This is a genomic window from Curtobacterium sp. MCPF17_031 (genome assembly GCF_003234035.1).
Taxonomy (GTDB): Bacteria; Actinomycetota; Actinomycetes; order Actinomycetales; family Microbacteriaceae; genus Curtobacterium.
This window is the reverse complement of record NZ_QKSG01000001.1, coordinates 54,823-111,276: the sequence shown is the minus strand read 5'-3', so window position 1 is coordinate 111,276 and position 56,454 is coordinate 54,823. Positions and strand designations below refer to the sequence as shown.

The window sequence follows — 56,454 nt, the reverse complement described above, 5'->3', positions numbered from 1 at the left end:
GACGCCTCGAGCAGGCCCAGCGCGGTCTCCTTCCCGCCGCGACGGCTCGTGCGGCCGGTGCGGGTGAGCCGGTGGAACTCGCCCAGGGTGCGGTCGACGACCTCGTCGTCGACGCGGCGCATCCGGACGATCTCCTGTGAGATCTCCTCGGCCTCCAGCTCGGTGAACTGCTTCATGACCTCGGCGGCCCGCTCGGTGTCCATCTGCATGAGGATGAGCGCGACCTTCTGCGCCCCGGTCAGCGGCCGGTCGGTGCCGGGTGCGGGGACGACGGCGCTCACACCGACGCCCGGTCGTCGAGCAGGCCGCGGAGGAGCTCTGCCGTGCGCTTCGGGTCGCGCTCGGCGAGGGCCGCGATGTCCTGGCGGCGGCGTTCGGCGGTGATCTCGTCCGTGGTGAGGACCTCGGTCGGGGCGTCGTCGTGCGGCAGGGCCTGCAGCGCCACGGTCGGGGCGTCCCCGGCCTCGAGACCGGTGCGGACGTCGGCCGGTTCGACGGCGAGCGGCAGCGGGAACGCCTCACCGAACGCGTCGAGCTCACCGATGTCGACCTGTTCGCGCTGCTGGCGGCGGCTGCGACGGGCCAGGACCACCATCAGGGCGACGAGGGCCAGGACGATCCCGACGACGATCCCGGCGGTGCGGATCGCCGACCAGAGCGACTCCTGCTGGTCCGCCTGCTGCTGCGCCTCGAGCGCCTTCGCGGCGTCGTCGGCGGCACTGGTGTCGAAGTCCATCATCGCGACCTTGACCTGGTCGCCGCGGGTCGCGTCGACGCCGGCGGCGTTCGCCACCAGGTCGTTGATGCTCTGCAGGTTGACGCCCTGCACGGACTTCGCCTTGGAGTTGAGCGCGACGGAGATCGTCTGGCGGTCCATCGCACCGGCCGGGATCTGCGTCGTCTCGGTGGTCTTGTCGACGGCGTTGTTCTTCGTCGCGGACTGGTTCTCGTACCCGCCGTCGCCGTTCCCGGTGCCCGAGTTGGCGGTGCCGTTCGGGACGGCGATGTTGTCCGGTCCGAGGACGCCCGTCGCGCCGGCGCCGGCACCGGTGGCCCCGGCGCCGTACTGCTCCTTCGTGGACGACTCGTTGAGCGCCACCGGGCCGGTCGTCGGCGTCGTGTAGGACTCGGTCGTGCGGGTGCCGGAGTTGTCGCTCATCGTCGCCGCGACGACGACGCTGGCGTTGCCGGCACCCAGCGTGGTGTCGAGCAGGTCCTGCACCTTCTTGCTCGTGGCGGCGTCGTAGTCGGCGGCCTGGTCGGTACCGGAGCCGGTCGCGCCGGTGCCGACCGCCGACAGGGTCTGGCCCTTCTGGTCGACCACGGACACGTCGGTCGGCTGCATGCCCTCGACGGCGGCGCTGGTCAGGTGCACGATGGCCTGGACCTGGTCGGTGCCGAGTTGGGCGCCGTTCTTGGTGGCGATGAAGACCGACGCGGTGGGGTCCTTCTCCTCGGACACGAACACGGACTTCTTCGGGATCGCCAGCTGCACGCTCGCGGTCTGCACGCCGTCCATCGCGGAGATCGTCTTGGCGAGTTCGCCCTCGATCGCGCGCTTGTAGGTGACGTCCTGCTGGAACTCGGAGCTCGTCACGCCCATGGTGTCGAGCAGCGAGTAGCCGCCCTCGTTCGACGACGGCAGCCCGTTCGAGGCGGCCTTGAGTCGCTCCGTGTAGACCTTCGCCTGCGGGACCAGGATCGTCGCGCCGCCGTCGGTGAGCTGGAAGGGCACGCCGTCGGTGGTGAGCTGGTCGGTGACCGAGCTCGCGTCGGCAGCGGCCAGGCCGGTGAACAGCGGCGCGTACGACGGCTTGCCGAGCCAGGACGCGAGCGCGATGCCGCCGAGCACGAGTGCCGCGATGCCGATGACCGCGATGGTCCGCTGTGCGGCGGTGAACCCCTTGACGTACGCGCCGAGGCGGCCGAGCACGTTCTGCATGCCGGCGGGCATCAGGCCTGCATCCGCATGATCTCGTTGAACGCGTCGACGCCCTTGTTGCGGACGGCGGCGACGAGTTCGAGGGTGACCTGCGCACGGGTGGAGGCGATGGTGGCGTCGTGGATGTCGTCGAGGTTGCCCGTGACGGCCTTCAGGGCGAGCGTCTTCGAGTCGCTCTGCAGCTGCTGCAGCCCGTCGACGGCGTTGCCGAGGCTGGCGGCGAACCCGTCGCCCCCGGTCCCGGTGACCGCGGACGAACCGAGGTCGCTGCTGGTGCCGGTGACGTTCGTCACGGCGTTCGTCATCGCGTTGGTGGTCACACCGTTCACGGCGTCGATGGGCATCAGTTCTTCCCGATCTGCAGTGCCGCCTCGTAGGCGGTCTTGGCACGGTCGACCACGGCGGCGTTCGCCTGGTAGCCGCGCTGGGCCATGATGAGGTCCGCCATCTGCGTGCCGAGGTCGATGTCCGGCATGCGGACGTAGCCTTCGGCGTTCGCGAGCGGGTTGTCCGGGTCGTAGGTGACCCGGCCGGCGGCACTGCCGAACGCGGCGCCCTTGACGTAGGCGCCGGAGACGCCGTTGCCCTCCTGGACCTCGACGTAGCGGGCCTGGAACGCGGAGTCGTCCATGGACCGGACGGTGTTGACGTTGGCGATGTTGTCGGAGATCGCGTCGAGCCACTTGCGGTGCACGGTCATGCCGGTGCTCGCGATCCCGATCGCGTCGAAGGTCGTCACGAGTTGGTCCGCATCGCCGCACGGACGCTGGTGAGCTCGGAGTTCATCGCCTGCGTCGCGAACTGGTACCGCAGCACCGTGTCGACGTTCGACAGCGTCTCCTCGTCGAGGTTGACGTTGTTGCCGTTCGTGTTCGTCGGCTCCAGGCTCCGCGCGACGGTCGGCGTGGCGCGGCCGTTGCCGTCGACGATCGACTTCGCGAGCGCGTCCTCGAACTGGACCTTGCCGGCCCGGAAGTCCGTGGTGTTGATGTTCGCGATGTTGTCGGCGATCACGCGCTGACGCATCGACAGGCCGTCGAGTGCACTCTGCAGCGCGGCAGACGTCACGGAGTCGAACACGGATGGGTCCCCTCGTCGGGCGTCGTCGGGGTGACGTCGCCGTGGCGGTGGTGGCCGATCCGTGGCCGGTGGTCGAGCGATCCGTGCTCAGAGAGGCCTATCGGCGGCTCCGCTGAGCCGTGTAAGCCGTCGCCCCGAACGGGGGCCGGTATGGCGTCAGGCGCTCGCGTCGAGGTAGACGGAGGCCTGCGGCGTGCGCGTGGCGTCGACCGCGCGGAGCGCGCCGAGGTGCTCGAGCGTCACGCGTCGGGCGTCCTCGACCGCCGTCATCCGGTCCCGCTGCGCGGCGAGCAGACGGGAGGCACGACCCACCAGGTCGCGTGGGATCGGTCCCAGCCCGGTCGGCTCGGGCCACGGGGTGCTGTCACCGGCCGCGGCGGTCACGTCGGCGGTGTCGCGCTCGAGGGTTGCCTCGAGGTCAGCGAGGGCCGCTTCCCAGCGGTCGTGGGTGTCCTGGTCAGGCGACACCGAGCGCCCCGCCCGCGGTGTGCTGCGGTGCGACCGGGGCCGCCGGCAACGAGGCAGCGGCGTCGTGCCACGCCTGACGGAGCGGGTCGAGGATCCGGATGCAGTCCCGGGTGGCCTGGACGTCACGGTGGACGTTCGCGGTGATGAGCGACGTCGACGCGTAGTTGTACACGGCGAGCAGTCCCTCGCCGCCGTCCCACACGTCGATCTTCAGCGTCGAGGACAGCTCCCCGACGATGGCCTGCGCGTGCAGGAGCTGCTCGCGGGCGGCGTCCCAGTCCGCGGCGACCTGGGCGGTCTCGGCGCGGTGCAGGTCGAGCAGCAGGCGGTCGTACAGCATCGTGACGAGCTGCGCGGGCGTCGCCGACAGCACGGCCTCGTTCGTGTACTGGGCGCGGCGCTGGTCGGTGACGGACCGGGGCTGCGCGGCCTGCCGGAAGGCGGCGGCGGCGCTGAGGTCGAAGGCGTTCATGACGGTTCTCCTGCGGCTCAGCTGGACAGTGCCGACAGCTGACCGGCCAGCCAGCTCGACTGCGACTGCAGTTTGCTGAGGCTGGTCTCGAGCGCGGCGTACTGCGTCTGCAGGGTCGCACGGCGCAGGGTCAGTCGGTCGGTCCAGGAGTCGATCTGCGTGTTGAGGTCCTTGACCACGGACTGCTTGCCCGTGATCGCGGTCGTGATGGAACCGGTGTACTTGTCACTGGCGGCCGTGGCTGCGTCCGAGACGGCTTTCGCCACGCCGGACAGCATCGCCTGCGTGCCGGCCGGGTCGGCGGCCAGGGCCTTCTGGAACGCGGCGGCGTCGAAGTCGAAGTCGCCGTCCTTCGAGATCACGATGCCGATCGACGACGGCGACTTCCCGTTGACCGGGGTCGACATCGCGCTCGTCAGCCGCTGGACGGCGGAGCGCGTCGTGCCGTCGCCGAGCAGGACCCCCGCCGTGGTGCTCGTCGTCCCGCTCGTCGGACTCGTGGTGCTCGTGACGCCGGTGTTGGACGCGTAGTACGACGTGACGGCGTTGATCGCGTCGACGAGCCCGGAGGCCACGGCCTGCGCCTTCGTGCTGTCCCGTCCGACCGTGATCGTGACCGAGTCCGTCGACGCCTTCGAGACGGTGACGTCGACGCCGGGCAACAGGTCGTTGAATGCGTTCGTCGCACTGGTGACGGTCTGCGCGGCCGCGGTCCCGGCCCACAGGGTCACCGACGCGTCGGCGGCCCGGGTCACCACGGCCGCACCGGTCTCCGACAGCACGTCGGTCGCGGTCCCCGCGGTGACGTCCGCCGCGGTCCCCCGGTGCAGGGTGAACCCGTTCGCGGCACCCGTCGCGGTGCTCGTCAACTGCAGCCGGTAGAGCTTCGTGCCGCTGGCGTCGGTCCCCGCCGCGACCTTCGTCGCGGTGAGCCCCGCGGCGGAGCCGTTGATCGCCGTCACGGTGTCGTCGAGCGAGCCCGACGCCGGGGTGATCGTCGTGCTGGTGCCGTCCGGCTTCGTGAAGGTCAGCGGCGACGCGGTGTCCCCCCAGGACGACATCGCGGCGGTGACGCCGACCTGCGCGGCGGCGGTCTGACCGACCGTGAAGGACACCGAGCCCGCGGTGGCGCTCGCGCTCGTCGACACGCTGGCGTTCGTGGCGCTCGACGTGGCCGTGAAGGTGTCGAGCGAACCGGCCTTCGCGGCCGCCGAGGCCTTCGTCGCCAGGGACTGCACGAGTCCGTTGATCGTCTGCAGCGACGAGATGAACGAGTTGGTCGTGGTGACCTTGGACTTGAGCAGGGTCTGCGGGACCTGCTCGACGCTCATCAGCGAGTTGATGAGGTCGGTGGTCTTGAGCCCGGAGACCAGGCCGTCGATCGCGAGCGAGGTGCTCGTCGCGGACGTGGTGGACATCGCTGGCTCCCCGGTGGGCGGCGGCTCGGAGTGTGGGCGGACCGGCCGAGGTCAGTCCGCAGGGGTGGAGGCCACCACCGAGGAGCACCCGAACGGCTCCTCGGCGGTGGCGACCGATGCGACTAGCGGAGCAGCGACAGGACGCCCTGCGTGCTCTGGTTCGCCTGCGCGAGCATCGACGTGCCGGCCTGGCTGAGGATGTTGTCGCGCGTGTACTTGACCATCTCCTCCGCCATGTCGACGTCGGTGATGCGGGACTTCGCCGCGGTGAGGTTCTCCTTGGCCACGTTCGTCACGTTGATGGCGTGGTCGAAGCGGTTCTGGATCGCACCGAGGTTGGAGCGGGCCGACGAGACCTGGGCGATCTGCTGGTCGATCAGCTTGATCGAGGCCTGGGCGTTCGCCGCGGTGTCGAACTTGACCCCGCCGGTCACGGCCGTGCCAGCAGCGCCGGCGCCGAGGCCGTCGCCAGCGGTGGCGTTGTCAGCGGTGGCGAGGGTGCCACCGTCGAGTGCCGTGACCACGATGCCGACACCGGCACCGTTGTCGTCCTTCTTGACCGCCACGGAGAAGTGCGACGAGAAGTCGGCGTCCGAACGGAGTGCCGACGCGTACTCGTCAACGCTCTGGAACTTGGCGGCTGAGCCGTCAGCGGTGTCCTTGAGCGTGCCGGTCTTGACGGTGGTGCTGACGCCGTCCTTCGTCGAGGTGAACGACACGGAACCGGTGGTCAGGTCCGCGACGTCCTCGATGGCGAAGGTGGTGCCGGTCAGGTCGAGGTCGCCTCCGGAGAGTGCGTTCGAGATCGACTTGACGTTGGCGCCCGACAGGTCGACCGTGATCTGGCTGTTCGCGTCACCGTTCGCGCCGACCTGGAACTTCATGTTGGTCTGGGACCCGTCGAGCAGGTTGATCCCGTTGAAGTTCGTGGACGTCGCGATGCGACCGAGTTCCTTCTGCAGCTGGTCCGACTCGGTCTTGATCGCCGCGCGCGACGTGTCGTTGTTCGAGTCGTTGCCGGCCTGGACGGCCAGGTCGCGCATGCGCTGGAGGATCGAGTGGGTCTCGGTGAGGCCACCTTCAGCGGTCTGCACGACGGAGATGCCGTCCTGCGCGTTGCGGGCGGCGACCGTGAGGCCACCGACCTGGGACTTCAGTCCCTCGGAGATCGACAGCCCGGCAGCGTCGTCGGCAGCACGGTTGATGCGGAGGCCGCTCGAGAGCTTCTCGAGCGACTTCGACAGGTCGTTCTGCGTCGCGTTGAGGTTCCGGTACGTGTTGAGTGCCGAGAGGTTGGTGTTGATGGACATACCCATGATGTGTTCCTCCGTGAAACTGGGCCGATCGTCAGCCCGTCCGTGGGCTGACATGTGTTCCTCTCGGCCGTTCCGCCGGAGGCGTTAGACGATCCGTCGGACGAGTTCGCGTCCGCTGGACCGCCGGACGGTCAACTGGCCGCGACGACGCCGACCGAGGTCGCGTCCTGCACCGCACGGGTGACCCCGGCGGCGGCGTTCGTGGCGACGCGGGCCAGGTAGGCGCTCCGGCGGGCGGCGGTGGTGCGGGACGCCGGCTCGGGGGCGGCACCACCGTCGCCGTAGTGCTCGGCGAGGCCGTCGCGGAGCAGGCGCATCGCCTCCGACCGCTGCTGCGAGACGGCGGAGTGGGTGATGCCCAGCTCGGCCGCGACCTCGGTGACCGTGCGGTCGGCGAAGTACACGGCCTCGACGATCAGGCGCATCCGGTCGGGCAGCGCCTGCACGGCGGCGACCAGGTAGCGGCGCTTCTCGGCTTCGAGCAGGTCCTCGCCGGGCAGTGGCAGGTCGGCGGCGACGGTGTCGTGCACGGTCTCGTCGATCGGGCTGACGGTGCGCGCGGCGTCGGTGAGGGCGTCCACGGCCGTCTGCCGGTCGACGCCCATCGCGTCGGCGATCTCCTGCGGGGTGACACGGCGTCCGAGCCCGGCGGAGAGGGCCTCCTGCGTGGCGAGGGTCTCCCGGATGCGCTTCCGGGTCCCGCGGCTGGCCCAGTCGCCGGCGCGCAGGTCGTCGGCGATCGCACCGGTGATGCGCGTGCGGGCGTACGCACCGAACGGCACACCGAGGGTCGGGTCGAAGGCGTCGGCGGCCTGCACCAGTGCGACGGAGCCCACCTGTCCGAGGTCGTCGCGGCTGAGGTGTGTGGCGCGAGCGCAGGTCTCGGCGACGATGTACCCGACGAGCGGCAGGTGCTCGACGATCATCGCGTTGCGTTCGTTCCGGTCCATGGTGTTCCCCTGGTCGTCCTGTGTCGACTGACCCGTCCCTGGGCATGACGAGCACCGGCGTCGGGACCGCCGGATACGTCGAAGAACCGCCGGGATCCGTCCCTGCGGTGCGCTCGCGCCCGTGGACGCGAGTGTGGGGTTGTCCCCCGGTGCTGATCTCGAACCTATCGGCTGCCTGAGCGCCGGACGAGACCACTTCCGTACCCAATGCGGGGGGAGGTGCCCCCACGCCGGTCCGCCTTTCGGGGGACTGCGTGGTGTTTGTCCCCCGGTCGGAGGACGCGGTACCCGGTGCTTACGCCGGAGCGGTCAGCGTCGATAACTCCTGGTGACCGCAGCTGGCGGTCGCCTGATCCCGGAGGGAGCTGATGAGCGTGAACGACCTGTCCGCCGTCCTGTGGCGCGAACGCGAATTGCTCGAACTGCTCACGTTCAAGCTCGAGGAGGAGCAGCTCCTGCTCGCCGCCGGGCGCTCCCGCTGGATCTCGCACGCCAGCCGTGAGGTCGAGCAGGTCCTCGACCGGCTCCGCACCACCGGCCTCGAGCGCAGCGCCCAGAGCGCCGCCGTCGCCGAGGAGTGGGGCATGCCCTCCGACGCTCCCCTGCGTGAGGTCGTCGCCGCCGCACCGTCCGGCCCCTGGGGCGAGATCCTCGCGTCGCACCTCGCCGCGATGCTCGAGCTCACCACGCACATCGGGTCCCTGCGCGACGAGAACGACCGCTTCCTCCGCGTCGCCGCGCAGGCGACGCAGGAGACCCTCGCCGGCACCGTGACCGATGCCGACACCTACGACGCCAGTGGGTCGTCCGGCAACGCCACCGACGGCGCACGACTCTTCGACGGGAACCTGTAGCGATGGTGAGCACCTTCGGCTCCCTCCAGACCGCCTACTCGGGTCTCGCCGCCGCCCGCGCGGGCCTCGACGTCACCGGCCAGAACATGGCGAACGTCGGCACCACCGGCTACACCCGGCAGCGGATCGTGCAGACCGAGGTCGGCGCTCCCGCCCAGACCGGGTTCGTCCGCGGCACCGCGGCGCTCGCGGGTCAGGGTGTGTCCGTCGACGCGATCGCCCGGCTGGCGTCCTCGACCCTGGACACCCGTGTCCGGTTCTCGGCCGGCGCCGCCGCGTACGCCGACACCCGGAGCGCCGCGCTCGACCAGCTCGAGACCGGTCTGCACGAGCCCGGCGCCGACGGCCTCTCCGCGAAGCTCGACGGGCTCTGGTCCGCCTGGAGCGACCTCGCGACGCACATCGACGACCCGGGTTCGGCCAGCGCGCTGATCGGCGCGGCGAAGACCGTCGCCACCGCCCTGTCCGCCGGCTCGTCCGCGATCGACGCGCAGTGGTCCGCCACCCGCTCGGCCCTCGCGACGCAGGTCGGCCAGCTCAACGACGCCGCGAAGCAGGTCGCTGACCTCAACGGAGCGATCCGCACCGCGGTGGCATCCGGCGGTACGGCGAACGAGCTCCTCGACCAGCGCGACCAGCTGACCGAGAAGATCGCGACCCTGACCGGCGCGGCCGTCCGCGACAACGGCGACGGCACGGTCGACGTCGTGATCGGCGGGAACCCGCTCGTGCAGGGCACCACCGCGCGCGGTGTCACGCTCGAGGGCCCGCCCACCCTCGACGCCATGAACACGACGACGAGCACCGGGCAGCCGTCGGCCCCGTCCCTCCGCTGGGTCGGCGGCTCGGTCGGCCCGGTCACCCTCGACGGTGGCTCGATCGCCGGCGGCCTGTCGCTGCTCGCACCGGCGGACGACGCCCACACCGGCGGCACCCTCGCCGAAGCCTCTGCCGCGTACGACCGCGTCGCCACCGACCTCGCCACGAAGGTCAACGCCCTGCACGCCACCGGCACGACCCCCTCGGGTGCGACCGGCACCGCGTTCTTCGCCCTCGCGACCGGCGTCCCCGCCGCCCAGGGTCTGTCCGTCGTCCCCACCGACCCCGGCGGCCTGCCGACCCGGAGCGCGACCGGACAGTTCGATGCGTCGGTACTCACCGCGATCGCGGTGATCGGCTCCGGCGCCGGAGCGCCGGACACGACCTGGGCGACGTTCGTGACGGGGGTGGGCAGCGCCTCCCGGACGGCCTCGTCGGAATCGACGCTCACCGGACTCGCCCTGACCAACGCGCGGACGCAACAGCAGTCCAGCGCCGGCGTCGACATGGACGAGGAGAACGTCTCCCTGCTCGCCTACCAGCACGCCTACCAGGGTGCGGCGCGGGTCCTCACCGCCGTCGACGAGATGCTCGACACCATCATCAACCGCCTCGGCCTCGTCGGGAGGAGCTGACCGTGATCACCCGTGTGACCACCCAGATGACCATGGCGGCGGCGCAGGCGCGGCTGCAGGCCGGTGCCGCGAAGGTCGCCGACCTGACCGACCAGGCGACCACGCTCAAGGCGATCCGGAAGCCCTCCGACGACCCGGCCGGCACGGCCACCGCGATGCAGGTGCGCAAGGAGCAGGCGCAGGCCGCCCAGCACGCCCGGAACGCGGACGACGCCGCCGGTTGGCTGGCCACGACCGACTCCGCCCTCGCCGACGTCGGCGACGTCCTCGGCAAGGTCCGCGACCTCACCGTGCAGGCGGCGAGCGACGGCACCATGAACCCCACCGCCCGCGACGCCTTCGTGAAGGAGTTGCAGGGGCTGAAGGCCGACCTGCTCAGCACTGCGAACACGAAGTACGGCACACGCTCGGTCTTCGCCGGGTCCTCGCCCGCCGGCACCGCCTACGCCGACGACACCACGTGGGCCGGCAGCGCGAGCTCGAGCGTCACCCGCACCATCGGCACCGGCGAGCAGGTCCGCGTCGACACCGACGGCAGCGCCGTCTTCGGGACCGGCAGCTCGTCGGTCTTCGCACTCCTCGACGGCATCGTCGCCGACCTGCAGGCAGGCACGAACGTGAACCCACGACTCAACCAGATCGATGCCGCCCAGCTCGCCGTCCGCGGGGCTCAGGCCGACGTCGGCGTCCGGCACTCGGCCGCGCTGTCCGCGCAGGACTCGCTGAAGACCCTGTCCACCACGCTGGAGGGACGACGGTCCGGTGTCGAGGACAAGGCCCTCGCCCAGGCCGTCCTGGACCTGCAGGTCCAGAGCACCAACTACCAGGCAGCCCTCGCCGTCACCGCGAAGGTCCTGCAGCCGACCCTGATGGACTACCTCCGATGAGCATCGACCTGACCTTCCTCGTCGCACCGTTCGGCCTCGAGCCGCTGCGCGCGTTCACGCTCGACCTGGTGGAGGGTGCCGAGGGCCTGTTCGCCCTGGTCGGTTCCGGCACCACGGCCTCCGGGGTGGACGCCCCGCGGCTGTACCTGCTCGACGCCGCGGTGCACCTGCCCGACTACGCGCCGCGTCTGTCCGACGAGCAGGCCGACGTCATCGGGCTGACCCGCGCCGAGGAGGCGATGCTGCTGGTCGTCGCGAACCCCGACGCGTCCGGCACGACGGTGAACCTGCTGGCACCCGTCGTCGTGAACGCCCGCACCGGTGTCGGCGCGCAGTTCATCCTCGAGGACCAGGACCTGCCGCTCCGCGCGGAGCTCGCGCGCCACTGACGCCCAGCGTCCCCGGGCACCCCCGGCGTAGCGTCGTCGGCATGTCCAGCACCCCTCGTGACCACGACGCGCTCGTGCCGACGCCCGCAGCACCCGTCCAGTCCGCTCCCTCCCCCGATGGCGGGCACCTGCAGCCCGACGCCCCCGCCTGGAACGGCTGGCTCGACCGGGCCATCTCGGTCCAGCGTCCGGCCGTCGTCGCGCACGTCGCCCGTGTCCGTCGCCGTCACCCGGACGCGTCCCCCGCGCAGGTCATCGAGATCCTGGAGCGCCAGTACCTGACCGCGGTCACGTCCGGCGGGGCCGCGGTCGGTGCCAGCGCGGTCATCCCGGGCGTCGGCATGATCGCGAGCCTCGGGTTGAGCGGTGCCGAGACCGTCGGGTTCCTCGAGGCCAGCGCGCTCTTCGCCCAGTCCGTCACCGAGGTGCACGGCATCACCGTCGAGGACCCCGAGCGGGCCCGCGCCCTGGTCATGGCGATGATGCTCGGCGCGCCCGGCTCGCAGCTCGTCAAGCAGCTCGCCGGGCAGGCCGGCGGCGGGCAGGGTCGGACCGCCTTCTGGGGTGAGCTCGTCACGTCGTCCCTGCCGAAGCAGGCCGTCAGCGGCATCGGCGGTCGGCTCCGCGCGTCGTTCGTGAAGCGGTTCCTGACCCGTCAGGGCACGTCGATCCTCGGCCGCGCGATCCCGTTCGGCATCGGTGCGGTCGTCGGCGGGCTCGGCAACCACGCGCTCGGCCGCAAGGTCGTGCAGTCCTCCCGCAGCGCCTTCGGTCCGCCGCCCGCACACTTCACCGTCGTGCTGCCCCCGCAGGCCGGCGGCGTACCGAAGGACACGAAGCCGCTGAGCAAGCGGCAGCAGCGCGCCCTGGACCGCGGACGCGGCCACTGACGCAGACCCTGCCGATGACGGACGGGAGGCCCGCCACCAGCTGGTGGCGGGCCTCCCGTCCGTCGTGCGGTCGCGACCGGCGAAGCGTCAGCGCCGGACCGGCGTCATGACGACCTGACCGGCGTGCGCGAACCCGCCGCCGAAGCCGAACAGCAGTGCCGGGACGCCCTCGGGGAGCTCCCCGCGGTGCCAGGCCTTCGACAGCCCGAGCGGGACGCTCGCGGCCGAGGTGTTGCCGGACTCGACGACGTCGCGGACGACGTACTTGCCCTCGCCGCCGAGTGCGGTGACCAGAGGCTCGATGATCCGCAGGTTCGCCTGGTGGAACGCGAACACCCCGATGTCGTCGAGCGTCAGGCCGGCGCGCTCGACGACGGCGCGGGCGTGCCCCTCGGCCTCGGTGATCGCCCACCGGTAGATCGAGCGGCCCTCCTGCTGGAAGATCTCGGGGTCGTGCGTGACGCGGACGGCGTCCTGCAGGTGCGGCACGCTGCCCCACGACACGGAGCTGATCTGCGGCTCGTCGGACACGCCCAGGACCGCTGCGCCCGCGCCGTCACCGACCAGGACACAGGTCGAACGGTCGGTCCAGTCGGCGATCCGGGAGAGCGTCTCGGAGCCGATCACGAGTGCGGTGTCGGCGGCACCTGTGCGGATCGCCTGGTCGGCCGTCGCCATGGCGTACTCGAAGCCGCTGCACGCGGTGTTGATGTCGATCGGCGCGGGACCGTTCGACATGCCGAGTGCCGCCGCGACCCGGCCGGCCGTGTACGGCGAGCGGTCCCGGTGGGTGGTCGATGCCACCACCACCAGGTCCACGTCGGTCGGCGCGACGCCGGCGTCCGCCAGGGCGTTGCGCGCGGCCTCGGTCGCCATCGACGTGACGCTGTCGTCGGGCCCGGCGATGTGCCGCGTCTTGATGCCGGTGCGGGTGGTGATCCACTCGTCGTTCGTGTCGACCATGGTCGACAGTTCATCGTTGGTGAGGATCCGGTCGGGCTGGTGGTGGCCGAACCCGATGATCCGGCTGCCTCGGAGTGCTGGGATGTTCACACCCGGCACGCTACGCCTGTCGTCCAGCGCGGCATGCCCGGCACGGCATGCTCACTCACGGGCCTTCGCCGTCGCGCGACGGTTCGCCTTCTTGATCGCGTCCACGAGCTCGTCCTTCGTCATGCCGGAACGGCCGCTGACGTCCAGACGCTTCGCGACGTCGAGCAGGTGCGCCTTCGAGGCGTTCGCGTCGACGCCCTCCTCGGTCGTGCCGGAGCCGCGGGACCCTGCGGCGCCGGAGTCCGACGGGCCGGAGGAGTCCTTCTCCTCCCAGTGGTCGCCGACCTTCTCGTACTCGTGCTTCACCGCGGCCCAGGCCGTGCGGCCGGCGCGCTGCCCGTCGCCGTACTCGGCCTCGGCGGACTCCCGGGCGGCGCGGTAGATGTCCTGCGCGTGCTCCGGGGACCGCTGCAGGGTGCTGGGGAGGTCGTCGTCGGCGGGCATGATCGCTCCTTGGTCGCGTGCTGGTCCGGCTCCTCACGGGTACTCCCAGTGCCTGGCAGGGCATCGAGGCAGGGGCGTACACCTGGACCATGGACTACACACACCTCGGACGGACAGGGCTGTCGGTGTCACGGGCAGTGCTCGGCACGATGAACTTCGGACCGGAGACCAGCGAGGACGACTCGCACGCGATCATGGACCGGGCCCACGAACTCGGCGTCAACTTCTTCGACACCGCCAACGCGTACGGCGGCTCGGTGGGCAAGGGCGCCACCGAGGAGATCATCGGACGGTGGTTCGCCCGGGGCGGCGGACGCCGCGAGAAGACGATCCTCGCCACGAAGGTCTACGGCGACATGACCGGCTGGCCGAACGGCGAGAAGCTCAGCGCGTACAACATCCGCCAGTCGATCGACGCCTCGCTCCGACGCCTGCAGACCGACCACATCGACCTGTACCAGATGCACCACGTCGACCGGGACACGCCCTGGGACGAGATCTGGCAGGCGATGGAGATCGCGGTCGGCCAGGGGAAGATCCTCTACGTCGGTTCGTCGAACTTCGCCGGGTGGCACATCGCCCAGGCGCAGGAGGCAGCGAAGCACCGGAACTTCCTCGGGCTCGTCAGCGAGCAGTCGATCTACAACCTGGTCGTCCGGGACATCGAGCGCGAGGTCCTGCCTGCCGCGCAGCACTACGGCCTCGGGGTCATCCCGTGGTCGCCGTTGCAGGGCGGTCTGCTCGGTGGTGTCATCGAGAAGACCGAGAACGGGTCCCGCCGCCTGTCCGGCCGCAGCGCCGAGTACGTCGACGCGCACCGTGACCAGCTGACCGCGTACGAGTCGTTCGCGAAGGAGCTCGGACACACGCCGGGCGAGGTCGCGCTCGCGTGGCTGCTGCACCAGCCGGGCGTCACCGCGCCGATCACCGGCCCTCGCACGGCGGAGCAGTGGGAGTCCGCGGTCCGTGCCGTCGACGTGCGCCTGGACCAGTCGGCGCTCGACCGCCTCGACGAGCTCTTCCCGGGACACAAGACGTCCCCCGAGGACTACGCCTGGTGACCTGACCTCCCGCAAGACGCAACGTGGGCGGTGTCATGCAACGGTGTTCCGTCGCGCGGCGCCGCCCACGTTGCGTTTCCCGGACGGCTCGGGTGCGGGTCCAGCCGGCCGGGGCTACGGATGGCTCGACGGAACCTCCGACGAAGGGACACGCACGATGACCACCTCGATGCCCAACGACCACGGCGGCGACGGCGGCAACACCGAGCTCGGTGAGGCGATGCAGCACGAGGCTGCGACCTCCGGGGACACCGCAGGCGGCAGCACCCACGTCGAGGAGCGCGCAGACGACGACCGCTCCGGCCTCGATCTGGAGGACCGTGGGGACCAGGAGCAGTCCGCTCTGGCTGCCCTGGGGAACGACGCCCGTGGTGGCGATGCCCTCGTCGGCGGCGGCGACGACCTCGGCGACACCTCCGCCGGCACCCAGACCGACGACCAGGCAGCACCGGGCGGCTCGCGCGAGCGTGGCGCCGACACGGACTGACCTTCGTCCCGTCCCAGCCCCGCGAAACGCAACCGCGGCGGCACCGCGCAGCGGTACTCCGTTGCGGGGCGTCGCCCACGTTGCGTTTTGCGGACGCCCACACGACGACGACGGCCCCCGCTCGGGTGAGCGGGGGCCGTCGTCGTGCGTGAACGCGTGTCAGCGGACGCCGACCGGGCTCTTGTCCTCCTCGTCGTAGAGGACGTAGCCCTCTTCGCCGTGGACCGCGGTGTCGATGCCGGCGACCTCGTCCTCGGTCTTGACACGGAAGCCGATCGTCTTCTCGATGATGAAGCCGATGACGAAAGCCAGGACGAAGGAGTAGACACCGACGGCTGCGGCGGCCGCGGCCTGCTTGCCGAGCTGCTCGAACGAGCCCGAGTAGATCAGGCCGGTGTCGTTGGCGAAGAAGCCGAGGAACAGCGTGCCGAAGATGCCGCCGACCAGGTGCACGCCGACCACGTCGAGCGAGTCGTCGAAGCCCAGGCGGTACTTCCAGTCGATCGCGAAGCAGCAGACGATGCCAGCGAGGAAGCCGAGCACCAGGCCCCATCCGGGCGTCAGGTTGGCGCAGGCCGGGGTGATCGCGACGAGACCGGTGACGGCACCCGAGGCGGCTCCGACGGAGGTGGCCTTGCCGTCCTTGAGCTTCTCGACGAGCAGCCAGCCGAGGATCGCGGCAGCCGGGGCGGCGAGCGTGTTCACCCAGGCGATCGAGGCGATGCCGTCAGCGGCACCCTCGGAGCCGGCGTTGAAGCCGAACCAGCCGAACCAGAGGATGGCGGCACCGAGCAGGACGAAGGGCGGGTTGTGCGGCTTGTGCGCACCCTTGGCGAAGCCGACACGCTTGCCGAGCACCAGCGCCAGGGCGAGGCCCGCGGCACCCGCGTTGATGTGCACCGCGGTGCCACCGGCGAAGTCGATGACGCCCCACGTGGCGGCCCAGCCGGAGGTCAGGTTGAACACCCAGGAGGCGACCGGGAAGTACACGACGGTGACCCAGACGCCGGCGAAGACCATCCACGCGCCGAACTTGGCGCGGTCGGCGATCGCGCCGGAGATGAGGGCGACGGTGATGATCGCGAACGTCGCCTGGAAGCCGACGAAGGCCATCGACGGGTAGGACGCGTCGATCTTCGAGGCCGTGGCCTCCTCGAACGCCTGGCCGAGGCCGAGCTGGTTCCAGTCGATGCTGAAGAAGCCGACGACGCCGGAGATCGCCGTGTGGTCGCCGGGGTTCGCGAAGGCGATCGCGTAGCCGTAGAGCACCCAGAGGACGCTCACCAGGGCGATCGCTCCGAACGACATCATCATCATGCTGATGACGGACTTCGCCTTCACCAGTCCGCCGTAGAAGAAGGCCAGGCCGGGTGTCATGAACAACACCAGGGCCGCCATGACCAACACGAACGTCGTGTTGCCCTGATCAAGCATGTGTGCACCTCTCGTCGCTGTGCGGCTCTCGTCCGCCTCGGGTGCGACCGAGTCTGGCGACGACGTGTTTCACCGGAGCGCTCGGTCTGTTTCGCGGAGGTAACGTCACGGCGCGTTCTGTGAACGCTGTGTTTCGTGGACCGGTCAGCGCGGTGTGCAGGTGCCCCGAGCGACGTGCGAGGACGGTCAGGAGGCCCGGGGCTCGGTCTCCGCGCTGGCTTCGGTCTCCGCGCGCGTCAGCGCCACGACACGGCTGGCCGCGCGCAGGTACTTCTTGCGGTACCCGCCCTCGAGCATCACCTCGGGGTAGACAGTGTCGAGCGGGATGCCGGAGGCGACGATCCGCACCTGCGCGTCGTAGAGCCGGTCGACGAGCGCCACCCAGCGGAGGGCATCGGTCTGGTCGGTGAACGCCTGCACGTCGGTCAGTCCGACGGCGTCGAGGCCGTCGACCAGCGCGACGTACTTCGACGGGTGCACCGACGCCAGGTGGGCCACGACGGAGCGGAAGTCGTCCTGCGTGACGCGGGCCGGGCCTCCCGTCCGGGACGTCGTCACCGAGGACAGGGTCGCCAGGACGGACGGGACGTCGTCGACCACCGAGGCGGACTCGTCGACGGCACGGCGACGGAAGTCGAGGCCGTCGATCCGCATCGTGTCGAACCGGTCCGACATCGCCTGGATCTCGCGCAGGAAGTCCTGCGCCGCGAACCGGCCCTCGCCGAGCGCTCCCGGCGGGGTGTTCGACGTCGCGGCGAAGCGGGTACCGGTCTCGGACAGCTCCTTGATGAGCCGCGTCATCACCATCGTGTCGCCCGGGTCGTCGAGTTCGAACTCGTCGATGCAGACCAGCGAGGTGCCGCGGAGCAGGTCGACGGCGCCTTGGAAGCCGAGTGCGCCGACGAGGGCGGTGTACTCGATGAAGGTGCCGAACGTCTTCCGGCCGGACGCGGCGTGGTAGGCGGCGGCGAGCAGGTGGGTCTTGCCGACGCCGAACCCGCCGTCCAGGTACACGCCCGATCGCGCCGGGGTCTCGGGCTCCTTGCGCTTCCGGCCGAACAGGCCGCGCTTGGCGGGCTCGGGCTGTGTGGCGACGAACGCTTCGACGGCGTCGCGGACCTCGGCTTGCGACGCGTACTCCGGGTCGGGGCGGTACGAGGCGAACGACGCGGTGGTGAACTGCGACGGCGGCACCAGGGAGTCGGCCATCTGCTGCGGGGTCACCTGCGGGTCGCGGTCCACGAGGTGGGCGACGGGAGCGAGTTCGGGCAAGACGGCCTTCCGGTGCGGAGCGTGCGTGCGTGCGTGTCGTGTACGTCGTGCGTGTCTGTACGTCGTGGAGTGTCACGGTGCGGCGGGGACTCGGCCCGTCCGCGTACCGTTGCCGTCGACGCGCAAGGACCGATCGTAGTCCGCGCGCCACCGATCCCCAGGAGGTACCCCCGATGACCGCACCGGTCGACCCGTCCGAGAAGTTCCGCTCCTACGCGCACCCCGAGCGCCTGGTGTCCACCGAGTGGCTGCAGGAGCAACTCGACGCCGGAGCCGGATCGCCGGAGCTCGTCGTGGTGGAGTCCGACGAGGACGTCCTGCTCTACGAGACCGGGCACATCCCGGGCTCGGTGAAGATCGACTGGCACACCGACCTCAACGACCCGGTGCAGCGCGACTACATCGACGGCGAGGCGTTCGCCCGACTCGTCGGCGGCAAGGGCATCGGCCGCGACACCACCGTCGTCATCCACGGCGACAAGAACAACTGGTGGGCGGCCTACGCCCTCTGGGTCTTCACGCTCTTCGGGCACGAGGACGTCCGCCTGCTCGACGGCGGTCGGGCGAAGTGGATCGCCGAGGGCCGCGCGATGACCACCGACCGGACGACCGTCGAGCCGGTCGAGTACCCCGTCGTGGAGCGCCACGACGAGCCGGTCCGCGCCTTCAAGGACGACGTCCTCGCCCACCTCGGCAAGCCCCTCATCGACGTCCGCAGTGCCCCGGAGTACTCCGGTGACCGGACCACCGCGCCGGACTACCCGGAAGAGGGCGCCCTCCGCGGCGGCCACATCCCCACCGCCGTGAACATCCCGTGGGCGACCGCCGCCGCCCCGGACGGCACGTTCAAGCCGCGGGACGAGCTCGACGCCGTCTACCGCGACGGCGCCGGCATCGGCGACGCGGACGAGGTCATCGCCTACTGCCGCATCGGTGAGCGCTCGAGCCACACCTGGTTCGTGCTGCAGCACCTGCTCGGCTACGAGAACGTCCGCAACTACGACGGATCCTGGACCGAGTGGGGCAGCGCCGTCCGCGTCCCGATCGCGGTGGGATCCGAGCCGGGTACGCTGCCTGCTCGATGACGGACGCAGCACTCCCCCAGCCCCTCGCCGAGATCCGCGACGACTTCCTCGCGCTCTCGTTGAACGACCGCCTGCAGCTCCTGCTCGAGTTCTCCGACGAGCTGCCTGCCCTCCCGCCGCGCCTGCAGGGACACGAGGACGAACTCGAACGTGTCGAGGAGTGCCAGTCCCCGGTCTTCATCACCGTCACGGTCGGTGCGGACGGCGACGCACCCGACGTCGTCCGGATGCACGCCACGGCGCCGCGCGAGTCCCCCACCACCCGGGGGTTCGCCTCGATCCTGGCGCAGGGGCTCTCCGGCCTCACCGCCGAGCAGGTGCTCGCCGTGCCGTCCGACTACCCGCTCACGATCGGGCTGTCCGAGGCGGTCAGTCCGCTGCGGATCCGCGGCATGGTCGGCATGCTCGGCCGGGTGCAGCGGCAGGTCACGGCCGCGGTCGCGTAGCGGCCTCGTTCCGGTCTGGAGGCGCGGTGCCAGCTGGTGCCGCGCCTCCCGTCCGTCGTCCCCCATCTGCCCGCAGAACGTCCCGGCGGAACGAGCGGTACAGGTGGCAGGATGGGCCCGTCAACCGACGAGGGGAACGGGACGACATGGGGAAGATCCACGGCAACGATCCGACGGGGTACTTAACAAGGTGCATCTGCCGCATGCGATTGAGAGGCTCGGAGATGACACCCGTCACCACCGGATGGTCAATGGTTCCCGGACCGACCACAATACGTCACGGACCTCGTTCCAGCTGTTCGACGCAAGCACATCCTCGATGGCGAGGTTCGTGGGGATGGGTCATTCGGTGGCGGGCATCGGCAAGGCACCGGATTCCCGGGCAAGTCGGAATTCCCTGCGTCTTGGAGCGATGGCAGAATCATCCACGATATCTCTGACGTCGCGACTGACCCAGATCTCGAGTGGGTGCCGCAGGGTAAGGCCGGGACGACCTTCATCGCGAACGGCATGCGGGACGGCGTCGCGATTCGAGTAGTCATCAGAAACGATGAGATCATTTCCGGATTCCCTACCAACACATCGAAAAACTCACAATGAACGACTTTGGCAATTACCGAAATCAGGCACTCCGCATCATTAGCGAACTCGAGGATCGGCTCGGAATTCAAGCGCTGGAAGATGCGCGCGATCTCGTTGAATGCGACGAAGCCCCTCTCGGTCTGAGCATCGCAGCAGGGATCATCGCGGAGCGCGACCTTACTGTTCCCATGTGGATCGTCGAGGACATCAAACGTCTCTTGCAAGCGTGGCCAGAGGAACTGGCTGAGCTTCCCGAACATTTCGAGACGCATGGCTCTGTTCTCCTCCGCGGCGATGTGCCACCCGAAGGGCCGAGCACCTGATCGAGGCTTCCGTTCAAATTGTCGCGACCAGCGGGGCCGCGAAGGTAGGGGAATTTGCTGCTGCGTTGACTCACGTCTGTGGTCGCCGCCCCTCCTGGAAACCGGGGTCTTGAACTGATGCCTGCTGAGAACCTTGCTCGGCAATGAGTCGATCTCGGACGGCGTGAGCCGGCTCATCCTGAACAGCTCGCTGGAAGGCGTGCGGATTTCTGAATCAGAGTATCCACACACCGAACTTGGATGGCAGGTGAGCAGCACGGGGACGGAGTATCCCCAGGCCCGCGAGTGGGACGGTGACGGAAATATGGTTCGGGACATTGACTTCACTGATCACAATCGACCGAAACTCCATCCAAACCCTCACTACCATCTGTGGGAGCCTGATGAAACGGTCGGATCACGAAAACGGAGCAGGATTGCGCTTCCACTTTTCTAGCCGCAAGGTACCGGATGCTGCGCCTTTTCACTCTTGACTTGATCCAAAATGAAGGCGTGGATGTCGAACTCGACGACATTCTGGAGTCTCTGTACCTGCCCGAGCTTCACTGGCCAGCAGAGGACATCTTCGTCAACGTCTCCCCTGGTTCCGGATTGGAGATTCGTGAACTCGAACAAGTGTCCGGCACGCCGGGTCTTCCGAATCCGGTGCTCGACCACGCCACGTTCACTCGTCTCGTCGCAGCCACGGTGCAGTTCATCCAGGGCGAGTTCATCGGCTTCGAGGAAGCAGATGTGGGTCAGCTCGACAAAGCCGTCATCGTCATCGATGTGGTGGACGGAGCATGGTGGACGGTGATCCTCGACCTGGATCGAGTCGGAGTGCAAGACCGTTTTACTTCGATCTTCGGGGAAGGAACACCGGCGACGGCCATGTCCCGCCGGCCACACGACGCCTGAAAGAGGGCCCGTGGTCGTCTTCGACTGGATCGAGAACACCCCAGCGCGGTGGTGAGACGAGGGCAGCGCTTTCCCTGGACGGCAACCGAGGCGGACTTGACGAGTACATCATCTGAACGGCATCAAGAAGGGCGCGATCCAGCTCGATCGCGTCAGCGGCATCAACCCGGAGTTCTGACATGCAAGAAGTCTTCTTTCTCTCGTCCATGGACAGCAAGCGGTTCTCGTCTGTCTTCCGGTGCGAAGTGGAACGACCGATCGAGCTCCCGAACGGTCACCATGCACTGATGGTCAGCTGCGATCCGCCGCTGAACGGACAGGAACTCGGCCACCTACTCGGCATCGGAGAGCTGTTGCTCTGGAGTCGCTTCGAAGACGAAGACCTCTGGACCTTCCCCGCCTTCCCGCACTTCGTGCAGATCTGTCTCCCTGACGTCGATCTGCCTGTCCATGCCATGCCTCCGAGCATCGCATGGGGCGAGATCTACAAGACCGAGGCCGACGCCCACGCCCACGAGATGAACGCTCGCCCGCGCTCCTCGACGAAGTGATCGAGTTGTCTGGCAAGCTCCCGCAGACTCGCGAACCGCTCTACGAGGCAGTAAGGAGCGATCCGTGCGAGTGAGTGAGTGAGTGAGTGAGTGAGTGAGTGAGTGAAGATCATGTCGTTCCGCAGGAGATCAGGCCGCCCGGTCACCCGGCGGTCCGAGCCGGAATTCGTCACCTACCACTGTCTGATCGGCTCGCAACCGATGGGCGTTCTGACGTTCCGCAACATCGTCAACGGGATGACCATCCCTCCGCTGCGCTGGCTCGTCACCGACCTGAACATGGTGGTGCTGCCGGACTCGGACATCAACGTCCTCGAGTGGGAGCAGAAGGTTCGCGACAGCAGCGGCGCCGGACTGTGGATCACCGACGACGACATGCGGCGCTTCGTCCGGTACAACCACCAGATGATCGATGGCGAGTTCTTCGGCTCTCCGATCGACAGCACCGCCGATGACGCGTCGCAGGCCATGGTTCGCATCGACTTCTTCGACAGCACGACGGTCACCGTCACCCTGGATCGTTCGGTGATCGGGACCTCCTGGGAGTTCGACCTGTTCCTCGGACCCGGCGTTCCCGCGTCCGGCATCGGGAGCCGCGACGAGGAGATCGCGGACGAGCAGCGCCGCGCACAGGAGGCACGGGACGGTCAGCAGATCCGCGCGCTCGTCCGCGCGTGCCTCCAGAACGCTCGGATCGACGAGGCGCCGGCGCTCCTCACTCAGCTCGACGCAGTGGTCGACGTCACGCCGTCCGGGCCGCGCGCGTGGTCGCTCGCGCTCGAACGCGACGACGCGCCCCGCGTGGACCTCCCCGACGGACCACTGCCGCAAGCCGCCAGGTACCAGACCGACGCCGAGGCAGCCGGGGGCGAGTTGCTCATCTGGGTGCACGACGGCAGGATGCAGATGGTCGAGCTCGCGTGGTGCACCGACGCGATGCCGACCGAACTGCCGCGTCTCGATCAGCTCGTCTTCCCCGCAGAGCGAGACGCCGGCGACGGCGAGAGGACACCGTGACGAACACCACGTCGGTTCCCATCCAGCTGCACCTCGCTGGCGACACGGTGGACGCCGTCACGGTCGACAACGCCGTCACCGTCAGCTTCTCGAGCGGGGCGACCCTCCGGTTCGAGACCGCCTTCTCGCTGACCGAGACGGACGGCACGCACACCTTCATGGAGCCCGGCGACCCGCCCTCGCTCCTGCCGCTCCTCGCCCTCCACGCGAAGGTAGTGGAACACGGCACCGTCACCGGCGCCCGCATCGCCGTCCGCTTCGCAACGGGCGAGTTGCTGGAGGGGTGGTCCCACCGCGACCGGCCCTCGTGGCACTGGTCCGAACCAGGACGAGCGCGCCTGGACATCGACGTCCTGACCGGCGGCGAGGTCGTCGCTCGAACGCTGCCGGGAGGAACGGCGTCATGACGGACGACCTGTCGGTCGACGACCTGCGCCGACGCCTACCGGCGTCCGACCCGCTCGTCCCGGGCCGGGTGCACGAGGTGTTGTCCGCTGTCGCCGACGATGCCGAGGTCCTCACCTACGACGTGCCGGCACGCTCCATCACCGAGGTCGTCCGGCGCAGCTACGCGCAGGACGAACCCAACCTGCTGCCACTGGTCGAACCACTCGAGCCGCTCGGGGACGCGCTCGTCCTCGTGTGCCAGGTCGAGTCCGGGCCGGAGATCATCACCGTCCTCCTCCGTGCTGCCGACCGGGGATTCGTGTCCGCCACGGCTCACGACCGGTCCGTCGGCGCCCAGCACGTCACCGCCGCTGAACTCACGGCGCTCCTCCGCTCCACGCAGGCACCGGGTGCAGCCGAGGCGCTGACGGTCACGCTCCGTCTCGCGCCGGAGGAGCGGATCGGGATCTTCGTGCAGGGCGCGCATCCGACTGCGCGGACGCTGCTCATCAAGTACACGCTGGCCACGGAGAATGGGTTCGACGTCCGTGGCCTGCACGCGTTCGCAGACGCGCTCCTCGCCCTGGAGGCCCAAACCGTCCCCTTCTGCATCGTCACGTCCGGTACGTCCATGACCACGGTCGCGCTCGGTGACGAGCGGAGGTCGGTCATCGCGGCCATGACCGTCCACGGCATCGGGACGCACCCTCAGCCGACGGAGAAGGCACCATGACCGACGATCCCGCACTCGAGTTCACCGACGCGCGGGTGGACTTCCTCAGCTTCACCTTCCAGACGACCATCGGGTTCTCGAACGGCACGACGGTGCAGTTCGAGGCCGAGTTCGCGATCACCGGTCCGGACGGGGAACGCCGGCTCGTGGACCCGACGGACCCGACGTCGCTCGCACCCGTCCTGGCCCTGCCCGGCGACACGGTCACGAACGCGACACTCGACGGCGCCGACCTCCGGCTCCACTTCGCATCCGGGACGGTCCTCGAGGCCTGGCCCGACGAGTCGTACGAGTCCTGGAACTACCACGGTGCCGGGCCGGAGCGGCGGATGATGATCGCCATGCCCGGCGGTGGCCTGGCAGTCTCCGGACCACCAGCAACGTCCGACTGACCAGTCGTGCCACGATGAGGGTGTCATCGGACGAGGGGAACGGACGACGTGTTCGGCAAGCGCAAGAAGGACCAGCCATCGGGCTCCGAGTTCCACCAGACCAACAGTGAGCAGCAGCTCTTCGCGCAGTTGTTGGCCGAGACCCGGGCCGACCCGGAGAAGCTGTTCACGATCGAGATGATCGATCGTGGCAACCCTGGCCGCGACCTCGACGATCGTCTGAAGCGACTCCGCCACGCGGGCGTGACGATGACGCGGCCGTCCCCCGCCGAGGGTGTCCCGCCACGGTCGTCGTCGCACTCCGAGTCCGGGACCGCCGAGACGCCCGCCGACGAGCTGCTCCCGCTCAGCCGCGAGCCCTTCACCGCCGAGACCGGTGACGTCTTCTTCATCCCGGACGGCGGCGGCAGCGTGCTGCTCGGGCACGTCCTCGCGACGCTGCACGATGCCGTCTACGTCGCGGTCTTCCAGCGCCCCGAGGACCTCCCGCGCCCCGCAGACCCGCTCGTCGTGCTCGCCACGCAGCCGGTGGTGGCAGGGCTGACCCTGCCGGCACGGTTCCAGCCGGGCATGTGGGAGGTCGTCGGCAACGTCGCCCCGGACACCGACCGCCTGTTGCCCGCGTACACCTGGGGCACCGATCTCGACGGCGTGCACGTCACCGACTTCGACGGGTCGCGTTCCCGACCCGCGACCGAGATCGAGGCGACGACGATCCCCCGCCGCGTCGTCGTGTCGCCGTACTTCATCGACATCGCCGTCCGCGCCGTGGTCGGCCTCGTCGACTGGCACCCGGACTTCGAGCACCTCCGCTACCGCTCCACCCCGCGCTCCGTCGACCTCTTCCCCGCGCGCTGATCCGGGCACGCGCTGAAGCCGGACAGGCCGCCACCGACGGCGGGTGATGACCACCCGTCGGACGGGAGGCCCGTCACCGCTGGTCCCGCGCCTCCCGTCCGACGTCGGTCACCGCACGCGCGTCACCGCGCGTCGGCCGCCGGCCGCGACGCCACCACCTCGGTGAGCCACGCCAGGATCCGCGCGTCGAACCAGTCCGCGTCGTGGTTCCAGAGCTTGGTGTGCCGGGCGACGTGCGCGACCTCGAGCCGCACCAGGTCCGGTCGGGCAGCGGCGAGGGCGTAGGACGCCGATGCAGGCACGAACCCGTCGTCGTCGCTGTGCAGCAGCAGGATCGGCACCCGCAGTTCGTCGGCGCGGGCGACCATGTCGAGTTCCCGCAGGTCGATCGGCTGGGCCAGCCCGGCGATCCGGTGCACGACCGGAGTGCGGAGCACCCACTGCGCCACCTTCCGGACCGGCCGGGGCAGCCGGAGCGCACGGCTCTGCGACTTGAGGACGGCGTTCCAGTCGACGACGGCCGAGTCCAGTACGACGCCGGTGACCAGACCCGCGAGCCCCGAGCGCACCAGGGTCTGCAGGACCACGGCACCGCCCATCGACCAACCCATCAGGACGATGCTCGTGGCACCCTGCTGGGCGACCCAGTCCAGGGCGGCGTCGACGTCCTCCCACTCGGTCGACCCGAGGCCGTACCGGCCGTCGGCGCTCGGGGGCGCGACGCCGTCGTTCCGCCACGACACCAGCAGCACCGAGTAGCCGGCAGCGCGGAACACCGGGACGGCGCGGATCGTCTCGGCGCGGGTCACGCCCCGTCCGTGCACCAGAACGGCCCAGGGCGCGGCCGGGTCGTCGGCGCGGACCACCCAGGCGGGCGCCGGGCCGTTCGGGGTCTGCACGTCGACGTCCTCGACCGGCACCCCGAGCTCCCCCGGGGTCAGGTAGAACCAGCCACCCCACCGGCCGCGTCGGGCCACGGTGGGGTCGCCGGCGTCCACGGCGATGACCCGCCGGGTGACGGTCGTGTCCGTCATGTCGAGCACCTCGCCGACGCGCATGTGCCCGGTCGCGCCGCCGAACCACAGGCTGTACCGACCCGGGGACTCGGTGTCGGGACTGCGTCCCAGGGAGACGGTGCGTGCCTCCAGGTCGACGGCGGTGATCGGCACCCGCTCGGCGCGCTTGCGGTCCGGGGTGACCACGGCCCGTGCGACGGCCGCGACCGACCCGGCGACGACGGCGACGCCGACCGCGGCGGTGGTGATGCCGGCACCCAGCGCGAGGAGGCCGACGGACCGGACGGCATCGGGACGGCGGGCCATGCGGGCCTTCCAGGACGAGGACGACTGCGGGCAGCACGACTGCGCGCGGAACGGCGTGCCGCCCGCGCCGGTGCTCGGTCCGGAGCCTAGTCTGCATCCGTGCCCGAATCCCGAGACCCCGACGCCGAACCGGAGGCGTTCGCGCGTCTCCGCGCGTTCGTGTCGAGTGGCAGGACCCGCACCGAGACCACGGTCACCGAGATCCCGTCGCCGAGCCGCATCGCACCCTTCTCACTCGCCCTGGCGGCGGACGTGTCGGGCGTCGTGCACGGTGTGGACTCGGACCTCGGCACCGGACGCTTCATCGCCCTGCACGACCCCGCGGAGCCAGAGGGGTGGGGCGGCGCTTACCGCATCGTCACATTCGCGCAGGCCCCGCTCGAGCCGGAGATCGGCGTCGACGAGTTCGTCGCCGACGTCACCTGGAGCTGGCTCGTCGACGCCCTCGAGGCGCACGGTGCCCGGTACGGCAACGCGTCCGGCACCGCGACGAAGATCATCTCCCGCGGCTACGGCGAACTCGCGGCTCAGGGCGACGGCGCCCAGCTGGAACTGCGGGCGTCGTGGACGCCCCTCGACGACGACCTGACGCCGCACGTGCAGGCCTGGGAGGAGATCGTGGCGATGCTCGCCGGACTCCCCCCGGCCTCGGACGGTGTCTCGCTCCTGGCCCCCCGGAGGCTCGCCCGTGACTGACGCCGATCCCGCATACGAGGACGCGCACGCCGCCGTCCACGTCATCGAGGAACGCGACGAGTACCTCGACGCCGTCGCACGGCTCGCCGCCGGTACCGGCCCGGTCGCGGTCGACGCCGAGCGCGCCAGCGGCTACCGCTACTCGCAGCGCGCCTACCTGATCCAGATGTTCCGCCGCGGGTCCGGCTCGTTCCTGTTCGACCCGATCGCGATCGGTGACTTCAGCGACCTGCAGGCCGCACTCGTCGACGAGGAGTGGGTGTTCCACGCCGCGTCCCAGGACCTGCCCTGCCTCCGCGAGGTCGGCCTGGTCCCGACCAAGATCTTCGACACCGAGCTCGGTGCCCGCATCGCCGGGTTCCCCCGTGTCGGCCTCGGCGCGGTCGTCGAGCAACTGCTCGGCATCACGCTCGCGAAGGCGCACTCCGCCGCCGACTGGTCGACCCGCCCGCTCCCGCAGGCGTGGCTCGTCTACGCCGCACTGGACGTCGAACTGCTGCCCGACCTCCGCGACTCGCTCGCCGAGGTCCTGGACGCCGCCGGCAAGACGCGGATCGCGGAAGAGGAGTTCGCGGCCGTCCTCGCTCGCGGCCCGAAGCCCCCGCGTGCCGAACCGTGGCGTCGACTGTCCGGCATGAACGTGCTCCGCGGCGCCCGGGCCCTCGCGATCGCCCGGTCGCTCTGGGAGGCGCGGGACGCCTACGCGCAGGAGACCGACATCGCCCCGGGACGCACCATCCCGGACTCGGCGATCGTCGCCGCCGCCGCTGCTGCCCCGGCTTCACGTGCCGAACTCGGTGCGCTGAAGGCCTTCACCGGCCGCGCCAGCCGCTCCGAGCTCGACCGCTGGTGGGCCGCCGTGGAAGCGGGCCAGACCACCGAGGACCTGCCACGCCTGCGAGGCGGGAGCGAGCCGAGCCTCCCACCACCCCGCGCCTGGGCCGAACGCAACCCGGCCGCCGACCGTCGGTACCGTGCGGCCCGCGCGGCCGTCACGGCGCGTGCGGCGGAGCTCGACCTCCCCGTGGAGAACCTGCTGACGCCGGAGACGCTCCGTCTGGTGTCGTGGAACCCGCCGAAGACCGTCGCGACCGAGACCGTCGGTGCGACGCTCGCATCGCACGACGCCCGGCCGTGGCAGGTCGAGGAGACCGCGTCGGTCATCGCGCACGCGTTCGAGGTCGCCGCGGACCGGTCCGTCGAGGACCCGGCGGCCGCGGTCACGGCGACCACGGCCTCCCGTCCGGACGAGACGACGGCGGACGCCGACCACGCGACGCCCGACGCCGGCGCGCCCGGTGCGGTCGGTCTTGTCGCAGACGGACAGACCGACGCCACGACCGGGACGACCGGCTCGTAGGAACCGCCCAACCGACGTGCCCCCGCCCAGCCGGGGGTACTAGCGTCGGAGCGTCGCCGGGCGAGGCCCGGCCGGTCGGGGTGACACGTCGCTCCGGCCCGATCGTTGTGGATCTGGAGGCTCGCATTGCCGAAGACATCAGACGTCGTGTTCGTGGACGGTGTCCGTACCCCGTTCGGCCGCGCCGGTGAGAAGGGGGTGTTCTGGCGGACCCGCGCCGACGACCTCGCCGTGCACGCGATGCGTGGCCTGCTCGACCGGAACAGCTCGCTCGACGGTGCCGCCGTGGACGACGTCGCCGTCGCCGCGACCACCCAGCAGGGCGACCAGGGCCTGACCCTCGGCCGCACGGTGGGCATGCTTGCCGGCCTGCCGAAGACCGTCCCCGGGTACGCCATCGACCGCATGTGCGCGGGTGCGATGACGAGCGTCACGACGCTCGCCGGTGCCATCGCCTTCGGTGCCGCCGACATCGCCATCGCCGGCGGCGTCGAGCACATGGGACGCCACCCGATGGGCTTCAACGCCGACCCGAACCCCCGCTTCGTCGCGGAGCGCATGGTCTCCAGCGACGCCCTCGTCATGGGCGCCACCGCCGAGCGTCTGCACGACCGCTTCCCCGCCATCACGAAGGACCGCACCGACGCCTTCGCCGTGCAGTCCCAGCAGCGCTACGCCGCCGCCTGGGGTGCCGGCAAGCTGCAGCCGGACGTCATCCCGGTCGAGGTCAACACCGGAGCAGGCTGGGACATCGTCTCGGCCGACGAGCCGCCGCGACCCGGCACCACCCTGGAGGCCCTGGCCGCGTTGAAGACGCCGTTCCGGCCCCACGGACGGGTCACCGCCGGCAACGCCGCCGGGCTCAACGACGGCGCGACGATGAGCCTCCTCGCGTCCGAGGACGGCGCGAAGCAGCACGGTCTGCCGACGAAGATGCGCATGGTCTCCTTCGCCTTCATGGGCGTGGACCCCGAGGTCATGGGCGTCGGCCCGATCCCCGCTACCGACAAGGCGCTGCGGAAGGCCGGGCTGTCGATCGACGACATCGGTCTGTTCGAGATCAACGAGGCCTTCGCCGTGCAGGTCCTGGCCTACCTGGACAACTACGGCATCGCGCAGGACTCCCCGAACGTGAACGCCTGGGGCGGCGCGATCGCCGTCGGGCACCCGCTCGCGTCGAGCGGCGTCCGCCTGATGAACCAGCTCGCAGCCCAGTTCGCCGAGCGCCCGGACGTCAGGTACGGCATCACCACGATGTGCATCGGGCTCGGCCAGGGCGGCACCGTCATCTGGGAGAACCCGAACTTCAGCAAGTCCGCGGCACGGAAGGCGGCCTGACCATGACCACCACCCCGATCGACCAGCTGACCGCCCTGAGCGAGGACGAGGTCGTCACGCATTCGTACGTCAAGCACGTCGCGCTGCCCTCGGGTGGCACGCTCGCGCTGATCACGCTCGACAACGGCAAGGACTACAAGCGGCCCTCGACGCTCGGCCCGCGCACGATGCGCGAGCTGTCGGACGTGCTCGACGCGCTGCGTGACGCCGCGTCGACGGGCACGATCCAGGCCGTCGCGATCACCGGCAAGGAGTACTGCTTCGCGGCCGGTGCCGATCTCTCCCAGGCGGCGGCGCTCCCCTCCCGCGAGGTCGCACACGAGCTCGGCGTGCTCGGCCACGCGACGCTCCGGAAGTTCAGCGAGCTCGGTGTGCCGTCGTTCGCGTTCGTCAACGGCATCGCGCTCGGCGGCGGGCTCGAGGTCGCGCTGCACTGCACCTACCGCGTGTTCTCGTCCGCTGCCCAGGGCATCGGGCTGCCCGAGGTCTTCCTCGGGATCATCCCGGGATGGGGTGGTGCGACCCTGCTCCCCCGGCTCATCGGTCCGGAGAAGGCCCTGCGGGTCATCGTCGAGAACCCGCTGAAGAACAACCGCCTGATGGACGGCCCGGCCGCGGTCGACCTCGGCATCGGCGATGTGCTGATCCCCTCGGTGACGTTCCTGCCGTCCGCGGTCGCCTGGGCCGACGGCGTCGTGTCCGGCCGCACGAAGGTCGTCCGCAAGAACGAGCCCGGACTGATCGAGAAGGCCGCCTGGGGCACCGTCGTCAAGGTCGCCCGTGGACAGGTCGCGTCGAAGATCGGCACCGTGCCGAAGTCACCGTTCCGCGCGCTCGACCTCGTCGCCGCCGCTCGTAGCGGATCGTTGGAGGAGCGCTTCGCCGGTGAGGACGACGCCCTGGCCGACCTGCTCGCCGGGGACCAGTTCGCCGCGTCGATGTACGCGTTCGACCTCGTGCAGAAGCGGGCGAAGCGTCCGGTCGGCGCTCCCGAGGGCGTCGACGCGAAGAAGATCACCAAGGTGGGCGTCCTCGGCGCCGGACTCATGGCGTCCCAGTTCGCGCTGCTCTTCGCCCGTCGTCTCGGCGTGCCGGTCGTCATCACCGACGTCTCGCAGGAGCGCGTCGACGCCGGTGTCGCCCGGATCCGCCAGTCCGTCGACGAGATGCTCGCCAAGGGCCGGGTCTCGCCGGACGACGCCAACCGCATCACCGCACTCGTCAGCGGTTCGGTGTCCTACGACGCCTTCGCCGACGCCGACTGGGTGATCGAGGCCGTGTTCGAGGAGATGAGCGTCAAGCAGGACGTGTTCCGCAAGATCGAGCAGGTCATCGCTCCGGACGCGATCCTCGCCACGAACACCTCGTCGCTCTCCGTCGACGAGATGGCCTCGGTGCTGACGAACCCGGAACGCCTGGTCGGCTTCCACTTCTTCAACCCGGTCGCGGTGATGCCGCTGCTCGAGGTCGTGCGGGCGGCGAAGACCTCCGACGAGGCCGTCGCCACCGCCCTCGCCGTCGCGAAGACGCTGAAGAAGACCGCCATCGTCACGGCCGACCAGCCGGGCTTCGTCGTCAACCGGGTCCTCGCACGCGTCCTCGGTGAAGCGATGCGTGGCGTCGAGGAGGGCACCTCGTTCGAGATCGTCGCCGACGGTGCCGCTCCCCTGGGCCTGCCGATGTCACCGTTCGAACTGCTCGAGCTCGTCGGTCTGCCGGTCGGTGCGCACGTGCTCGACTCGCACCACGCTGCGTGGCCGGAGCGCTTCTACCCGGGCGACGGGCTGAAGCGGATCGCGGAGCACGGCACGATCCTCACCCGCGACAAGAAGGGCAACGCGAGCGGGTACGACCCCGCTGCCGTGAAGCTCGTCGCACCGGCGAAGAAGGACGCGAAGCCGGTCGACGCTGCCGAGATGCAGCGCCGGTTCGAGGACGCCCTGGCCGACGAGGTGCACCGCATGCTCGAGGACGGGGTCGTCCAGCACGTCGAGGAGATCGACCTCGGGCTGATCCTCGGCGCGGGCTACCCGTTCCAGGCCGGTGGCATCAGCCCGTACCTCGACCGCTCCGGTGCGTCCGAGCGCGTCTTCGGCGGCACGTTCCACGAGCCGCCGATCGTCGGCCCCGCCTCCCGCTAGCCCGCACGGCGCTGCCCGGCGCACGGCGCTGACTGGCTCCGCACAACAGGAACCGCCCCGAACCACGGGATCCCGTGGTTCGGGGCGGTTTCTGTTGTGCGACGCCGAAGTGCACCGGGCGCGACGGGCGTCAGCGCTCGGGCGTCAGCGCTCGGCGGACTCCCGCGACCGCGCCGGCTTCGCCTGGGGCACCTTCGTGCCGACGACCTGGTCGATGACGTCGCGGGTGATCGCCTGCGCGGTCAGCCCCGCATCGCTGAGGATCTGACTCCGGCTGGCGTGGTCGATGAACGCGTCCGGCAGCCCGAGCTCGTTGACGCCGGTGTCGACCCCGGCAGCGCGGAGGTCCTGCCGCAGCCGGGTCCCGACACCACCGACACGGACGCCGTCCTCGATCGTGATGACCAACCGGTGGTCGCGGGACAGGTCGATGAGCGACGCCGGGATGGGCACCACCCAGCGCGGGTCGACGACGGTCACACCGATGCCCTGCACCTCGAGCAGCGCGGCGGCCTCGAGCGCCGTCGGCACCATCGACCCGACGGCCACGATCAGGACGTCCTCGGCCGAGGTGGGCTCGTGCAGCACGTCGACACCGTCGCCGAGCCGTCGGAGTGCGGGGATGTCCGGCCCGACCTGACCCTTGGACCACCGGAGGACCGTCGGCGCGTCATCGACCGCCACGGCCTCCCGGAACTCCTCACGCAGGGTGACGGCGTCGCGCGGGGCGGCGATCCGGATGCCAGGGACGACCTGCAGCAGCGCCAGGTCCCACATGCCGTGGTGCGAGGGCCCGTCGGGGCCGGTGATGCCGGCACGGTCGAGCACGAAGGTGACGCCGGCCCGGTGCAGGGCGACGTCCATGAGCACCTGGTCGAACGCCCGGTTGAGGAACGTCGCGTAGAGCGCCACGACGGGGTGGAGTCCCCCGTACGCCAGCCCTGCGGCCGTGGTGACGGCATGCTGCTCGGCGATGCCGACGTCGATGACCCGGTCCGGGTGCGCCTGCTGGAACAGGTGCAGTCCGGTCGGACGGAGCATCGCGGCGGTGATGGCCATGATCCGCGGGTCCTCGTGGCCGACCTCGGCGAGCGTCGCGGCGAAGACGGAGGTCCACGACGGACCCGAGGCCTTGTCGAGCGACTCGCCCGTCTCCGGGTCGATGTGCCCGACGGCGTGGAACTGGTCCGCCTGGTCGCGGAGGGCGGGCTCGAAGCCGTGGCCCTTCTCGGTGATCGCGTGCACGATGACGGGCGAGCCGTAGCCCTTCGCCTGCCGGAGCGCCGCCTCCATCGCCTGCTGGTCGTGCCCGTCGACGGGTCCGACGTACTTGATGTCGAGGTTCGAGTACAGCGCCTCGTTGTTGGTGAAGCGCGACAGGAAACCGTGCAGGCCGCCGCGGAGCCCGCGGTACACAGCCCGTCCGGGCGCACCGAAGTGGTCGGCTGCGGCCCGGCTCTTCTCGTACAGGGTGCGGTACTCGCGACGGGTCCGGACGGAGCTGAGGAAGCGGGCCATCCCGCCGATCGTCGGCGCGTACGAGCGGCCGTTGTCGTTGACCACGATCACCAGTCGGCGGTCGTTCTGGTCCGAGATGTTGTTGAGCGCCTCCCACGTCATGCCACCCGTGAGGGCGCCGTCCCCGACCACGGCGACGACCGTGCGGTCGGACTGCCCGGTCTGCTGGAAGGCACGGGAGATGCCGTCCGCCCAGGACAGCGACGAGGACGCGTGCGACGACTCGACGATGTCGTGCTCCGACTCGCTCCGCTGCGGGTAGCCGGCGATGCCCCCACGCTCCCGCAGACGCGAGAAGTCCTGCCGGCCGGTGACGAGCTTGTGCACGTACGACTGGTGACCGGTGTCGAAGACGAACGGGTCGTGCGGCGAGTCGAAGACCCGGTGCATGGCGAGGGTCAGCTCGACGACGCCCAGGTTCGGCCCGAGGTGCCCGCCGGTCTTGGCGACCTCGGCGACCAGGAAGGTGCGGATCTCCGCGGCGAGGTCGGTCATCTGCGCGTCGGAGAGACGCTTCAGGTCGCGCGGCGACGTGATGCTGGCGAGCAGGCTCACGGGCGCTCCTTTCGTACGGCGGTCGGCCCACTCTATGCGCGCGACCAGCGGACGGACTGGAGGCGCGGTGGCAGCCCGCCACGCGCCTCCCGTCCTTCGCGAAACGCAACGAGAGCGGCTCCCCGCAACGGAGTACCGCTGCGGGGAGCCGCCCAGGTTGCGTTTCGCGGAAGGGGTCAGACGAGCGAACGGAGGACGTACTGCAGGATGCCGCCGTTGCGGTAGTAGTCGGCCTCACCCGGGGTGTCGATGCGGACGACCGCGTCGAACTCGATCGGCTGCTTGCCGGCGGGCGAGTGCTCGGTCGGCTCGGCCGTGACGTGCACGGTCTTCGGCGTGGTGCCCTCGTTGAGCGCGGTCAGACCGGAGATCGAGATGGACTCGGTGCCGTCGAGCCCGAGGGACTCGATCGACTCCCCCGCCGGGAACTGCAGCGGGACGACCCCCATGCCGATGAGGTTCGAGCGGTGGATCCGCTCGAAGCTCTCGGTGATGACGGCCTTGACGCCCAGGAGGCTCGTGCCCTTCGCCGCCCAGTCACGGGAGGAACCGGAGCCGTACTCCTTGCCGCCCAGGACGACGAGCGGGGTGCCCTGCGCCTGGTAGTGCTCGGACGCGTCGTAGATGAACGACTGCGCACCGTCGGGCGTGGTGAAGTCGCGGGTGTAGCCACCCTCGACGCCGTCCAGGAGCTGGTTGCGGAGCCGGATGTTCGCGAACGTGCCGCGGATCATCACCTCGTGGTTGCCGCGACGTGAGCCGTAGGAGTTGAAGTCCTTGCGGTCGACGCCGTGCTCGCCGAGGTACTTGCCCGCCGGGCTGTCGGCCTTGATCGATCCGGCTGGGGAGATGTGGTCGGTCGTGACCGAGTCGCCGAGCTTCGCGAGCACGCGGGCACCGGAGATGTCCGACACGGCGTCCGGCTGCATCGTCATGCCGTCGAAGTACGGGGGCTTCCGCACGTAGGTCGACTGCGCGTCCCATTCGAACGTGTCACCGGTCGGGGTCGGCAGGTTCTTCCACCGGTCGTCGCCCTCGAACACGGAGCCGTACTCGTGGGTGAACATCTCGGTGTCGATCGACGAGTCGATGACCTGCTGGACCTCGGCCGTGTCGGGCCAGATGTCCTTGAGGAAGACGTCGTTGCCATCGGTGTCCGTGCCGAGCGCGTCGGTGTCGAAGTCGAAGTGCATCGAGCCGGCGAGGGCGTACGCGATGACCAGCGGCGGGGACGCCAGGTAGTTCATCTTCACGTCGGGGTTGATGCGTCCCTCGAAGTTGCGGTTGCCCGAGAGCACCGCGGTCACGGCGAGGTCGTTGTCCTGCACGGCCTGCGAGATCTCCTCGGGCAGTGGGCCCGAGTTGCCGATGCAGGTGGTGCAGCCGTAGCCGACCGTGTAGAAGCCGAGGTCCTCGAGGTAGGTCGTCAGACCGGCCTTCTCGTAGTAGTCCGTGACGACCTTGGAGCCCGGCGCGAGGGTGGTCTTGACCCACGGCTTGGCCTTCAGGCCCTTCTTCGACGCGTTGCGCGCGAGGATGCCCGCGGCCATCATCACCGACGGGTTCGACGTGTTGGTGCACGACGTGATCGCGGCGATCGCGACGGCACCGTGGTCGATCGTGAAGGGGTCGCCTTCGGCGATCGCGACCGAGGTCGGCTTCGAGACCGTACCGGGCGCGCTGGAGGCGTGGACCGGGACCTCGGACGCCGGAGCGTCCTGCAGGTCGTCGACGGCGTGCTCGTCACCGGGGGCAGCGGCCACCGGGTCGGACGCCGGGAACGTGTCCGCGACGGCCTTGTCCTCTTCGGTGTGCTCGATGCTCGCGTAGTTGGCGAGGTCGACCTCGAACTGGTCCTTCGCCTCGGACAGGACGATGCGGTCCTGCGGGCGCTTCGGGCCGGAGATCGAGGGGACCACCGTCGAGAGGTCGAGCTCGAGGTACTCCGAGTACGCCGGCTCGACCGAGGGGTCGTGCCACAGACCCTGCGTCTTCGAGTAGGCCTCGACCAGGGCGATCTGCGCCTCGTCGCGACCGGTCAGGCGCAGGTAGTCGAGCGTGACGTCGTCGACCGGGAAGATCGCGGCCGTCGAGCCGAACTCGGGGCTCATGTTGCCGATGGTCGCGCGGTTCGCGAGCGGCACCGCGCCGACACCCTCGCCGTAGAACTCGACGAACTTGCCGACCACACCGTGCTTGCGGAGCTGCTCCGTGATCGTGAGAACCACGTCGGTCGCGGTCACACCGGCGGGGATCGCACCCGAGAGCTTGAAGCCGACGACCTTCGGGATGAGCATGGAGACCGGCTGGCCGAGCATCGCCGCCTCGGCCTCGATGCCGCCGACGCCCCAGCCCAGCACGCCGAGGCCGTTGACCATCGTGGTGTGCGAGTCGGTGCCGACGAGGGTGTCCGGGTAGGCGTACGTCTCGCCGTCGAAGTCACGCGTGTAGGTGACCTTCGCCAGGTACTCGATGTTGACCTGGTGGACGATGCCGGTGCCCGGCGGGACGACCTTGAAGTCCTCGAACGCCGTCTGGCCCCAGCGGAGGAACTGGTAGCGCTCCCCGTTCCGCTCGTACTCCAGGTCGGTGTTGCGCTGCAGGGCGTCGGAGCTGCCGAAGAGGTCCGCGATCACCGAGTGGTCGATGACCATCTCGGCCGGGGACAGCGGGTTGATCTTGTTCGGGTCGCCGCCGATCTCGGCCATCGCCTCGCGCATGGTGGCGAGGTCGACGATGCACGGGACACCGGTGAAGTCCTGCATGACCACGCGGGCCGGGGAGAACTGGATCTCGGTGTCCGGGTCTGCCTCCGGCTTCCACGAGCCGAGGGCGCGGATCTGGCCTTCGGTGACGTTCGCGCCGTCCTCGGTGCGCAGGAGGTTCTCGAGCAGCACCTTGAGGCTGTACGGGAGCTTCTCGTGCCCGGGCACGGCGTCGATCCGGTGGATGGCGTAGTCGACACCCCCGACCGAGAGCGTGTCCTTCGATCCGAAGCTGTTGACTGCAGCCACTGTGCCGCCTCCTGAGTTGATCGGTGTGCCCTCATCCTCGCGGGCCGCGGGACGTCCCACCAGCAAGGTGAACCTAAACCCGGGGACTCCGTCGTGCCCGGAGGAAAGTGTCTTGACGTCGAGACAACTCTACACCGCGGCGGGTTCGTCCCGGACGAAGACGGTCCGGACGAGCAGCCACGTCACCCAGAGCAGGGCTGCGTAGAGCGGGACGCCGGTGATCAGCTTGATGCCGGCGAGCAGCTCGACCTGCGCCGCCAGCCAGAGCGGGATCTCGAACGCGAGCCGGAAGGCGAAGAGCCCGGCCCACATCCAGGTCGCGACGGTCAGGACGCGACGCTTCGCCGGGTCGTCCCGCCAGTCGTGACCGTCGTCGTCGCCCGGCACGAGCAGCCCGACGACCAGGCCGATCAGTGGCCGACGGATCGCCAGCGTGACGAGGATGACCGCCAGGAAGACGGCGTTGATGACGATGCCGGGGATGAAGTTGCTTTCGGCCCGACCCGTCAGCAGGGCGAGGCCCGCCGAGATCGCGACGCCGAAGATGCCCGCGAAGGACATCATGATCGACTGCCGCTGGAGCAGCCGGAGCACCACGAAGACGAGCCCGATCGCGACCGGGACGACGACGCTCGGCACGACCTCCTTCGTGATCGCGTAGACGATCAGGAAGGCGAAGCCCGGCAGCACCGACTCGGCGAGCCCGCGGACACCTCCGACCGCGGTCAGCAGGGCCTTGCCGGAAGGCGCCTCGCCCGGGGCGACCTGACCGATGCCGGCGTTGCGAACCGCGTCCCGCAGCTGGGCCTGCAGCGACAACGGCTCCGCACGCTCCTTCACGAAGGGATTGGACGCGGCGGATCCGGTGGTCGGGGTGACCCCGTCGGGACGGGAGCGGTCGTCGTGGTCCGTCACCGGGCCTCCAGGCTGGTTCGTGGGGGTCGGCCGCAGCCGCGTCAGATGGTCGACTGGGTCGACTTCGGCATGTGCAGCGGGATGAGGTCGCGCGGCGGCATCGGGGTCGTTCCGCGAACGACGACGACGCTGCGGAAGAGCTCCTCGATGTCGGCGGCGTCCTCGGGCTGCTCGGCGGCCTTGCCGGCGATGACCCCACGGAGGAACCAGCGCGGGCCGTCGACGCCGACGAAGCGGGCCGCTCGGACCCCGTCGGTGACCCCCGCGCCGCCCACGACGGGCACCTGCGCGCGGAGTTCCGGACCGAACGGGCCGTCGACCTCGGTGACGACACCGCCCTGCTGCTGGATCTGCTCGGCGATCTGCGCCCGGATCTCGTGCCAGAGGCCGGTCGAGCGCGGCGCGGCGAACGGCTGCACCTGCAGGGTCGACTCGTCGTAGTCCAGGCCGACGGCGACGACCCGCTGCGAGTCCTCTTCGACCTCGAGGCGGAGGTGCAGACCCTCGCGCGGCAGGATCTTCACGCCGCCGAGGTCGACGTACGGACGGACCAGGTTCGCCTCGGTCTCGTCGAGGGGACCGTTGTCGCCACGGTCCAGCGGAGCCGACTTGTCCGTCGACTCGGTGGCCAGGACCTCGTCGAAGCCCGCGTCGGCGTCGTCCGCGAGCTCGATCTCGGGCGAGGGCCCGGCGACCTCGACGTCGTCCACCACGGCCTCGGCGACCTCGACCTCGTCGCGCTTGCGTCGTCCGATCCTCATGACCGCGTCCCTTCCAGACCCTGCTCGTGCATGTCGACGGGCGTCACCGCTCCGTCGTTCCGATCGGCGTCCTGTCCGGCGCCGACGGCGCCGGAGGACACCTCGTGACCGGTCCGGTCACCGTAGCCCGACGACCCGAACCCGCCCTGGCCGCGAGCGCTCTGCGGCAGCTCGGCGACCTGCGTGAACGTCACGCGGGGCACCGGCATGACGATCAGCTGTGCGATCCGGTCGCCGACCCGGACCTCGTACGGCTCCGTGGCGTCCGTGTTGAGCAACGCGACCTTCACTTCGCCGCGGTACCCCGAGTCGATCGTGCCGGGCGCGTTCACGATGGTGATGCCGTGCTTCGCGGCCAGACCGCTGCGGGGCACGACGAAGCCGACGTGCTGGTCCGGCAGGGCGATCGCCAGCCCGGTGCCGACCAGGCGGCGTTCCCCGGGCGCGAGCACGAAGGACTCGGCCGACACGAGGTCCGCTCCGGCGTCGCCGGGCTTGGCGAAGGCGGGAGCGGCGTTGCCGGTCCAGAGGACGTCGACTGCTTCGGTCACGAGTCGAGGGTAGTGCAGACCGTGACCGATCCGTGACCTGCTCGGAGCACGCAGCGGCTCGTGGTCGAATGGAGGGGTGACCGTGTACCGCGAACGACTGTGGGCTCCGCCCGCCCTGTACCTGGCGACGGCGCTCGTCATCCCCGCGAGCCTGCTCGTCTTCCTCCCCATCAGCGCGACGGCCGGGGTCGCCGTGGCCATCGGCATGGAGCTCGCTGTGCTCGTGCTCCTGTGGGCTCTCGCACCCGTCATCGAGGTGACGGACACCGAGTTCCACGCCGGTCGGGCCCATCTGCCCCGCTCGGTCGTCGGCGAGGTCGCCGGCTTCACCGGTGCGGCCGCGACCAGCCAGCGTGGACCGGAACTCGACGCCCGCGCCTGGACCCTGTTCCGCGGCTACGTGCACGGCGTCGTCAAGGTGGAGGTCCGGGACGCCGCCGACCCCACCCCGTACTGGCTGGTGAGCGTCCGTGACCCGGAGGCCGTCACCCGGGCCCTGACGACCGGCGCTGAGCGGGCGAACCGGACCGAACCGGCCTGACGCGGGACCCCACACGCAGAACGGCCCGCATCCAAGAGGATGCGGGCCGTTCTGCGCTCGGTCGGTGCTTCAGAGTGCTGCGCACTCCATGCACACGGGGCCGAGCTTCGTCTCGTGGTCGAGCTGCGAGCGGTGCTTCACCAGGAAGCACTCGACACAGGTGAACTCGTCGACCTGCGGGGGCAGGACGACGACGTCGAGGTCGACGTCGCTGAGGTCCTGGCCCGCGAGCTCGAAGCTGCCCGGGTTGTCAGAATCGTCGTCGACGACTCCCGACATCTTGTCGGGGACGCGCTCCTTGAGGGCCTCGATCGACTCCGAGTCGGAGTTGTCGTCGGTCTTCCGGGGGGCGTCGTAATCGGTGGCCATGCCCATCCATTTCTCGTATCGAGAGGTCGTCGCCGGATTCGGCGGCGACAGTTTGCACCACGGCCCGTCCGAGTGCAAACCGAGTACTCGAGCGGTGCGTTCTGGCCGTGCAACCCGGCGCGCATCCCGACCATTCCCGAAGCCGGGGACGAGACGCACGGCACGCCGTGCGCCTGCGCGGAAAGTGCTGCAGCGGCCTGCATACTCCTCGGGTACGACGCACGACCGTACGCAGGCAGCGGAAGGCGGAACCATGCAAGACGTGAGAGTCATCGGAGTCGAATCCGGGTCACTCCTCCTGGCGACCGACGGCGGGACCGAGTTCCGGCTGCCCGTCACCGCGTCCCTCCCGGGTCAGGTCCGGCAGGCGAACCCCGACTCCGGGCCGCAGAAGCGCGTGTCACCGAAGGACGTGCAGGCGCGCATCCGCAGCGGTTCCGACGCCGCCGACGTCGCCGCGTCCCTCGGCGTCGAGGTCGACTACGTCCGCCGGTTCGAGGGTCCGGTCCTCGCCGAGCGCGCGTTCGTGCTCGACGCCGCCCGCCGGGTCAGCGTGACCCCGGTCGACGACGCGTCGCCGGACACCTTCGGCGAAGCCATCACGGCCCGCCTGGAGGCCGGGGACGCCACCGACATCGCCTGGTCGAGCTGGAAGCACGTCGAGAACGGCTGGCAGGTCCAGGTCCGGTACACCGCTGCCGAGGTCGCGCACGACGCCCAGTGGCGCTTCGACCCGAAGACCGCAACGCTCGTGCCGGACAACGGCGACGCGCACCGCCTGTCGCACACCGAGGACGAGGGCATCGCCCCGCGTCTCCGCGCCGTCGAGTACGAGCGTCAGGACGAGGACGGCACCCGCTTCGACTCCGGCGCCTTCCACGTCGAGGAGGCCGCAGCCGCCGAGGAGCCCACAGCCCCCGAAGCCGTCGAGCGCACCGCACTGCGCCCGCCGCTCCCCCGCATCGGCACCTCGTACGTCGAGGAGCGCGCGCCCGGCAACGAGACCGCCGACCTGCTGGAGGCCCTCCGCCGCCGCCGGGGTGAGCGCGAAGCCGCGACCTTCCCGGACCAGCAGGACGCCCCGCGCGGCACCTCGGTCGGCGTCGTCGACCTGCCTGTGTCGCCCGTCGACGACTCGGACACTGCCCCGCAGCCGGAGGCCCGCCCCACGGCCGTCCCGGACGCCGACGGCCGGTCCGACCGCCGCAAGCGCAACCGTCGCGCCATGCCCAGCTGGGACGAGATCGTCTTCGGCACCCGCCCGGACGACGACACCGTCTGACCCGTCCTGCCGACCGACCGGTCAGGAGGCCCGTCCCGCGTCCGTGGGGCGGGCCTCCTGTCCGTCCCGGCCTCAGTCCGTGCCGGCCCCGTCGGTTGCGGCGTCCGTTGCGGCGTCCGGACCGCCCGGGCCCCGGTCGGTCAGCGCTCCAGTCCGTCTGCGCGCGGGCTACTGGGCGAACGCGCCGGCCAGGCGCAGCGGGACGAGCAGTTCGTCGTCACTCATCGCCCCGTGCTGGCCGATCATCCGGCCGGGCTCCGTGCCCTCCGGGACCCCGCGGTCGTCGTTGAACGCCCACGACCCCTTCGCGACGAGCAACACGTCGCCGATCCGCGGCAGGACCTCCGGGTCGACCGGCCCGAACCACCCGGCGGCCACGGCCTCTGCCCGGCTGGCGACCACCGCACGCTTGCCCAGCGACGCCCGGAACGCCTCGACGAGCGCTGGCACGTCCGTTCCCGGCGCAACGGTCAGCTGACGGCAGCGCGGGTCGCCCGCCACGCCGACGACGTCCACCAGGAGTTCCGGGTCCATCGGGACGTTCGCGTGCGGCGGCACGTCGAGCACGCCGTGGTCCGCGGTGACGAGCACCCCGACGTCGGGCGCGATGCGGTCGGCGAGGCGGGACAGCTCGGCGTCCACGAGCTCGAGCGCCGCGGTCCACCGGTCGGACTGCCAGCCGTGCTTGTGCCCGATCGAGTCGAGCTCCGGGATGTAGAGGTAGACGATCTGCTGCCCGGTCCCGGTCGCGTCGAGCGCGGCGTCGATGCGGGCCGGGATCGTGTCGCCGGCCACGAAGCGCGCACCACCGAGGACGTTCGCCGTCATGCCCGAGGACCGGTAGCGGCTCGGGGCGACGACGACCGGGTCCACACCGAGGTCCGACGCCGCGGTGAACACCGTCTCGGAGCGCAGCCACCCCGCGGGGACCTCGGTGTCCCACCCACTGAGCAGGTTCATCACCCGCGACTCGTCCGGGTTCCACCCGCTGTACCCGACGACACCGTGCGCACCGGGTGGCCGGCCGGTCGTGAGCGTCGTCAGCGCCGCGGCGGTCGTCGTCGGGAAGCCGCTGCGCAGGCGCTTCTTCGTCGCGGTGAGGAAGCGCGCGTGACCGGCCCGTGCCGCGAGGGCGTTCGCGCCGAGGCCGTCGACCAGCACGACGATCGCGGAACGGGCGGGACGGAGGGTGATCCGGGCCTCCCGGCCGGTGTCCCGCAACCAGGCCTCGTCGGCGGCGCCCAGCGCGACGAGGCAACTCGGCAGCACGTCGGCGAGGTTCACAACGGCGTCGGGGGCCGTCGGTACGCTTGTTCCCACCCCCAGAGTCTTCCAGATCGAGCTGGGTCGGCAGGAAGGTGCCATGGCACGCACGGACGTCGTCGGACTGCCCGACGGTGAGCGCATCGAGGACGTCGACGTCTCGGAGGAGATGCAGGGCTCCTTCCTGGAGTACGCGTACTCGGTCATCTACTCACGCGCGCTCCCGGACGCCCGTGACGGCCTGAAGCCCGTGCAGCGCCGCATCCTCTACCAGATGGCGGAGATGGGCCTGCGGCCGGACCGCGGCCACGTGAAGAGCGCCCGCGTCACCGGTGAGGTGATGGGGAAGCTGCACCCGCACGGCGACGGCGCGATCTACGACGCGCTCGTCCGGCTCGCGCAGCCGTTCACCATGCGCGTGCCGCTGATCGACGGACACGGCAACTTCGGCTCCCTCGACGACGGCCCGGCTGCTGCCCGGTACACCGAGGCGCGCCTGGCCGAACCGTCGATGGCGATGACGGAGGGGCTCGGCGAGGACGTCGTCGACTTCGTGCCCAACTACGACAACCAGATCATGCAGCCGAGCGTGCTGCCGGCGGCCTTCCCGAACCTGCTCGTCAACGGCGCGTCCGGCATCGCGGTCGGCATGGCGACGAACATGGCGCCGCACAACCTCGGCGAGGTCGTCGAGGCCGCGAAGCACCTGCTCATGCACCCGCGGGCCACGCTCGAGGAGCTCATGGAGTTCGTCCCGGGTCCGGACCTGCCCTCCGGCGGGACCATCGTCGGGCTCTCCGGGGTCCGTGACGCCTACGCGACCGGTCGCGGGACCTTCCGGACCCGGGCGAAGGTCTCGGTCGAGAACCTCACCCCGCGCAAGTCCGGGCTGGTCGTCACCGAGCTGCCCTACCTGGTCGGGCCCGAGCGGGTCATCGAGAAGATCAAGGACGGGGTGCAGTCGAAGAAGCTCGTCGGCATCTCGGACGTCAACGACCTGACCGACCGCAACCACGGCCTCCGGCTCGTCATCGGCATCAAGTCCGGCTTCAACCCGACGGCCGTCCTCGAACAGCTCTACAAGCACACGCCGCTCGAAGAGAACTTCGGGATCAACAACGTCGCTCTGGTCGACGGCTCGCCCCGTACGCTCGGGCTCCGCGACCTGCTCGACGTCTACGTCAAGCACCGCCTGTCCGTGGTCACCCGGCGCTCCCAGTACCGGCTGGCCCGACGTCGTGAGCGCCTGCACCTGGTCGAGGGGCTGCTCATCGCGATCCTCGACATCGACGAGGTCATCCAGGTCATCCGCACCTCCGACGACTCCGAAGCCGCACGGAACCGGCTCCGCGACGTCTTCGACCTGTCGGAGGTGCAGGCCGAGTACATCCTCGAGCTCCGTCTGCGCCGTCTGACGAAGTTCTCGCGCATGGAGCTCGAGGGCGAACGCGACCAGCTGCTCGCCGACATCGCCGCGCTCGAGGAACTGCTCGCGTCCGACGAACGGCTGCGCGCCCAGGTCGCGACCGAGCTGACCGCGGTGTCCGAGGAGTTCGCCACGCCCCGCCGCACCCTGCTCACGGAAGCCGACGCGCCCGTCCGTGGCGGTCGGAAGGCCACGGTGGACCCGGAGTCGCTCCAGGTCGCCGACGCCCCCTGCCGCGTGCTGCTCTCGACGACCGGACGACTCGTCCGTGTCGACATCCCCGCCGCGGAGTCTGGCATCGTGCACGTGCCGAAGCGCTCGAAGCACGACGCCGTACGCTCCGCCGTCGTCAGCACCGTCCGCGGGCAGGTCGGCGCGCTCACCTCGACCGGGCGTGTCGTGCGGTTCTCCCCCGTGGACGTCCCGGCCGTCCCGCCCGCGTCGGTGCGGCTCGACGCCGGAGTCCGGGTCAGCGACTACCTCGGTGTCCCGAAGAGCGAGACCGTGGTCGCCCTCGTGTCGCTCGACGCGTCCGTCGCGGACTCGGTCGCCATCGGCACCGCGCAGGGCATCGTCAAGCGCGTCGTGCCGGCGGCCTGGCCCGACAAGCCGGACTTCCCCGCCATCGGGCTGAAGCCGGGCGACCACGTCGTCGGCGCCACCCAGGCACCCGAGTCGGACGACCTGGTGTTCATCACCTCGAACGCCCAGCTGCTCCGGTTCCCGGCCGCCGCCGTCCGACCGCAGGGCCTCCCGGCCGGCGGCGTCGCGGGCGTGTCGCTCGCCGGTGGTGCCACCGTGGTCTGGTTCGGCTCCGTCGCCCTGACCGAGGACACCGTCGTCGCCACCGTCTCCACCACCTCGAGCGCCCTGCCGGGCACCGACGCGGGTCGCGCCAAGGTCTCCGCCCTCACCGAGTTCCCGGCGAAGGGCCGTGGCACGCAGGGCGTCCGGGCACACGCGTTCCTCAAGGGCGAGGACGGCCTCAGCGTCGCCTGGGCCGGCGTCGCGCCGCCGCATGCGGTCGGCTCGGACGGTGCTGCCCGGACCCTGCCGGACTGGCTGTCGAAGCGCGACGGGTCGGGCAGTCCGCTCGATGCCGAGGTCGTCACCATCGGTGGCAGTGCCGCCGCCGTCGACGGGACCCCGGGCGAGGTCTGACACGCCTTCGTCTCCGCGAGACGCCGCCGTGACTGCGAGACGCCGCCGGATTCGGCGGCGTCCCGACATCGTGGCGGCGTCTCGACGTCATGGCGGCGTCTCGACGTCACCGGTCAGGCGTCGATGCGCTCGCGGTCCAGTCCCTCGCCCGCCAGGATGAACTCCTTGCGCGGCGCGACGTCGTTGCCCATGAGCAGCTCGAACACCTTCGCCGCCGACTCCGCGTCCGACACGTTCACCCGACGGAGCGTCCGGTGCGCACGGTCCATCGTCGTCTCGGCCAGCTGGTCGGCGTCCATCTCGCCCAGCCCCTTGTACCGCTGGATCGGCTCGAGGTACTTCTTGTTCGACCGCTCGAGCTTCTTCAGCAGCGTCGTGAGCTCCTGCTCGGAGTACGTGTAGAGCGTGTCGTTCGGCTTGCCACGGTTCACCACGACGACCCGGTGCAGCGGTGGCACTGCGGCGAACACCCGACCCTGCTCGATCATCGGACGCATGTAGCGGAAGAACAGCGTCAACAGGAGCGTGCGGATGTGGGCGCCGTCGACGTCTGCGTCGGACATGATGATGACCTTGCCGTACCGGGCCTGGTCGAGCTCGAACGTGCGCCCGGACCCGGCGCCGATCACCTGGATGATCGACGCGCACTCGACGTTCGAGAGCATGTCCGACACGGACGCCTTCTGCACGTTGAGGATCTTGCCGCGGATCGGCAGGAGCGCCTGGTACTCGCTGTTCCGGGCGAGCTTCGCGGTACCCAGGGCCGAGTCACCCTCGACGATGAACAGCTCGGTGCCCTCGACGTCGTTCGACCGGCAGTCCGCGAGCTTCGTCGGCAGCGAGGAGTTCTCGAGCGCGTTCTTGCGGCGTTGCGTCTCCTTGTGCGCACGGGCCGAGATGCGCGTCTTCATCTCGGCGACGACCTTCTCGAGGAGTCCGGCTGCCTGTGCCTTCTCGGTGCGCTGCGTCGAGGTGAGGATCTCGGTCATCCGCTTCGACACGACCGAGTCGACGATGCGTCGGACCGCCGGTGTGCCGAGGATCTCCTTGGTCTGTCCCTCGAACTGCGGCTCGGGCAGCCGGACGGTCAGCACGGCGGTGAGACCGGCGAGCACATCGTCCTTCTCGAGCTTGTCCTGACCGACCTTCAGCTTGCGGGCGTTCGCCTCGACCTGGGTGCGGACCGCCTTGACCAGACCTGCTTCGAAACCCGTCTGGTGCGTCCCGCCCTTCGGCGTGGCGATGATGTTGACGAAGCTGCGGAACATCGTCTCGTAGCCGTCGCCCCACCGCAGAGCGACGTCGACTTCACAGGTGCGCTCGACCTCGGTGGAGACCATGTGGCCCTTGTCGTCGAGCATCGGCACGGTCTCCCTGAAGGTGCCGGAACCCTGGATGCGCCAGACGTCGGTCTTCGCGCCGTCGACCGCCAGGTGCTCGACGAACTCGCCGATGCCGCCCTCGTAGCGGAAGCGCTCGACGACCGGGCCCTGCTCCACGCGGGCGCTCGGCTCGCCGTCCAGGGGCGGCGCCGCCAGCGCGGCTCGTTCCGCGGCGGCCGACATCGAGGCGGGGCGGGCATCGGTGATGGTCAACCCGAGTCCGGGGACCAGGAACGCCGTCTGACGTGCCCGGTTCACCAGGTCGCCGGTGCTGAACGCGGCGTCCTTCGTGAAGATCTGCCGGTCCACCCAGTACCGCACCCGGGTGCCGGTGACGCCCTTCTTCACCTTGCCGATGACCCGGAGTTCGCTGCCCGAGGTGAACGGCGCGAACGGCGCGTCAGGCCCGATGCCCTGCGCGTCGTCGAAGATGCCGGGCTCCCCACGGTGGAACGACATGGCGTAGGTCTTGCCGCCCCGGTCGACCTCGACGTCGAGGCGCTCCGACAGCGCGTTCACGACGGAGGCACCGACCCCGTGCAACCCGCCGGAGGCCGCGTACGACCCCGAGCCGAACTTGCCGCCGGCGTGCAGCTTCGTGAACACGACCTCCACCCCGGTCAGGCCGGTCTTCGGTTCGACGTCGACGGGGATGCCACGAGCGACGTCGGAGACCTCGACCGACCCGTCCGCGTGCAACGTCACCCCGATCTCGTCACCGTGCCCCGCGAGGGCTTCGTCGACCGAGTTGTCGATGACCTCCCACAGGCAGTGCATCAGGCCGCGGGAGTCCGTCGAGCCGATGTACATGCCGGGACGCTTCCGGACCGCCTCGAGTCCTTCGAGGACGGAAAGATGCCGTGCGGAGTAGTCGGAGCTCACCTGACGAGCGTATCGAGCATCGCCGACACGGCAGGGAGGCGCGGGCGAAATACACATGGTTCACCAGCAGAAGCAGAAAGCATGTAGTACTTCAGTATGAAACCGACACGGGCGTCGCGGACGCTTGCCTCGACCTTCGACCCAGCCGCGAACTCCTTGAACGCCGCCCGACTGCTGTTCGCCGGACTGGTGCTCGTGTCGCATGCGGTGGGGATGGCCGGGGTGTCCGCCGAGCCCGAGCTCGGCGGGATGACCGTGGGACGTTGGGGTGTGATGGGTTTCTTCACCGTGTCGGGGTACCTCATCTGCCGGAGTCGCGACAACACGCGGTCGATGCTCGACTTCGCCGAGGCCCGCGCGGCTCGCATCCTCCCCGGACTGTTCGCCACCCTCCTCGTCACCGCCTTCGTCTTCGCCCCGATCTCGGTCGGATACGAACCCGACGCGAGGTGGGACCCGTCGAGTGCCGTCCGGTACGTCCTCCACAACGCGCCGCTCTACCCGCCGAGGTTCCTGCAGGAGGGCATCGACGACACCCTGGTCGGCGTGCCGTACGAAGGCATCTGGAACGGCTCACTGTGGACGCTCTTCTGGGAGGCCGCCTGCTACGTCGCGGTCGCTGTCGCCTTCTCGCTGGTCCCGGTACGGGTCCGACGCGTGACCTCGGTCGTCGCCCTCGCCGTCGCGATGATCGCGGCGCTCCCGAACACCCTCGGGATCATCGAGTACCCCGGCCTCGGTTCGGCCATCGACGTCTGTGTCGCGTTCGCAGCGGGTGCCGTCGCATACTTCTGGGCCGGCGCGATCCGTGTCTCGGCAGTCACGGTCGTGGCGCTGCTCACGGTGATCGCGGCGTCGATCGTGACCGGGACGAGTGCGGACATCGCTCCACTCCCGTTCATCATCCTGCTGCTCCCGCTCAGCACGGCAGTACCCCTGCATCGGGTTGGATCACGGTTCGACGCCTCGTACGGCTTCTACGTCTACGCCTGGCCCGTGCAACAACTCACCTGCCTCGCACTCGGTCCGGTGCTGCCGTTCCCACTCCTGTTGATCCTGCAGATCCTGTCGACTCTCGGCTTGGGGTACCTGTCCAGTCTGCTCGTCGAGCGACCGGCGCAACGTCGGGCGCGGGCGCGCCGCCTGCGCCGTGCGGTGCAGCACGAACAGCTCCGCAGCCGTCCCGACACTCGTACTGGGGATGATCGGTCCGCGCTGAGCGAAATGAGCGCCCCGGATGCCGCACATCCAGGCAGGACGTGTTGAGATGGTGCAACCAAGAAGCACCACCTGCAATCCGTGAGGAGCACAGCAATGACCCAGACCGTGCAGGACCTCTCCATCGACGAAGTCAGCAACCACCAGCTCACCGCTGCCGACCGGTGTGACAGCTGCGGAGCGCAGGCGTACATCCGAGCCACCATGGCGAGCGGCGAACTGTTCTTCTGCGCCCACCACGGCGCTGAGTTCAAGGACAAGCTCGCCGCCACCGCGATCGAGTGGCACGACGAGAGCAGCCGACTCCACGAGTCGAAGTAAGCGCGACGCACCACACGACGGGCCCGGATCCACATGGATCCGGGCCCGTCGTCGTCCTGGCATCCGTCATGTGACGGACGAAACCGCCTGGAGGCACGGCACCGGTCTCCCACACCGATGCCGGGCCTCCAGGCGGCCGCCGTCGACCACCGGCTACGCGATGCGCTTGAACGCCTTGTCGACGTACCGGTCGATCGTGGCGCGGGCTTCACGTGCGTACTCGTCGATCGTCGCCGTCCGACCCGGGTCCGGCGTGTAGTCGCGGCCGAGTCGGGCCGTCGCCGCGGCGAGCACCGCGTCGGTCAGCTGCGGGTTGAGCGGCAGGATCGGCCCCTGCGTGTGCGTGCCGAACGAGTTGCCGGTGACGGCACCCTCGACCGGCGAACCAGCCTGGTTGCCCCCACCGGAGACGACGTCCGCGAACGGCGCGACGCCGTCGGCGAGCTCGATGCGCGCAGCGTGGTCCTCGAAGCCGGCCAGCCGGGTCGACGCTCCCGGCAGCAGCGGGTACCGCGACTCGAGGACGAGGTAGTTCACACGGCGCTCTGCCCCACGAACGGCTCGGGCGTCGAACACGCCGAAGCCGTCGATCGGGGCGCCGTCGGTCGGGACGACCTGGTTCGTGGCGAGGTCGAACCCGCCGCCGACCGCCACCACCGGCACCCCGGCGGTCGCGAAGTCGCGCAGGACCGGACCGACCCGGGTGACGTCCGTACCGAGCGAGCGCATCGCGCTGAGCGGTCCGTTGCCCACCACCACCACATCGGCCGCCGAGGGCAACTCGTCGCCCGGGGCGTACTCGACGACCTCGGTGACGATGTCGGCGGTGGCGGCGCGACGGACGAGGGCTGCGACGTTGCCGCGGTCCCCCGACACCCCCATCTGCCGCGGGTAGACGTGCAGGATGGTCAGGCGATCGGCCGTCATGCGGTCTTCTCCATGTCCGGGTGGCCGAGGGCCTTCCGGGCGATCATCATGATCTCGTAGTTGACGATGAAGTTCTTCGTGCCCGTCGTCGTGGCGCCGAGGCCCTGCATGTGCCGGATCGCCGACTCGACGTCAGGCTCGACACGACCGATGCGGACACCGGCGTGCTCGAGGGCGATCGCGATCTGCCAGGCCTTGTCGCCCGAGACGACGTCGACGTGGTCGAGCTTCGAGAAGTCGATGTCGTAGATCCAGGAGATGTCGGGCGTGCCCTCGTCGATCGCCATGAGGACCTGCTCCGGGTGCGCCGGCAGGGCGTCGAGGTTGAGCTGCAGGCTCGCGGCGTTCTTGAACATCGTGAACTCGGCGGACTCACCGGCGATCGGCAGTCGCTCGCCACGACCGTAGGCCGGCTTCATCCGCTCGAACGCCTTGGTGACGGCGGCCGGACGGAACTGGTCGCCCAGTGCGGCACTGGCCGTCGCAGCGGCAGCGGCGGCGTCCACCGCGTAGTGGAGGCCGCGGGCCGGCAGGCGGACCGGGATCTCGGAACCCGCGAACGCGATGGTGGCGCCGTCCCCGGTGAAGGCCACGACCTCGGCGTCGGCGGTCGTCCGTGCCCGGTCAGCAGCGGCGACGAAGTCGTCGGCGTTCTGCAGGCCGTTCGGGGCGGCAGCGACCACCTCGGTGCTCGCGCCGAACCGCAGGACCCGTTGCCCGTCGACGGCCAGGTAGGCGTCGAGGAACTGGTCGTCGTGGTTCGTGATGACGTTCGCGGTCGACAGCGCGGCCGTGTCGAGCATCATCGTCGCGACCCGCTCGGTCTCGAAGAACCGGTAGAGCTGGTCGACCTGGACGTTGAGCATCGTCACCGTGGACGGCGACAGGATGCCGGCGAGTTCGACGGCGAAGGCCTCGTCGACCTCGAGGATCCCGATGTCCGCCTTGAGCTTGCCGCCAAGCGAGACCTGGGAAAGCAGGGCCGACGCGATGCCCTGCGGCAGGTTGGCACCGGACGGGTTCGTGAAGACCCGCAGACCGTGCGCCCGCACGATCTCCGAGATCATGTGGGTCGTCGTCGACTTGCCGTTCGACCCCAGCACGAAGACGACACCGTTGGGGAACTGCCGCGTCACGTGCTGCAGGAAGTCCGGCACCAGCTTGAGGACGATGTAGCCCGGGTAGGCGGACCCGCCGCCCCGCGCTCGCGCGAGGGCACGGAGGATCCGCCCGACCAGGATCGGGACCACGAAACGCACCGGTCGGCCTACTCGAGGTAGTCGCGGAGCGACTGCGACCGGGACGGGTGGCGGAGCTTCGCCATCGTCTTCGACTCGATCTGGCGGATGCGCTCACGCGTGACGCCGAACGTGTCGCCGATCTGGTCGAGGGTCTTCGGCTGGCCGTCGCCCAGGCCGAAACGCATCCGGATCACGCCGGCCTCGCGCTCGGAGAGGGAGTCGAGCAGGCTCTCGAGCTGCTTCTGCAGCATCGTGAAGCCCACCGCGTCGGCCGGGACGACCGCTTCGGTGTCCTCGATGAGGTCACCGAACTCGGAGTCGCCGTCTTCACCGAGCGGGGTGTGCAGGGAGATCGGTTCGCGACCGTACTTCTGGACCTCGACGACCTTCTCGGGCGTCATGTCGAGTTCTCGGGCGAGCTCTTCGGGCGTGGGCTCGCGACCGAGGTCCTGCAGCATCTGCCGCTGGACACGGGCCAGCTTGTTGATGACCTCGACCATGTGCACCGGGATGCGGATGGTGCGGGCCTGGTCGGCCATCGCGCGGGTGATGGCCTGACGGATCCACCAGGTCGCGTAGGTCGAGAACTTGAAGCCCTTGGTGTAGTCGAACTTCTCGACGGCACGGATCAGGCCCAGGTTGCCCTCCTGGATGAGGTCGAGGAACTGCATCCCACGGCCCGTGTAGCGCTTCGCGAGCGAGACGACCAGTCGGAGGTTCGCACCGAGCAGGTGCGACTTCGCGCGCTGACCGTCGCGGGCGACCCAGCGCAGCTCGCGCTCGGCCGGCTTCGACAGCCCCGTCGAGTGCTGCAGCTTGTCCTCGGCGAACAGGCCGGCCTCGATGCGCATCGCGAGCTCGACCTCTTGCTCGGCGTTGAGCAGCGCGACCTTGCCGATCTGCTTGAGGTAGTCCTTCACCGGGTCGGCGGTGGCACCCGTGATGGTCGTCGAGTAGACCGGCGCTTCGTCGTCGTCGGTCTGTGAGATGACGAGCGCGCCGGCGGCGACCGCGGCGGTGTCCGTCGCGGGCTTCGCAGCCGAGTCGTCGTCCGAGTCCTCGGTCGCGTCGTCGGTCGTCTCGGTGGCGTCCTCGGCCACCTCGACCGGCGTCTCGTCCTCGGCGCCCTCTTCGTCGTCCTCCGAGGCGGCGGCCTTCTTGCCACTCGCCTTCTTCGGAGCCGCCTTCTTCGGGGCGGCCTTCTTGGCGGCGGCGGTGGTCCTGGTGGCGCGCTTCTTCGGCGCGGCCGTGCCCTCCGTCGTGTCCGTGGCGTCTTCCGCCACGACGCCGTCGGGCGTGGTGTCCTTCGTGGGATCGACCGTCGTGCTCCGGGCAGCCATGCGATCACCTTCCTCGTCGTGCCACGTTCCTGGGGTCGTGGCCTTCCCTCGCCGCCCAGGGCCACCGCCGCGGTACCCCGCGTCGTCTGGTCCTACCGTTCCGGGCAGCACTAGGACCCATGTCAAGTCCCCCGACGCTGAACGCGGGGAACCCGAAAGGGTCCGTGATCATTATTGCACGCGTCCTTTCCGGAACCGTGCAACGAGTGCAACCCACAGTGGAGCCACCCGTATTCCGTCCTCCGCGTGCAGCCGTGCCCGCGTCCGACGGCGTGCCAGGAGCAGCATCACCACTCCGAACCCGACGACCACGTACTGGACGGTCATCGCGACGCGGAAGTTCTGCCAGGCGAACGTGTCGGTGCCGGACGCCGCCGCGAGCACGTCGAGCAGCGACCCGATCGCGAACATCATCACGAAGGCCGCGAGGAACCCGCCGACGTTCACCACGCCGTTCGCGGACCCGAGTGAGCCGACCGGGTTGAAGGACCGGGCGAAGTCGAACCCGATGAGGGAGCCCGGCCCGCCGACCCCCATCGCCACGACCAGCAGGACGAGGACCCACGTCGGCGGCTGGCCCGGCCAGAGCAACACCGCCGTCCACACCACACCGAGCGCGGCGACGATGCCGAGCACCAGGTTGGAACGCCGCATCGGGAACCGCGCGCAGAGCAGGCCGAGGACCGGGCCGGCGACGAACCCGACGACGACGATCACGGTGAGGAAAGTGGCTGCCTCGGTCGCCGAGTAGCCCAGACCGCGGAGCATCGGGACGCCCCAGAGCAGGCTGAACACCGTGCCGGAGGACTGCGTCACGTAGTGCGACCAGAAGCCGAGCTGTGTGCCTGGCCGGCGGAGGGCGTGGCCGAAGGTGTGGAACGCGGCGCCCCACGAGTGCGGGAGCGGGATCGTGTCGGTGCGCACCACGACCGGACCCGCGCGCACGAACACCGCCGCCAGGACGAGCCCCACGGCACTGGCGATCGCCGCGAACCCGAACGCCGCGTCCCACCCGACGGTGTGCAGGAGCAGGGCGAACGGGAACGCCGAGACGATCTGTCCGACCTGCCCGAGGTTGCCCGTCCACTGCGAGATCTGCGGCAGGAGGGACCCGCTGAACCACATCGGCAGCAGACGCATCACCGAGATGAACGTCATGGCGTCGCCGGCACCGACGAGCACCCGCCCGACGATCGCCGGCCCGATCGTCGGCGACAGCGCGACGACGGCCTGGCCGATCGTCAGCAGCAGGGCACCGAGGAGCACCAGGCGACGTGGTCCCACCCGGTCGAGGGCGATGCCCACCGGGATCTGCAGCCCCGCGTACACCGCGATCTGCACGACCGCGAGTGTGGACAGGACGGCAGCGGACACGGCGAAGCGGTCCTGCGCGTCCACCCCGGAGACCCCCAGGGACGACCGCTGCATGACCGCCAGGACGTAGGCCAGGACGGCGACGCCCCAGACGACGAAGGCTCGGCGGGAGTTCACCCGACCAGGCTAGCGAGCGGCCGACGGGTACCCGCGCGGGTGGAGGCTCTGCGGTCAGTCGTCCTCAGCTGCGCTGCGGCGGTCCGCCAGGAACCGCTCGAGCTCCGCGGCGATCGAGTCCGCGGTCGGCACCTGCCCGTCCGCCCCGGTGAGCGGCGATGCGACCGGGTTGCCCTCCATGTACGTGTCGTGCCGCTGCTCGAGCGTGCTGACCAGGCGCTGCAGCTCGGCGTTGCCCGCGACCTGTTCGGCCACGCGCGCCAGGAACTCGCGCCCCTCTTCACGCAGCGCGTCCGTCGGGAAGATCAGACCCGTGGCGGCCGAGATGCCCGAGAGCGCCGCGACCGCGGCGTCCGGGAACTCCGTGTCGGAGAGGTAGTGCGGGACGAGCAGCACCAGGCCGGTGACCTGCTGTCCGAGCCCCGCCAGACGGTGCTCGACCAGGTGCAGGACGTTCGCCGGCGCCTGGGTCTCGGGCTTCCAGACGCTCATCGACTCGACGAGGTCAGCACGGGTGCCGGACACCGTGACGCCGATCGACCGCGTGTGCGGCACCGGCATCGGGATCGCCTGGACCCACGTCGTGTCGGCGACCTGCAGGTCCTCGGCCAGGTCGACGACCGCCTGGACGAACCGGTTCCACTGGAAGTCCGGCTCGTAGCCGGACAGGAAGAGGAAGGGCTGCCCGAGCTCGTCACGGACGAGGTGCAACGTCAGCCGCGGCGGCTCGACGGCCGTGATGTGGTCGTGCTCGAACGTGATCACCGGACGACGGGCGCGCCAGTCGAGCAGGATGTCCGGGTCGAACTCGGCCACGAGTTGGGTCTCGAGCGAGCCGGTGATCGACGCCGTGATCTGCGCCACCGCCGAGCCCGCGTCCGCGAAGCCCGTCAGGGCAGCGACGAGGTGCAGCCCGGCAGGCACCGTCGGGGCGGAGACGTCGAGCGTGTAGAGGTCCTCGGGGTGGTTCATCGGGTCAATGCTAGGCGGGGCCGCCGACGCCACATGGTCGGGCGGCGACGCCGACAGCGAACAGGTGCAGAGCCTCCCGTCATCCGGCCGACGGGAGGCCCGTCCACCGCCCGTCGGTGGGCCGTCAGTTGGCCGTCAGTAGGCTGATCGCATGGTCCGACCGACGCTCTCCACCTCTTCTTCGTCCCCCTCCTCCGTCGACGCCGACGTCCTCGTGCTGGGCGTACGCCCGGGCACCGACGGCGCCCCGGCCACCCTCGTGCCGTCCGCCACGGGCCCCGTCGACGGACTCGCCGATCTCGACCTCGCCGCGGTCGGAGCGACCGGTGCGAAGGACCAGCTCGTCCGGATCCCAGGCGGGGCGTCCGTCGGCGTCGCCGCCGCGGGCATCGCCCTCATCGGTCTCGGCAGTGCAAGCGGACCGGCTGCCGTCCGCACCGCCGCCGGCAGCGCCGTGCGCCAGCTGCCGCACGTCGCCGCCATCGCCCTGGCCCTGCCCACGGAGGACGACTCCGCCGTCGCCGCGGCACTCGAGGGCGCCGCACTCGGCGCCTACTCGTTCACGCGACACAAGGGCGCCGGCACCACGGGCCCGACCCGTGGTGACCAGCGCATCACGGTCGTCGCTCCGGCCTCTGTCAGCGCCGACGCCACCGTGCGCCCGGCGATCGTCGCCGACGCCGCGGCCCTGGTCCGCGACATGGTGAACACCGCCGCCGGGGACCTCGGTCCGTCCGACGTCGCCGACGTCGCGGGATCGATCGCCGAGGGACTGCCCCTCACCGTCGAGGTCCTCGACGAGACCGCTCTCGCCGAACAGGGCTTCGGCGGGATCGCGGGCGTCGGCCAGGGGTCGGTCCGTCCGCCGCGACTCGTCGTCGTCCGGTACGAGCCGGTCGGCGCGACCAAGCACCTCGCGCTCGTCGGCAAGGGCATCACGTTCGACTCCGGCGGGCTGTCCCTCAAGCCGGCAGCGTCGATGCTCGGTATGAAGACCGACATGACCGGTGCGGCGACGGTCCTCGCAGCGACGGTCGCGGCTGCTCGCCTGGGCCTCGACACGAAGGTCACCGCCTGGCTCTGCCTCGCCGAGAACATGCCGTCCGGGTCGGCCATCCGCCCGGGTGACGTCCTGACGTTGAAGAACGGCAAGACCGTCGAGGTCACCAACACCGACGCCGAGGGCCGACTCGTCCTCGGTGACGGCATGGCCGCCGCGTCGCTCGAGCAGCCCGACGCGATCGTCGACATCGCCACCCTCACCGGAGCGCAGATGGTCGCCCTCGGAGACCGCACGACCGGCCTGATGGGCAGCGACGACCTGG

General features: G+C 70.2%; 55 protein-coding genes and 2 pseudogenes (2 of these 57 cut by a window edge). 28 read left to right on the top strand and 29 right to left on the bottom strand.

All coding sequences use genetic code 11. The features are described 5' to 3' along the window. From fliG to DEJ31_RS00510, 11 genes and pseudogenes are all read right to left on the bottom strand, one after another. Window positions 1-281, bottom strand: the 5' portion of a protein-coding gene (gene fliG / locus DEJ31_RS00555; protein WP_111044202.1) for a flagellar motor switch protein FliG. The gene continues 757 nt to the left of window position 1, outside the view; the window shows 281 of its 1,038 coding nt (coding positions 1-281); its start codon is at window positions 279-281; the stop codon falls past the left edge of the window. Then, window positions 278-1,954 (bottom strand): flagellar basal-body MS-ring/collar protein FliF, encoded by a 1,677-nt coding sequence (gene fliF, locus DEJ31_RS00550; protein ID WP_111120967.1) that lies wholly within the window; start codon window positions 1,952-1,954, stop codon window positions 278-280. Before fliF ends, fliG begins: the two co-directional genes overlap by 4 nt. After that, on the bottom strand, window positions 1,954-2,286 hold the full coding sequence (gene fliE / locus DEJ31_RS00545; RefSeq protein WP_181421458.1) for a flagellar hook-basal body complex protein FliE: 333 nt from the start codon (window positions 2,284-2,286) through the stop codon (window positions 1,954-1,956). The genes fliF and fliE overlap by 1 nt, the downstream gene beginning before the upstream one ends. After that, window positions 2,286-2,681 carry a flagellar basal body rod protein FlgC gene (locus tag DEJ31_RS00540; protein ID WP_111044204.1) on the bottom strand — a complete coding sequence of 132 codons (396 nt, stop codon included), beginning with the start codon at window positions 2,679-2,681 and terminating at the stop codon, window positions 2,286-2,288. Before DEJ31_RS00540 ends, fliE begins: the two co-directional genes overlap by 1 nt. Beyond that, window positions 2,678-3,022, bottom strand: coding sequence for a flagellar basal body protein (locus DEJ31_RS00535; protein ID WP_111044205.1), 345 nt, complete (start codon window positions 3,020-3,022; stop codon window positions 2,678-2,680). Before DEJ31_RS00535 ends, DEJ31_RS00540 begins: the two co-directional genes overlap by 4 nt. 156 nt (window positions 3,023-3,178) lie before the next feature. Beyond that, a complete protein-coding gene (locus DEJ31_RS00530; protein ID WP_111044206.1) occupies window positions 3,179-3,490 on the bottom strand; it encodes a hypothetical protein in 312 nt (103 codons plus the stop codon). Next, the gene (gene fliS / locus DEJ31_RS00525; protein WP_111044207.1) at window positions 3,480-3,962 is read right to left on the bottom strand and encodes a flagellar export chaperone FliS; all 483 of its coding nucleotides are present in this window, start codon (window positions 3,960-3,962) and stop codon (window positions 3,480-3,482) included. The genes DEJ31_RS00530 and fliS overlap by 11 nt, the downstream gene beginning before the upstream one ends. A gap of 17 nt (window positions 3,963-3,979) precedes the next feature. Next, a complete protein-coding gene (fliD, locus tag DEJ31_RS00520; RefSeq protein WP_111120966.1) occupies window positions 3,980-5,380 on the bottom strand; it encodes a flagellar filament capping protein FliD in 1,401 nt (466 codons plus the stop codon). A gap of 122 nt (window positions 5,381-5,502) precedes the next feature. Continuing rightward, on the bottom strand, window positions 5,503-5,814 hold the full coding sequence (locus tag DEJ31_RS17755; protein WP_375537609.1) for a flagellin: 312 nt from the start codon (window positions 5,812-5,814) through the stop codon (window positions 5,503-5,505). A 392-nt stretch (window positions 5,815-6,206) separates the two neighbouring features. Continuing rightward, window positions 6,207-6,696, bottom strand: a pseudogene (locus tag DEJ31_RS17750) (flagellin); the annotation flags it as partial. Window positions 6,697-6,827: 131 nt separating this feature from the next. Then, window positions 6,828-7,646 (bottom strand): sigma-70 family RNA polymerase sigma factor, encoded by an 819-nt coding sequence (locus DEJ31_RS00510; protein WP_110902401.1) that lies wholly within the window; start codon window positions 7,644-7,646, stop codon window positions 6,828-6,830. A gap of 368 nt (window positions 7,647-8,014) precedes the next feature. Between DEJ31_RS00510 and DEJ31_RS00505 the strand changes: the two genes are divergently transcribed. From DEJ31_RS00505 to DEJ31_RS00485, 5 genes are read left to right on the top strand one after another with little or no spacing between them, the layout of a single operon-like run. Beyond that, on the top strand, window positions 8,015-8,500 hold the full coding sequence (locus tag DEJ31_RS00505; RefSeq protein WP_111077836.1) for a flagellar protein FlgN: 486 nt from the start codon (window positions 8,015-8,017) through the stop codon (window positions 8,498-8,500). Between the two features lie 2 nt (window positions 8,501-8,502). Next, window positions 8,503-9,954: a flagellar hook-associated protein FlgK gene (gene flgK / locus DEJ31_RS00500; protein WP_181433430.1), complete on the top strand. Its 1,452-nt coding sequence runs from the start codon at window positions 8,503-8,505 to the stop codon at window positions 9,952-9,954. Window positions 9,955-9,956: 2 nt separating this feature from the next. Beyond that, window positions 9,957-10,841 (top strand): flagellar hook-associated protein FlgL, encoded by an 885-nt coding sequence (gene flgL, locus DEJ31_RS00495; RefSeq protein ID WP_111120964.1) that lies wholly within the window; start codon window positions 9,957-9,959, stop codon window positions 10,839-10,841. After that, window positions 10,838-11,230, top strand: a complete 393-nt coding sequence (gene fliW / locus DEJ31_RS00490) for a flagellar assembly protein FliW (protein WP_110902404.1) — start codon at window positions 10,838-10,840, stop codon at window positions 11,228-11,230. Before flgL ends, fliW begins: the two co-directional genes overlap by 4 nt. A gap of 41 nt (window positions 11,231-11,271) precedes the next feature. After that, on the top strand, window positions 11,272-12,120 hold the full coding sequence (locus tag DEJ31_RS00485; protein ID WP_181433429.1) for a hypothetical protein: 849 nt from the start codon (window positions 11,272-11,274) through the stop codon (window positions 12,118-12,120). An 87-nt stretch (window positions 12,121-12,207) separates the two neighbouring features. Here DEJ31_RS00485 and DEJ31_RS00480 read toward each other — a convergent pair whose 3' ends face one another. Together DEJ31_RS00480 and DEJ31_RS00475 are read right to left on the bottom strand one after the other, a co-directional pair. Then, the gene (locus DEJ31_RS00480) at window positions 12,208-13,173 is read right to left on the bottom strand and encodes a beta-ketoacyl-ACP synthase III (RefSeq protein WP_111044213.1); all 966 of its coding nucleotides are present in this window, start codon (window positions 13,171-13,173) and stop codon (window positions 12,208-12,210) included. A gap of 51 nt (window positions 13,174-13,224) precedes the next feature. Next, entirely contained in the window at window positions 13,225-13,617 is a 393-nt protein-coding gene (locus DEJ31_RS00475; protein ID WP_111120963.1) for a ChaB family protein, read from the bottom strand. A gap of 89 nt (window positions 13,618-13,706) precedes the next feature. On the opposite strand from DEJ31_RS00475, the gene DEJ31_RS00470 reads away from it, so the two are divergent. Both DEJ31_RS00470 and DEJ31_RS00465 read left to right on the top strand, forming a co-directional pair. After that, window positions 13,707-14,678, top strand: coding sequence for an aldo/keto reductase (locus DEJ31_RS00470; protein WP_111120962.1), 972 nt, complete (start codon window positions 13,707-13,709; stop codon window positions 14,676-14,678). A 157-nt stretch (window positions 14,679-14,835) separates the two neighbouring features. Continuing rightward, window positions 14,836-15,165, top strand: coding sequence for a hypothetical protein (locus DEJ31_RS00465; protein WP_111120961.1), 330 nt, complete (start codon window positions 14,836-14,838; stop codon window positions 15,163-15,165). A gap of 159 nt (window positions 15,166-15,324) precedes the next feature. Here DEJ31_RS00465 and DEJ31_RS00460 read toward each other — a convergent pair whose 3' ends face one another. Together DEJ31_RS00460 and zapE are read right to left on the bottom strand one after the other, a co-directional pair. Continuing rightward, entirely contained in the window at window positions 15,325-16,599 is a 1,275-nt protein-coding gene (locus DEJ31_RS00460) for an ammonium transporter (protein ID WP_110902409.1), read from the bottom strand. 186 nt (window positions 16,600-16,785) lie between these two features. Continuing rightward, entirely contained in the window at window positions 16,786-17,871 is a 1,086-nt protein-coding gene (gene zapE / locus DEJ31_RS00455) for a cell division protein ZapE (RefSeq protein WP_258366043.1), read from the bottom strand. Window positions 17,872-18,044: 173 nt separating this feature from the next. Here zapE and DEJ31_RS00450 point away from each other — a divergent pair, with 173 nt between their 5' ends. The 11 genes from DEJ31_RS00450 (at window position 18,045) to DEJ31_RS00400 (ending at window position 25,142) form a co-directional block, all read left to right on the top strand. Continuing rightward, window positions 18,045-18,956, top strand: coding sequence for a sulfurtransferase (locus DEJ31_RS00450; protein ID WP_111120960.1), 912 nt, complete (start codon window positions 18,045-18,047; stop codon window positions 18,954-18,956). Next, on the top strand, window positions 18,953-19,402 hold the full coding sequence (locus DEJ31_RS00445; RefSeq protein WP_111120959.1) for a SufE family protein: 450 nt from the start codon (window positions 18,953-18,955) through the stop codon (window positions 19,400-19,402). The genes DEJ31_RS00450 and DEJ31_RS00445 overlap by 4 nt, the downstream gene beginning before the upstream one ends. A gap of 312 nt (window positions 19,403-19,714) precedes the next feature. Further along, window positions 19,715-20,002: an EndoU domain-containing protein gene (locus DEJ31_RS17745; RefSeq protein ID WP_111120958.1), complete on the top strand. Its 288-nt coding sequence runs from the start codon at window positions 19,715-19,717 to the stop codon at window positions 20,000-20,002. Further along, window positions 19,999-20,307 carry a hypothetical protein gene (locus DEJ31_RS00435; RefSeq protein ID WP_111120957.1) on the top strand — a complete coding sequence of 103 codons (309 nt, stop codon included), beginning with the start codon at window positions 19,999-20,001 and terminating at the stop codon, window positions 20,305-20,307. Before DEJ31_RS17745 ends, DEJ31_RS00435 begins: the two co-directional genes overlap by 4 nt. Window positions 20,308-20,757: 450 nt before the next feature. Continuing rightward, on the top strand, window positions 20,758-21,204 hold the full coding sequence (locus DEJ31_RS00430; RefSeq protein WP_111120956.1) for a hypothetical protein: 447 nt from the start codon (window positions 20,758-20,760) through the stop codon (window positions 21,202-21,204). Between the two features lie 179 nt (window positions 21,205-21,383). Then, window positions 21,384-21,755 (top strand): hypothetical protein, encoded by a 372-nt coding sequence (locus DEJ31_RS00425; protein WP_146243077.1) that lies wholly within the window; start codon window positions 21,384-21,386, stop codon window positions 21,753-21,755. Window positions 21,756-21,992: 237 nt separating this feature from the next. Further along, window positions 21,993-22,772 carry a hypothetical protein gene (locus DEJ31_RS00420; protein WP_146243076.1) on the top strand — a complete coding sequence of 260 codons (780 nt, stop codon included), beginning with the start codon at window positions 21,993-21,995 and terminating at the stop codon, window positions 22,770-22,772. Next, on the top strand, window positions 22,769-23,179 hold the full coding sequence (locus DEJ31_RS00415) for a DUF6188 family protein (protein ID WP_111120953.1): 411 nt from the start codon (window positions 22,769-22,771) through the stop codon (window positions 23,177-23,179). Before DEJ31_RS00420 ends, DEJ31_RS00415 begins: the two co-directional genes overlap by 4 nt. Beyond that, entirely contained in the window at window positions 23,176-23,892 is a 717-nt protein-coding gene (locus DEJ31_RS00410) for a hypothetical protein (protein WP_111120952.1), read from the top strand. Before DEJ31_RS00415 ends, DEJ31_RS00410 begins: the two co-directional genes overlap by 4 nt. Continuing rightward, the gene (locus DEJ31_RS00405) at window positions 23,889-24,284 is read left to right on the top strand and encodes a DUF6188 family protein (RefSeq protein WP_111120951.1); all 396 of its coding nucleotides are present in this window, start codon (window positions 23,889-23,891) and stop codon (window positions 24,282-24,284) included. Before DEJ31_RS00410 ends, DEJ31_RS00405 begins: the two co-directional genes overlap by 4 nt. Window positions 24,285-24,332: 48 nt before the next feature. Further along, window positions 24,333-25,142 (top strand): hypothetical protein, encoded by an 810-nt coding sequence (locus DEJ31_RS00400; protein WP_111120950.1) that lies wholly within the window; start codon window positions 24,333-24,335, stop codon window positions 25,140-25,142. Window positions 25,143-25,264: 122 nt separating this feature from the next. Here DEJ31_RS00400 and DEJ31_RS00395 read toward each other — a convergent pair whose 3' ends face one another. Beyond that, window positions 25,265-26,464, bottom strand: coding sequence for a S9 family peptidase (locus DEJ31_RS00395; RefSeq protein WP_111120949.1), 1,200 nt, complete (start codon window positions 26,462-26,464; stop codon window positions 25,265-25,267). Between the two features lie 99 nt (window positions 26,465-26,563). On the opposite strand from DEJ31_RS00395, the gene DEJ31_RS00390 reads away from it, so the two are divergent. From DEJ31_RS00390 to DEJ31_RS00375, 4 genes are all read left to right on the top strand, one after another. Further along, window positions 26,564-27,160 (top strand): DUF3000 domain-containing protein, encoded by a 597-nt coding sequence (locus tag DEJ31_RS00390; protein WP_110902428.1) that lies wholly within the window; start codon window positions 26,564-26,566, stop codon window positions 27,158-27,160. Continuing rightward, entirely contained in the window at window positions 27,153-28,520 is a 1,368-nt protein-coding gene (locus tag DEJ31_RS00385) for an HRDC domain-containing protein (protein ID WP_110902429.1), read from the top strand. Before DEJ31_RS00390 ends, DEJ31_RS00385 begins: the two co-directional genes overlap by 8 nt. Window positions 28,521-28,646: 126 nt before the next feature. Further along, the gene (locus DEJ31_RS00380) at window positions 28,647-29,858 is read left to right on the top strand and encodes a thiolase family protein (protein ID WP_110902430.1); all 1,212 of its coding nucleotides are present in this window, start codon (window positions 28,647-28,649) and stop codon (window positions 29,856-29,858) included. 2 nt (window positions 29,859-29,860) lie between these two features. Further along, the gene (locus tag DEJ31_RS00375) at window positions 29,861-31,999 is read left to right on the top strand and encodes a 3-hydroxyacyl-CoA dehydrogenase NAD-binding domain-containing protein (RefSeq protein WP_111120948.1); all 2,139 of its coding nucleotides are present in this window, start codon (window positions 29,861-29,863) and stop codon (window positions 31,997-31,999) included. A gap of 144 nt (window positions 32,000-32,143) precedes the next feature. Here the strand turns inward: DEJ31_RS00375 and dxs are convergent, their stop codons facing one another. The 5 genes and pseudogenes from dxs to dut all read right to left on the bottom strand — a co-directional run. Then, on the bottom strand, window positions 32,144-34,072 hold the full coding sequence (gene dxs, locus DEJ31_RS00370) for a 1-deoxy-D-xylulose-5-phosphate synthase (protein WP_111120947.1): 1,929 nt from the start codon (window positions 34,070-34,072) through the stop codon (window positions 32,144-32,146). Window positions 34,073-34,248: 176 nt separating this feature from the next. Beyond that, the gene (locus tag DEJ31_RS00365; RefSeq protein WP_111120946.1) at window positions 34,249-37,086 is read right to left on the bottom strand and encodes an aconitate hydratase; all 2,838 of its coding nucleotides are present in this window, start codon (window positions 37,084-37,086) and stop codon (window positions 34,249-34,251) included. 129 nt (window positions 37,087-37,215) lie between these two features. Beyond that, window positions 37,216-38,001 (bottom strand): DUF3159 domain-containing protein, encoded by a 786-nt coding sequence (locus DEJ31_RS00360; protein WP_258366042.1) that lies wholly within the window; start codon window positions 37,999-38,001, stop codon window positions 37,216-37,218. Window positions 38,002-38,042: 41 nt separating this feature from the next. Continuing rightward, window positions 38,043-38,762: a DUF3710 domain-containing protein gene (locus DEJ31_RS00355; protein WP_110902434.1), complete on the bottom strand. Its 720-nt coding sequence runs from the start codon at window positions 38,760-38,762 to the stop codon at window positions 38,043-38,045. Window positions 38,763-38,884: 122 nt separating this feature from the next. After that, window positions 38,885-39,313 (bottom strand): annotated as a pseudogene (gene dut, locus DEJ31_RS00350) (dUTP diphosphatase); the annotation flags it as partial. 76 nt (window positions 39,314-39,389) lie between these two features. Between dut and DEJ31_RS00345 the strand changes: the two are divergent. Further along, complete coding sequence (locus DEJ31_RS00345) at window positions 39,390-39,854, top strand: DUF3093 domain-containing protein (RefSeq protein WP_111120944.1); 465 nt, start codon at window positions 39,390-39,392, stop codon at window positions 39,852-39,854. A 69-nt stretch (window positions 39,855-39,923) separates the two neighbouring features. Here DEJ31_RS00345 and DEJ31_RS00340 read toward each other — a convergent pair whose 3' ends face one another. Continuing rightward, the gene (locus DEJ31_RS00340) at window positions 39,924-40,223 is read right to left on the bottom strand and encodes a DUF4193 domain-containing protein (protein ID WP_110825450.1); all 300 of its coding nucleotides are present in this window, start codon (window positions 40,221-40,223) and stop codon (window positions 39,924-39,926) included. Window positions 40,224-40,485: 262 nt separating this feature from the next. Between DEJ31_RS00340 and sepH the strand changes: the two genes are divergently transcribed. Beyond that, the gene (sepH, locus tag DEJ31_RS00335) at window positions 40,486-41,505 is read left to right on the top strand and encodes a septation protein SepH (RefSeq protein WP_181433428.1); all 1,020 of its coding nucleotides are present in this window, start codon (window positions 40,486-40,488) and stop codon (window positions 41,503-41,505) included. Between the two features lie 168 nt (window positions 41,506-41,673). On the opposite strand, the gene DEJ31_RS00330 is transcribed toward sepH, so the two are convergent. Beyond that, window positions 41,674-42,825, bottom strand: a complete 1,152-nt coding sequence (locus DEJ31_RS00330; protein ID WP_181433427.1) for an alkaline phosphatase family protein — start codon at window positions 42,823-42,825, stop codon at window positions 41,674-41,676. A 43-nt stretch (window positions 42,826-42,868) separates the two neighbouring features. Between DEJ31_RS00330 and DEJ31_RS00325 the strand changes: the two genes are divergently transcribed. Beyond that, on the top strand, window positions 42,869-45,355 hold the full coding sequence (locus tag DEJ31_RS00325; protein ID WP_111120942.1) for a DNA topoisomerase (ATP-hydrolyzing) subunit A: 2,487 nt from the start codon (window positions 42,869-42,871) through the stop codon (window positions 45,353-45,355). A 113-nt stretch (window positions 45,356-45,468) separates the two neighbouring features. Here the strand turns inward: DEJ31_RS00325 and DEJ31_RS00320 are convergent, their stop codons facing one another. After that, entirely contained in the window at window positions 45,469-47,676 is a 2,208-nt protein-coding gene (locus tag DEJ31_RS00320; RefSeq protein WP_111120941.1) for a type IIA DNA topoisomerase subunit B, read from the bottom strand. Between the two features lie 39 nt (window positions 47,677-47,715). Between DEJ31_RS00320 and DEJ31_RS00315 the strand changes: the two genes are divergently transcribed. Next, window positions 47,716-48,885: an acyltransferase gene (locus DEJ31_RS00315; RefSeq protein ID WP_111044238.1), complete on the top strand. Its 1,170-nt coding sequence runs from the start codon at window positions 47,716-47,718 to the stop codon at window positions 48,883-48,885. 48 nt (window positions 48,886-48,933) lie between these two features. Continuing rightward, window positions 48,934-49,158, top strand: coding sequence for a hypothetical protein (locus DEJ31_RS00310; protein WP_110902441.1), 225 nt, complete (start codon window positions 48,934-48,936; stop codon window positions 49,156-49,158). A gap of 153 nt (window positions 49,159-49,311) precedes the next feature. On the opposite strand, the gene DEJ31_RS00305 is transcribed toward DEJ31_RS00310, so the two are convergent. The 5 genes from DEJ31_RS00305 to DEJ31_RS00285 all read right to left on the bottom strand — a co-directional run bounded on the left by DEJ31_RS00305 (window position 49,312) and on the right by DEJ31_RS00285 (window position 55,129). Next, window positions 49,312-50,085: a type 1 glutamine amidotransferase gene (locus DEJ31_RS00305; RefSeq protein ID WP_111120940.1), complete on the bottom strand. Its 774-nt coding sequence runs from the start codon at window positions 50,083-50,085 to the stop codon at window positions 49,312-49,314. Continuing rightward, a complete protein-coding gene (locus tag DEJ31_RS00300; RefSeq protein ID WP_111120939.1) occupies window positions 50,082-51,344 on the bottom strand; it encodes a MurT ligase domain-containing protein in 1,263 nt (420 codons plus the stop codon). The genes DEJ31_RS00305 and DEJ31_RS00300 overlap by 4 nt, the downstream gene beginning before the upstream one ends. Window positions 51,345-51,352: 8 nt before the next feature. Further along, on the bottom strand, window positions 51,353-52,666 hold the full coding sequence (locus DEJ31_RS00295) for an RNA polymerase sigma factor (protein WP_110902444.1): 1,314 nt from the start codon (window positions 52,664-52,666) through the stop codon (window positions 51,353-51,355). Window positions 52,667-52,837: 171 nt separating this feature from the next. After that, window positions 52,838-54,157 (bottom strand): nitrate/nitrite transporter, encoded by a 1,320-nt coding sequence (locus DEJ31_RS00290; RefSeq protein ID WP_110902445.1) that lies wholly within the window; start codon window positions 54,155-54,157, stop codon window positions 52,838-52,840. 54 nt (window positions 54,158-54,211) lie between these two features. Next, the gene (locus DEJ31_RS00285; protein WP_110902446.1) at window positions 54,212-55,129 is read right to left on the bottom strand and encodes a proteasome assembly chaperone family protein; all 918 of its coding nucleotides are present in this window, start codon (window positions 55,127-55,129) and stop codon (window positions 54,212-54,214) included. Between the two features lie 151 nt (window positions 55,130-55,280). Here DEJ31_RS00285 and DEJ31_RS00280 point away from each other — a divergent pair, with 151 nt between their 5' ends. After that, window positions 55,281-56,454, top strand: the 5' portion of a protein-coding gene (locus DEJ31_RS00280) for a leucyl aminopeptidase (RefSeq protein ID WP_111120938.1). 332 nt of this gene lie beyond the right edge of the window; the window shows 1,174 of its 1,506 coding nt (coding positions 1-1,174); its start codon is at window positions 55,281-55,283; the stop codon falls past the right edge of the window.

Excerpts from the sequence above, each read along its gene's own strand:
- fliD (WP_111120966.1), bottom strand. The coding sequence starts at position 5,380 with ATGTCCACCACGTCCGCGACGAGCACCTCGCTCGCGATCGACGGCCTG.
- DEJ31_RS00295 (WP_110902444.1), bottom strand. The coding sequence starts at position 52,666 with ATGGCTGCCCGGAGCACGACGGTCGATCCCACGAAGGACACCACGCCC.
- DEJ31_RS00320 (WP_111120941.1), bottom strand. The coding sequence starts at position 47,676 with ATGTGTATTTCGCCCGCGCCTCCCTGCCGTGTCGGCGATGCTCGATAC.
- fliF (WP_111120967.1), bottom strand. The coding sequence starts at position 1,954 with ATGCCCGCCGGCATGCAGAACGTGCTCGGCCGCCTCGGCGCGTACGTC.
- DEJ31_RS00510 (WP_110902401.1), bottom strand. The coding sequence starts at position 7,646 with ATGGACCGGAACGAACGCAACGCGATGATCGTCGAGCACCTGCCGCTC.
- fliE (WP_181421458.1), bottom strand. The coding sequence starts at position 2,286 with ATGCCCATCGACGCCGTGAACGGTGTGACCACCAACGCGATGACGAAC.
- DEJ31_RS00310 (WP_110902441.1), top strand. The coding sequence starts at position 48,934 with ATGACCCAGACCGTGCAGGACCTCTCCATCGACGAAGTCAGCAACCAC.
- fliS (WP_111044207.1), bottom strand. The coding sequence starts at position 3,962 with ATGAACGCCTTCGACCTCAGCGCCGCCGCCGCCTTCCGGCAGGCCGCG.
- DEJ31_RS00355 (WP_110902434.1), bottom strand. The coding sequence starts at position 38,762 with ATGAGGATCGGACGACGCAAGCGCGACGAGGTCGAGGTCGCCGAGGCC.
- DEJ31_RS00425 (WP_146243077.1), top strand. The coding sequence starts at position 21,384 with ATGCAAGAAGTCTTCTTTCTCTCGTCCATGGACAGCAAGCGGTTCTCG.
- DEJ31_RS00430 (WP_111120956.1), top strand. The coding sequence starts at position 20,758 with ATGCTGCGCCTTTTCACTCTTGACTTGATCCAAAATGAAGGCGTGGAT.
- flgK (WP_181433430.1), top strand. The coding sequence starts at position 8,503 with ATGGTGAGCACCTTCGGCTCCCTCCAGACCGCCTACTCGGGTCTCGCC.
- DEJ31_RS00410 (WP_111120952.1), top strand. The coding sequence starts at position 23,176 with ATGACGGACGACCTGTCGGTCGACGACCTGCGCCGACGCCTACCGGCG.
- DEJ31_RS00450 (WP_111120960.1), top strand. The coding sequence starts at position 18,045 with ATGACCGCACCGGTCGACCCGTCCGAGAAGTTCCGCTCCTACGCGCAC.
- DEJ31_RS00405 (WP_111120951.1), top strand. The coding sequence starts at position 23,889 with ATGACCGACGATCCCGCACTCGAGTTCACCGACGCGCGGGTGGACTTC.
- DEJ31_RS00325 (WP_111120942.1), top strand. The coding sequence starts at position 42,869 with ATGGCACGCACGGACGTCGTCGGACTGCCCGACGGTGAGCGCATCGAG.
- DEJ31_RS00475 (WP_111120963.1), bottom strand. The coding sequence starts at position 13,617 with ATGCCCGCCGACGACGACCTCCCCAGCACCCTGCAGCGGTCCCCGGAG.
- DEJ31_RS00435 (WP_111120957.1), top strand. The coding sequence starts at position 19,999 with ATGAACGACTTTGGCAATTACCGAAATCAGGCACTCCGCATCATTAGC.
- DEJ31_RS00445 (WP_111120959.1), top strand. The coding sequence starts at position 18,953 with ATGACGGACGCAGCACTCCCCCAGCCCCTCGCCGAGATCCGCGACGAC.
- DEJ31_RS00465 (WP_111120961.1), top strand. The coding sequence starts at position 14,836 with ATGACCACCTCGATGCCCAACGACCACGGCGGCGACGGCGGCAACACC.
- DEJ31_RS00305 (WP_111120940.1), bottom strand. The coding sequence starts at position 50,085 with ATGACGGCCGATCGCCTGACCATCCTGCACGTCTACCCGCGGCAGATG.
- fliW (WP_110902404.1), top strand. The coding sequence starts at position 10,838 with ATGAGCATCGACCTGACCTTCCTCGTCGCACCGTTCGGCCTCGAGCCG.
- DEJ31_RS00460 (WP_110902409.1), bottom strand. The coding sequence starts at position 16,599 with ATGCTTGATCAGGGCAACACGACGTTCGTGTTGGTCATGGCGGCCCTG.
- DEJ31_RS00505 (WP_111077836.1), top strand. The coding sequence starts at position 8,015 with ATGAGCGTGAACGACCTGTCCGCCGTCCTGTGGCGCGAACGCGAATTG.
- DEJ31_RS00470 (WP_111120962.1), top strand. The coding sequence starts at position 13,707 with ATGGACTACACACACCTCGGACGGACAGGGCTGTCGGTGTCACGGGCA.
- DEJ31_RS00485 (WP_181433429.1), top strand. The coding sequence starts at position 11,272 with ATGTCCAGCACCCCTCGTGACCACGACGCGCTCGTGCCGACGCCCGCA.
- DEJ31_RS00285 (WP_110902446.1), bottom strand. The coding sequence starts at position 55,129 with ATGAACCACCCCGAGGACCTCTACACGCTCGACGTCTCCGCCCCGACG.
- DEJ31_RS00340 (WP_110825450.1), bottom strand. The coding sequence starts at position 40,223 with ATGGCCACCGATTACGACGCCCCCCGGAAGACCGACGACAACTCCGAC.
- DEJ31_RS00395 (WP_111120949.1), bottom strand. The coding sequence starts at position 26,464 with ATGGCCCGCCGTCCCGATGCCGTCCGGTCCGTCGGCCTCCTCGCGCTG.
- DEJ31_RS00315 (WP_111044238.1), top strand. The coding sequence starts at position 47,716 with ATGAAACCGACACGGGCGTCGCGGACGCTTGCCTCGACCTTCGACCCA.
- DEJ31_RS00420 (WP_146243076.1), top strand. The coding sequence starts at position 21,993 with ATGACCATCCCTCCGCTGCGCTGGCTCGTCACCGACCTGAACATGGTG.
- DEJ31_RS00375 (WP_111120948.1), top strand. The coding sequence starts at position 29,861 with ATGACCACCACCCCGATCGACCAGCTGACCGCCCTGAGCGAGGACGAG.